Origin of the sequence: Cupriavidus sp. WGlv3, assembly GCF_023952475.1 — a bacterium.
GTDB classification, from domain to species: Bacteria; Pseudomonadota; Gammaproteobacteria; order Burkholderiales; family Burkholderiaceae; genus Cupriavidus; species Cupriavidus phytorum.
The window spans coordinates 1-56,666 of sequence record NZ_JALHRX010000002.1; the positions used below are offsets into that span (position 1 = coordinate 1).

The following is a 56,666-nucleotide window of genomic DNA, read 5'->3' on the forward strand; positions in this document are numbered from 1 at the left end:
GACCGCCTCATACGCGCCGTCGGGCTGGCTGGCGCCCAGGCCGGCGCCGGCCTGGATCACCACCTTGTGGCCCTGGGCGACGTATTTCTTGACGGTCTCCGGGGTGGCGGCAACGCGAGTCTCGCCGCGGAGTGTTTCCCGTGGAATACCAATTTGCATATCCGATTCCCTTGTGTCAGGCCAGCGTCAGCCCGCCGTCGACAAGCAGCGTCTCACCAACCATATAGGAGGCCAACGGCGAGGCCAGGAAAACGGCGACTCCGGCGATCTCGTGTGGCAAGCCCATGCGGCCCAGGGGCACGCGCGAAAGCGTTGCATCGAGCCGCGCCGGCGAAGCCGTGGTGACCTTGGTGAGCTTGGTATCGACCAGTCCCGGGGCAATGCCGTTGACGCGAATACCTTCGGCTGCCCAGGCTTCGCCCAGCGTGCGGGTCAGACCCACCACGCCTGACTTGGATGCGGCGTAGGCCGGGTTTCCGCGCACGGACCGGAAGCCCGCAATCGAGCTCAGCGTAACCAGGGAACCCTGGCTCTCGCGGAGCATTGGCCGGAACTTGACCGCGCACGCCATCACGCTGGACAGGTTAACGCTCAGGACCCGGTCAAAGGCTTCCATTTCGAACTCGGCCCGCTTGTACAGGATGGTGCCCTGTGACAGCACCAGCGCATCCAGGCGCTGGAAGGCAGGCTGCACGGCGTGGATGGCGGCCTGGTCGGAGACATCTACCTGCGCATAATGCAAACCGGAGAGATCAGAGCCGTCGTCGGCGCTGTAGTCCGCCGCGCGGGCACGCGTGCCCCATGCGTGGACCTCTGCGCCGAGTTGCCGGAATGCCTGGGCAATGCCGTTGCCGATGCCGCTGGAGCCTCCCACCACCAGCACCGTCTTGCCGGTGAAGTCCAGGAATCCGGCAAGGCCGGGCTGCGCGATAGGGGTCGGTGTTGAATTCGCCATGATGCTGTGATGTTGGAAGAAGTGCCGGTCAGCGCGAATGCATTTGCAGATGCTTCCAGGCCATTGCCGCGACCGGCCTGGCCAGTTTCCCGGTTTCGAGCGCACGCGTGGAAGTCGCGGTGCCATCCGACGCCCGCTTCATGATGCCTTGCAGGATGCCTGCGGTGCGAAACATGCTGAAGGCGAGGTAGAAGTGCCAGTCCTGCGCAATCTTGCGTCCGGTACGTTGCTCATAGGCACGCCGATAGGCCGCCTCGTCCGGGATACCCAGGCTGGCGGGGTGAACGCCTGCCATGCCCCGGAGCGGGCCCGGTTCGATATGCCAGCTCATGCAGTGATAGCTGAAGTCCGCCATCGGATGGCCGAGGGTCGAGAGTTCCCAGTCGAGCAGCGCAAGGACACGAGGCTCGGTCGGATGGAAGATGAGGTTGTCGAGCCGGTAATCACCGTGAACGATGCAGACCTGCTCCTCCGCTTCGTGCGGGATGTGCTGGGGCAGGCATGACATCAGCGCATCCATCGCCGGAATGGATTCGGTCTGGGAAGACTTGTACTGCCTGCTCCACCGCTCGATCTGTCGCGAAAAATAGTTGCCAGGCTTGCCATAATCGCCCAGGCCAACAGCCTTGCAGTCGACGCTGTGCAGCGCCGCGATGACCCGGTTCATCTCGTCGTAGATGGCCGCGCGCTCGTGCGGGGCCATGCCGGGCAGCGACGGGTCCCACAGCACGCGCCCTTCGACATGCTCCATGATGTAGAAGGCGCGGCCGATCACTGCCTCGTCCTCGCACATGGCATAGGTCCTCGCAACCGGCACGTCGGTACCGGCAAGCGCTGCCATCACGCGGAACTCGCGCTCGATGGCATGCGCCGATGGCAGCAGCCTTGCCCGCGGCCCGGGCTTGGCACGCATGACATAGGTCTGATCCGGCGTGACCAGCTTGAAGGTGGGATTGGACTGGCCGCCGTTGAACTGCTCGATGGCCAGCGGGCCGGCGAAGCCCTCCACGTGCTGCGTCATCCAGTCCTGCAGTGCAGCGGGATCGAAGCCGATGGCTTCCGTCACCGGGCGCGTGCCGGCGAACGCGGAAAAGTCCATGCTCATAGGAGTCGCCTGGTTCATCGGGCCGCCAGCATCGACGACAGCGATGCCTCGTTCTTCTCCGCGCGCTCCAGCGCGCCATAGGCGTAATACATCACGACGCACATGAGCGACCACGCCAGGCACGCGAGAACATAGAAGATGGCCTGCTCGTCATCGCCGGGAATCTTGTAGAAATCGTAGATGGTGGCGATGGCCTGAGACGTCAGCAGGACCACGAGCACGCCGAGTGCAAGCAGACCCTCTCCAGCGCCCAGCAATCTCCAGGCAAAGTAGGCAAGGTACACCGAGAATGCGGACCACATCGCTACGTAGAAGTACGGTCGGGGCTGCGCCATGAATTCGGCCGACACCAGGACGGCCGTCCCCGCGATGGCGGCGGCAAAGAACAGGACATCCGACAGGATGGACGGCTTGTAGCGATGCGTGACGGCCATCAGACCGGCAGTGGCGATCACCGGAATACCGAAGCCCCGGGAGAACGCATCCAGGAAGTAAGAGATGCGATAGGAGAATTGCACACCGCCCAGGAAATAGAGCAGGAAGTTCGATGCCGAGAACGTCACGACCAGCCACTCGAACCCGAGAAGATAGTTGCGCTTGCCCAGAAACTTCAGGCCGAAGATCAAGGACGTCGCCACCAGTGTGGCGATCGAAAGGCAGAGAATGTAGAAGCTGAGTTCCATTACGACTCCAGGTATACGTTTTAACGGGCAACTTCGTCACTTCTGCGGGGCGAGGCTGGCGAGGTAGCTCGCCATCGCCTTGCGGTCCTGCGCTGAAGCCGCCATGGCAATGCGTTTCATCATTCCGGTCGGATCGCTGCGCGCTCCGTCGGCGAACGCGTCGAACTGCGCAAGCAGGTAGTCATAACCCTGGCCGGCAAGACGCGGAAACTGGTCACGCCCCATCAACTGGCCGCCGTGGCAAGCGATGCAGTTGCCCGATGCCACCAGCTGCCTGCCCCGCTCCCGCAACACGGCATCCGGCGTGAAAGTCCGGTTGGCCACGGCCGGTTGCCTGGCAAAGTGATCGGCCAGATGGTTGATCTCGGTCTCGCTCATGGTCATCGCCAGCGGGCCCATGGTAGGGTTGTGCCGCTCGCCGCTCGCGAACTTGTGGAGCTGGGCCGCCACGTACGGGGCCGGCTGGCTTGCCAGGCTCGGATAACCCTGATGCATCGAATTGCCCCTGACGCCGTGGCACGCGATGCAAGCGTCCGTCACGTGAGGCCAGGGTCCGCTATTGGTCTCGTAGGCCGCAGCGGACGCCGAGATGTAGCGGTCAAGCCGATAGAGTCCCAGGAGGTCGGGCCCCAACCAGGCCAGCAGTCCGGCAACGATGGCGCCGGCGGCGCCCAGCAATATCCGTTTCTTCATCTCTGCCTCCTACGCGCGACGCAGCGCGTTGAGCGCCTGGAGCGCGGCGTGGTGACCCGATCGCACGGCGCCGTCCATGTAGCCGGCCCAGATCTCGGCCGTCTCGGTGCCGGACCAGATCAGCTTCCCGCATGGTGGGCGCAAGGCCTCGCCGTGGGTGCTCCAGAAGCCCGGCGGGATCGCGGAGACGCAGGTGATCGTCCATGGATCAGCGCGGCCCCAGTCGTGATCGTGATATGACACCGGGGACAGCGCTTCGCGGCCAAAGGCACGGGCGTACAGCGCCGTCAGGAATTGCTGCGCGGCCTTGGGTTCCGACGGGACCTGCGCGTTCGAGATAAAGGCGTTGATGACGCCGATCTCCCCCCCTGGCGGAGAGTTGTCGAAAGCCCACAGGATGGGCCCGTTCACCTGGAATATATGTCCGTTCAATCCCTTGTCGCGCCAGAACGGCCGGGAATAGACCATGGCCGTCTTCCGCGCCGGCGAGTGGGCGGGCCAGGCACGCTGTAGGGCGGCACGCTTTCCCGGCAGCGGGGGATCAAACTGGATCTGCTGGCACAAGGGTGGGCTCAGGGCCATGATGACCTGCCGGGCGCGCATCTCGCCATGGTCCGTGTGCAGCGTGACGACGTCGCGGTCCCATCCGGAGATTCGGCGCACCGGGCTCGACAGTCGCACCTTCCCGCCCAACGCCTGCGCCATCCGGTTGCTCAGTACCTGCGACCCGCCGACGAAACGCGTTTCCTGCGCGCTATGCTTGATGCTGTCGAGTTGCATGTAGTCGCAGCCAGCCGAATTGATCATCGAGAGGAAATGCAGCAGTCCCATCTTGGCCGGCATCACGCCGCCGGAGAGCGCGATGCTCGCATTCCAGCCGGTGCGGTCCTCCGGCTTGATGTTCTGTCGCGCCAGCCAGTCGCCGACCGAGAGCTTGTCCAGTTCGGCTGCCTTCGGTGATTTCCATGGCGCGCCGGCGGGAACTTCGCGCGAGAGCCCGCTGAGCTTGCTCCCGATCGCCTCGTCACTGCCGAACGTGCCCTTGAGGTCCATCTCCAGGCGGCCATCGCCGCCGAGAATGACGGTGTTGCCCTTGTAGTAGCTCGGGAACGTGCCGACGCCCAGTTCGCGCGCAAGGTCGGCCACGGCGGTCTGGCCAGGGCCGATCCACTGGCCGCCGACCTCGGACACGTGCCCGGAACCCACGTCGTAGTTCAGCGTCCGCCCGCCAACGCGATCACGCGCTTCGAGCACGACCAATGACTCGCAGCCGGCATGGCTCAGGTCCCGTGCCGCCGTCAGGCCCGCCAGGCCCGCTCCGACAATAACGACGTCGAGGACGTCCCCCGGCTTGCCGGCATGCGCCGGCCCAGGGCTCAGGCTGCCCATACTGCCTACCGCAGTCGAGATGCCTGCCAGCTTGAGCAGCTGCCTGCGCTGCCTGTTGATTGAAGGCTTCACCATGTTGTTTCGCAATTTCCTTGCCTCATTGCGGGTCGAGCGCGAACCTGCGCGCGCCCTTCCCGCTTCTCATGCTTCTGTGCCGGACAGCCCAGACCAGTCCGCGCAGCGCCTGCTGATCAGCCTGTTGCACGGCGGCCGTACATTGCTCCAGGACCTCTGGTTCCGGGAACAACATCAGTTCTGCCGCGCTCCCGAGCACCAGCGCGATCTCGAACGGCGAGCCCGCTGCGAGCGCGTGGCGCAGGAGGGTCGACAAGAGGCGTTCGATGCCGGCACCGTTTGCCGCATCCACGCGAATGCGCGCCACCGACGCGCGGATCCGGTGCAGCAGTTCGCTGGAGCCTGGCTGCTGCCCCCATGCGGCTGCGCTCGCGCTGGAACATGTCGTCATAACTGCTTCTCACTGCAAAGGGCTGCTTTGTCCCGTTGCGCTGCGCCGGCCGCCGCGACGGCCGGTGTCTGGCGCATGGCCGGACGCATGCGCGAACGCTTACTCGCGCGCCCAACCATGCTGGTAAAGCCGCCCGGCCAGCACCCCCAGGCGCGAGGCGAGCACGTAGTTCTCGCCGTCCTCGATCAGCGCGGAGCGCACATCGCGGAAGAGCTTCTCGATCGGGAACTCGCGCGTGGTGCCGTTGGCACCGAAGAGCTGGAAGGCCTCGTGCGTGATCTTCATCGCCTCTTCGGTCACGCTGACCTTGGCTTGCGCGGTCGCATAGGGATGGCTCTGCGGTGACAAGCGCGCGAACGCCAGGCTGCGGCGTGCGATGGCGCGCGCCATCTCCAGCCGGCGCAGCATCTCCCCGACGCGCAAGTGGGTCATCTGGTGGTCCATCAACAGCGCCCCACCCTGCTTGCGTTCGTGGCAATAGGCCAGCGCCAGCTCGAAGGCCGCACGCGCCACGCCGACGAAGACCTGGCACATGTGGGTGCCCGCGAACGACCAGGTCGAGGCCAGGTTGCCAAGGTAGTCATCCTGCAGCGCAATGGCGAAGCGCTTCGGCACCCTGACGTTGTCGAAATAGATCTCCCCCTGGGGCAGGGAACGCTGGCCGATCTTGTCCAGCGGCTTGCCGCGCGAGATGCCTGGCAGGTCCAGCGGCAGGATCAGGCCAATGCCGTTGGTGAACCCGCCCTGCTCCCCGGTGCCATGGAAGCCGTCGCCGTAGTCCGCCGCCATGTAGGCCAGCGCGACCTGCGCCACCGATCCGTTCGACACCCAGGCCGAGCTCTGCCCGTTGATGACGATCTCATCCGCACCAACCTTGGCGGTGACGTTGCCCACCGGCTGCTTGCCGCCGGCGCTCAGCTCCTCGCGGTACAGGATCGCGGCATCGGAACCGCGGTCGGGCTGTGTATTCATCCAGCAGCCGACCTTGCCCGCGCACATCTCGACCAGTTCCTGGTTGCCGAGCGATTGCGCCATCGTCAGCGGCATGGTCGCGGCGCCCAGCGAGACGGCCAGGCCCGCATCGCCCCACCCGAGCTCCTCACCGATCAGCGATTCGATGCGAACGGCAACCTCAGGCGGAAACTGCGCGATCAGCTGCGGGTCGAGCCCCAGCTTCGCGCTTTCCATCATCGCCGCCCAATACGGCGACCCCGGGGCGATGACCTCCTCCGGCGTCATGCGGTCAAGCTCGCGGCCAACCGGCCGCAGTACCTCGCGCGCGAAACGATGAACGGTCTGCTGGATCGCATTTTCCTCTTCGCTCAACGGCGTCTCGAATCCGGTCAGGCCGACTGCGGGCAGGGCCGTGGTCTTGTTCAGGCGAATCATCTCTGTCTCCATTGTTCGTGGACAAACCGGGCGGCTGTCAGGACCAGTCGCTCATTTATTAGAACACTATACAAAACATAGGTCATGTTGCCAAACATACAAGCATAAAAAAAGACAGGGTAATCCCTGTCTTTCCGCATCCGGGCACCGACGTTGTGACGCCTAGCCGGCCTCTTCGGTCGACCGCTCGCCCAGTACGAGATGATTGACGGTGGCACGAAAGGCCTTGTCGAGGCCGCCGTGGTACGCACGCTTGCGTCGTCCCGCACCGAGCTGCAGGGCGAGTCCATCGGCCATGGCGATCAGCAGCGAGGCGACATGCAGACTTTCTGCCGTCTTCAGTTCAGGATTCACGGCTCGCGCCAGTTCAGCAATGCCGCGCGTGAGTGTGTCATACCACTCGTCGAACATGCGCGCACACTCGGGATCGGTGGAGGCAAGCGAAACGAAGTGCCACCACAACGCCGACTCCTTGTGGCTGCTGGCGTCTGTGAGCGCCTTATCCAGCAGCGTGTCGAGCGCCTCCCGCGGTGCCATGCGGCTGTCCAGCGCGCGCTTCAGGTCTTCGAGGTAGGCGTCGATGATCGGCGCCATGATGGCGCGCAGCACGGCCTGCCTGGTCGGGAAGTAGTACTGGAGGTTGCTGATGCTGATACCGGCGCCAAGGGCCACGGCGCGCAGCGAGAATTCCAGGCTGCCGCCTTCGAGCAGCAGCTTCCTCGCGACGCGGATGATGGCATTGCGCGTGCGCAGGCCCTGGGCCCGCAGCCCTTCGGGGTCTGCTCCGGTGGACGCTGCGGTCGCGGTGCGCCGCTTCCTGGTGGTGCGCGGTTCCGTAGGCACGGTCATCTCTTCTGCCTTGAATCAGGGCCTTTCGGCACTGGGGAAAGGATCGCGCCAGCGGGTCGCTGGGCGGGCGTCATTATAGCTGACGCCCGTCGGCGCGCATGGCGCCAGAGTCGCTTCGGCGGCGGCTCCCTCCTTGAAGATAGCAGTGAAATGGCATGCTGCCACGCCTTACCGGCGCACGGCGTCCCTCGCCTTGCGGTTCACCCGGTGGTCCAGCCTGTTGGCCACGCCCAGCGCGGCATTGACCGCGCACCACTGCAGCGGTTCGGGCAGCGTGAGCGGCGTCTTGTGGCGCAACGCCGCAAGCAGCGGGTTTTCCGAGCCGCAAATCCGCTCGGCCAGCAGCAGGCCCATCAGCGACTGGGTGCCGACGCCATGCCCTGAACAACCCGCGGCATAGAGGACGTTGCGCTGTGCGCCGGCTTCGCCGACCACGGGCAGCGCGTCGTAGGCGAAACTGATATAGCCGCTCCAGCATGACCGGATGGCCAGGTCCCCCAGCATCGGGAAGCGCTGGTGCAGCCCGTTCGCCAGCGCCCGATAGGCTGCCTCGTCCGGCACATTCGGCGTCTGCCTGCCGTAGACGTAATGCAGCCGCTTCGTCGTTGTCACAAGCGTGTTGCGCGCGGTCAGGCGATGGCTTTCCATGGTCCAGTGCGCCGTCACGATGCCTTCGCGCCGTGGCCAGCCGAGCGACGCCAGCTGTGCCGCGGACAGCGGCTCGGTCTCGAGCGCCGACACCCGCAGCGGAATCACCTTGTTGCCCAGCAGGCCCAGCTGCGGCGTATAGGCATTGGTGGCAAGCACCAGGAATGGCGCGCGCGCGCGGCCCCGATCGGTCTGCACCGTGACGGTGGGGCCGTCGGCCCAGGACAGCACCTTCGTGTTCTCGCAGATCCTCACCCCGGCACGCAGCGCCGCGCGCCGCAAGCCCATGACATATTTGCCGGGATCGAGCGTGCCACCGCCTGGCAGGTAGCAACCGAACAGGAAGGCCGGCGGGATGCCGCGCGCGCGCATCGCGGCGTAGTCAAGAAACTCCCCCGGCGAGCCGAGTGCCACGCCGGTCCGCAGGCTCTTGCGCAGTTTCTTCTCCTGCGAAGGATGAACGCCCGCACGGATGATGCCCGAGGCGTTGTAGTCGCAATCGATCCCGAGCTCGGCAAGTTTTCGCTCCACGTAATCCACGCCGTCATCGTAGAAGCGGATGATCTGCTTCGCCTGCTCGTGACCCACGCGCCTGAGGAACAGATCGTACTCAAGCCCTTGCCCGCCCGCGAGATAGCCCGCGTTGCGACCGCTCGCGCCGAAGCCGGCGAACTCGCGCTCGAGGACGATCACTTTTGCGCCGCGCGCGGCCAGCTCCAGCGCGGTGGAGAGGCCGGCAAAGCCGGCGCCGACAATGATCACGTCCGCGGCCGCCTCGCCCTCCAGTTCCGGCTGCAGGTCATCCGGCGCCTCCACCCAGCCGCCGAGCGGGCGATACACCGGCCTGCCCTGCCTGTCGAACCCAGTCATGTCTGTCTCCTTCAATCCTTGCTCAGGATATGGATGGCGAGCGCCGCTTCTTCGACGCCCTGCAAGCCCCCGCCGTTCTCCTGGATCGCGTGACGCGCGCCGTGCACCTGCCGCACGCCGGCTTCCCCGCGCAACTGGGTGACCAGTTCATAGAGCTGGCCAATGCCGGTCGCGCCCAAGGGATGTCCCTTGGATTCGAGCCCGCCCGAGGTGTTGATGGGGATCCGTCCGCTTAGCGTGAACTCGCCACGCTCGGCAGCCGGCCCGCCCTCGCCGAATGGCACCAGGCCGAGGTTCTCGGCCTGGATGATTTCACCCATGGCCGAGGCGTCGTGGACTTCCGCGACGTGCATGTCCTGCGGGCCCAGGCCGGCCTGTTCATACGCCTGGCGCGCGGCCAGGTAGCCGATGTTGCGTTCCGGCGCATCGATGGGCCGGTGCGTGAAGCTGCGGATCACGCTCGCCGCAACCCGGATGCATCGGCCACGGTCCGCGCCGATGCGCCGCAGGCCTGCCTCGGTGCAAAGAATGGCGGCCGCCGCGCCGTCCGAGACCGGCGCGCACATCGGCAGCGTGATTGGATACGTGATCGGCGGCGCGGCAAGCACCTCGTCGATCGTGAACGGCCGGCGGAACTGCGAGTGCGGGTTATGCACCGAATGCCCGTGGTTCTTCGCCGACACCGCCGCGATCTGGCGCTGAGTGGTGCCGTAGGTCTTCATGTGATACCGGCACAGCGCGGCATAGATCTTCATGAAACGGCTGTAGGGCTTGTCTGACTCCGATCCGGGCGGTGGTTCGATACCTTGGCCCAGCCGTGCCAGCGTCGCGAAATTCTCCTCGACCCTGGACACGTCCCACCCCCCTTCGAACAGCGCAAATGACCTGGCCTTGTCCGGAACGTTCATCTTCTCGGCACCGATGGCCAGCGCCACGTCGCACGCTCCGGCCCTGAGGTGCTGCACCGCCAGGTGAACGGCGGTGCTGCCCGACGCGCAGGCGTTCTCGACGTTGAACACCGGAATGCCCTCGATCCCGGTCTTGCTGAAGACAACTTGTCCGGGGACCGACAACTGGCCCTGCAGCGCGCCGTTGGTGATGCCGGAGTAGAACGCCGCGCCAATGGCGCCGGCGGTGCAGCCGGCGTCCGCCAGCGCGCCGCGCAGCGCCTCGCCGGCAAGGCCCTCGATGCTGCGCTCGGGATGCCGGCCGAATACGGTCATGGCGATGCCGGCGATGTAGATATTGCTCATAGCTTGTCGTTCCCCGAAAACCCGATCAGATCTTGCGTTGCAGGCCTTGCCAGTATTGCTCGCGCAGGTCTTTCTTCAGGACTTTGCCGACCGGGCTGCGCGGCAGCGCGGCGACGAAGTCCACGCTCTTGGGCGCCTTCACCGAGCCTAGCTTCTGCTTGCACAGGCCGACCAGTTCGTCCGCACTGACGCTATGGCCCGCGTTCAGTTCCACCACGGCCTTCACCGCCTCGCCCCACGTCTCGTCGGGCACCCCGATCACCGCGCAGTCCTGCACCGCCGGATGCGCCCAGATGACCTGTTCGACTTCGCTGGGGTACACGTTGAAGCCACCGCTGATGATCATGTCCTTCTTGCGGTCGGTGATATGCAGATAGCCGTCCGCGTCGAGATGGCCGATGTCGCCGGTGTGCAGCCAGCCGTCGACAATGGTCTCGGCCGTCTTGTCGGGCGCCTTGTAGTAACCCTTCATGACGAGGTCCCCGCGCACGCAGATCTCGCCGCTCTCGCCCTGGGGCAGCACCTCGCCACGGTCGTTCAGGATCTCCACGCGAATCAGCGGGTTCGGCCGGCCAACCGAGGACAGCCGCTCGTCCGATGCCAGCCGTCCGCCGACGAAATGCTCGGCCGGCGTCAGGTAGGAGATCGACGCCGGCGCCTCGGTCTGGCCGTAGCCGCCCGCCATGACCGGGCCAAACACCTCGATCGCGCGCTTCAGCTTCTCGACCGACATCGGCGCGGCGCCATAAAGGAAGCACTTGAGCGAGGAGAAGTCCTGCTTCGAGATGCCGGGGATGTCGAGCAAACGGTAGATGACCGTGGGCGGCAGGAAGAACTCCGTCACCCTGTGCCGCGCAATGGCGCCCAGCACGGCCGCGGGATCGGGCTTGGGCAGGACCACCACGGTGCCGCCCCGAGCGGTGCAAGGCAGCGACAGCATCCCGGCCGTATGCGTCATCGGCGCGGCGGCGAGGTTCACGGGGCGCTCCTCGCCCTGGTAGGGGAACGCCGTCATGAACTGCGCGAAATAGGTCTGGTAGGCGCGGTGCGTGTTCATCACGCCCTTGGGCCGGCCCGTGGTGCCGCCCGTGGCCGACAGGGTCACGACATCGTCCATGTCGTAGTCGACCACCGGTGCGCTCGACGGCTGGCCCGCGCTCCACGTCGCGAGCGACGGCGCCCACGGCAGGTCGGCGTCGATGCACACCCAGAGCTTCACCTTCGGCAGCCCGCCACGCAACGCATCGATCACCGGTGCGAACGCCTGCTGGAAGAACAGCACCTCGCAGTCGAAGGCGTCGAGGATGAACTGGTTCTCGTCGGGCGCATTGCGCCCGTTGACGGGGATATACGCCATCCCCGCGCGCCATAGCCCCAGCGCACAGCCCCAGGCCGTGACATCGTTGTCCGCCCAGACCGCGCCCTTGGTCTCCCTGGCAAGCCCTTCTGCGAGCAGCCCGTTGGCGATGCGGCACGACAGTTCGCCGATCTCCCGGAACGTAAAGCTGCGCTCGTCCTGGATATAGGCGATGCCGTGCGGATTGATGCGCAGGCCGCGGTCAAAAAAATCAATGATTGCCATGTCAGGCTTTCCTCACTCTCTGCGTGTTCTGACGAATTCTGTGAAGCTATTTTTTGAAGCCATTCCCTGCCCTGAGGCGGGCAAGGAATAGCCGAACCGGCAAGTTACAGGTTGGACACCGTCGCGCGGGCCAGCCCACGCTGCTCGAGGAAGCCGAGCAGGTAGCGATGGCCGAAGGCCTTCGAGCCCGACGCAAAGCCGACGCGTGCCGTGTCGCCGTCAAGCAGCTTGATGACCTCGGCGGCCTGGATCGCGCCCGTGGCGATGTAGGGCGTGATGCCGTGCACGGTCGCGCGCACCGAGGCGAGCTGCCCGCGACCGATGGCAAAGTCCACCGTGCGCTGCAGCGTGGTGCGTTCGCGCGGCGGCATGGCCGGCGTGGTTGAATCGACCAGTTGCTTGAGCACCGCATCCTGCTGCTCGGGCGGCAGGTGCTTGTATTCGGACTCCCACTTCTGGCCGATCGCATGCACCATGCGCATGGCGTTGTTGTCGTAGAAGCCCACGCACGAGGTACAGCTACGCACGCGCGGATCGTTCTCGAAATAGACCGGCAGCGAGGTGCCGCCCCACGGCAGGCAGAACACCGGCTGCATGAACGCCGGGTCGACAATGTTGAACGACGCGTCCGGCGCATGGCGCTCCAGCTTCTTTTCCCACAGGAAGCACGCTTCCTGTCGGTAGCCTTCGAAGATGGTCGCGGTCGAGCCGACGCTGACCCCGGCGCCGCCGCGCGGGCCGCGGCACAGCGCGGCGGTCTCGAGCGCGTCAACGCCCGGCGTCTCCAACGCGAGCTCGGCCGCGATTTCCGAGAACGTGTACATGTAGGCGTTCGACGGGGACACCAGCAGCCCGGCCTCGCGATACTGCTCGCCGAACTCGTCGCGGACCTGGCGGATGTAGTGCTGCTCGCCGGCCGGGTCTAGGTAGTGGCATCCGGCCTTGAGCGCCGCCTCGACCGCTACCATGCCGAAGCGGAAGAACGGTCCGACCGTACTGCACACCACCTTGGCGCCACGGAAGGCCTTGACGAGCGAGTCGACGTCGTGCTCCGCCTCGATGATCTCGTACTCCGCCGCTTCGAGGCGGACGACGCGTTGCGCCATCATTTCCCTGGTCCGGCCCGCATTGCGCGCGACGGCGGTGAAGGGAATGTTCTGGTCGATCAGCCAGTCCATGATCAGCATGCCGGTGTAGCCGCTTGCGCCATAGATGACGACTGGGTGTTTTGCCATGATTGTCTCCTTGAGAGGATGGGCAGGTTGGTTCTGCTCGGTGAATGAAGGTGTTGCAGTGCCGCGTGTGCGCGAAGGTCTATCGCTGCGCCGGGCCGGACGCCGGCAACGGGCCGGTCATCGACACCACCAGCGCGCGCGCGCCGTCAGCAAGCACCGCTGTCAGCGCCTCTTGCCCGGCGCGCTCCGTGCGCGCAAAGGTCTTGCCGTGGTCCGTGCTCGCGAGCACGGTGCCGCCCATGCCGACGATGGTCACGCTGCCGTCGGCGAGCTCCGCGATGCCGGTCAGCGACTGGGTGGTATGCGCGTCGACGGCTTGCCACGTCTTGCCGTCGTCGCGGCTGCGATAGAGGTGGCCGCGCATACCGCAGACGAGCAGCGTGCCGTCCGAAAGCGCAAGGCCGTGCCAGAGCGAGCCCTTGCCTGCAGTGGTCGTCGCTTCCCATGACTTGCCCCGATCGGTTGAGCGGTAAATCGTCCCGCCCTCGCCGACGACGAACAGCGAGCCGCGGGCGGTAGCGAACATGTGCAGCAGATGCCGGTCGGCGCTTTCGCCTGACGCGATCGCCAGGTCGGTCCAGGTCCAGCCTGCGTCGTGTGTCTCGATCGCCCAACCGTACAGGCCTACGGCGATGCCATGCTTGAGGCTGTCGAAGTGCATCGCCAGAATCGGCTGCTCGACGCCGGGCGTGGCGCGCAGCAAGGTCCAGGTCTCGCCGCCGTCCTGCGTGGCCAGCACCACGCCATCGTGGCCCGCCGCATAGCCGTGGCGGGCGTCGACGAACTGGACCGTGGTCAGCAGCGTACGGACCGGAACGGCTTTCGCCTGCCGGAAGCTGACGCCGTCATCGGACAGCAGGATCACGCCGTGGTCGCCGACCGCGACGACGCGCTTCCCGGCGCGCGCGGCTGCCAGCAGCGGCGCAGTGGCTGCGTTCGAAACCTGCCGGGCCCGTTCCATGGCCGGCCAGGGCGCGGGTGCCGTGGCCCCGGCGGCGGCTGCCGGCAACGACAGGCATGCCATGAGCGCGGCAAAGGGCAGGTATCGGAGCGGGCTCATCAAAAGGTGGCTCATCGTTGTGTCCTAGTGCTTCAGAATTTCCGGCATGTACACCGGTCCACGCCGCGGGAAGAATTTCTCGAGCATCGCCGCGAAGGCGGGCAGCAGCGTGATGGCCATCACCATGTTCACGATGAACATGAAGGTCAGCAGCGCGCCCATGTCGGCCTGGAACTTGAGGCTCGAGAACGTCCACGTGGCCACGCCGACCGACAGCGTGATGGCGGTGAATACGGTGGCAAGCCCCGTCTCCTTCATCGCCAGCTCGAGTGCCCGGGTGAACTCCAGGCCGTGCGCAAGCTGCACCTGCAGGCGGTTGTAGATGTAGAAGGCGTAGTCCACGCCGACGCCGACCGCGAGCACCATCACCGGCAGCGTGGCCACGGTCAGGCCGATCTCCAGCTTCTTCATGAACCAGTAGCCGATCCACGTCGCGACGGTCAGCGGCAGGCAGCAGGCGATCATCGCGCGCCAGTCGCGGTAGACCAAGAACACCAGGATCAGGATGGCGGCGTAGACGTAGAGCATCATCGGCAGCTCGCTTTCCTCCAGCACCTCGTTGGTGGCGGCCTGCACGCCGGCGTTGCCGCTCGCCAGCCGCACGTGCACCCCGTCGATCCGGTTGGCGTCGCGGAAATCCTTCACCGCCTCCACCACGCTCTTGATCGTCGTGGCGCGGTGGTCCGGCAGGTAGAGGTTGACGCCCTGCACGCGGCAGTCGATCGACGACAGGCCTGCGATGCGGTTGTTCACGCCCTGGAACTGCGAGCCGAGGCCGCGCGGGTCGCGCGTCACGGTCGCCATCTTGGGGCTGCCTTCGTTCATGCCGATGTTGTAGAGCTTGAGCTGCGCGGCCAGCGAGTCGGTCGACACGACACCAGGCACGCTGCCCATGCGCCAGGCAAAATCGTCGATGAACAGCAGCTCGTCGGCGCGCGAGCAGACTTCGCCCTTGTGCTCCGGCGTTGCCTCGAACACGACGGTCAGCCAGTCCAGGCCCACGTCGAAGCGGTCGACGATCGCCGCCACGTCGAGGTTGTAGCGCGAGTCCACGCTCAGTTCCGGCGCGCCAGCCTGCAGGCTGCCGACGTGGCGTCCCTGGCTCTGCCATACCGCCAGGCCGAAGACCACCGCGCCGGCAAGCGTCACCATCGCGGCGTTGCGCGGCTGCGCGATGCGGGCGATAGCCTCGAGCCACACGTTATGGCGTTCGCGCCGCGCCAGGGACCGACGCGCGAACTCCGGCGAAAAGCGGAAGTACGACGCGGCCACCGGCAGCATCATCAGGTTGGTGACGATCTTGTAGCCAACCCCGATCGCCGCGGTAAGCGCCAGCTCGCGGATCATCGGGATCGGGATCAGCAGCAGCGTGACGAAGCTGACCAATGCGGTGATGAGCGCAAGCGAGCCGGGAATCAGCAGGCCCGTGAAGCTGCGCCGCGCGGCCATGGCAGAATCGGTTCCTTGCGCAACTTCACGCACGATGAAGTTGATCTGCTGGATACCGTGCGAGACGCCGATCGCGAACACCAGGAATGGCACCAGGATCGCCAGCGGGTCGAGCCCGTAACCGAGCAGGCGCAGCGTGCCGAACTGCCACACCAGCGACACCAGCGAGCATGCGAGCGGCAGCAGCGTCAGGCGGATCGAGCGGCAGTACCAGTACACGGCGAGCCCGGTGAGCAGGAAGGCGATGGCGAAGAAGCGCGCCACGTCCGCCGCGCGGTCGGCAATGTCGCCGGTCTGCTTGGCAAACCCGATGATCTGGATCTCGACCTTGTCATTCTCGAACGGGCGCCGGATCTTCTCCTCCAACAACCGGTTGAACTGGACATAGTCGAGCTTCCTGCCCGTGGCCGGGTCGACATCACCAAGCTCGGCGGTGACCAGCGCGCTGGTCTGGTCGCGCGCGACCAGCGTGCCGATATGGCCGCCAGCGGTAGTACGCTGGCGGACCATCCCGATTACCTCGGCCGACAGCTTCTCCGGCACGACGTCGCCGCCGGTCAGCGCCTCGGCGCGGAAGCCGTCTTCGGTGATCTCGGTGAAGAAGACGTTCGGCGTCCACAGCGAGGTCACGCTCGCCCGGTCCACGCCGGGCAGGTAGGTGACGGCTTCGGTGACCTTGAGCACCTGGGTCAGCGCCTGCGCGTTCCAGATGTCGCCGTCGCTGGCATGGACGGCGATGGTCAGCCGGTTGGCGCCGAACAGCTGGTGGCGGTACTGTTCGAAGGTCTTGATGTACTCATGGCCCTGCGGCAGTTGCTTTTCGAAGCCGGCCTCGAGTTCGAGCTTCGCCCCCAGCACGCCCATGACGGCCGTGAAGCCCGCGAGCAGCAGCAGGAAGGGAAGGCGATACCCGAACAGGGCAGCTTCTAGACGGGTTAACAGGCGTGCGAGCATCAGAATGCGGTGGTCATGCTGAGGGAAAAGAAGTCGCGGTCGCGCAGCAGGTTGCTGCCGCTACCGCCCCAGTTGTGGGTGTAGTCCAGGCGCATCTTCGTTTCCGGCTTGGTCTTGAAGTCGATGGTCGCTCCAATCACCGCTGCGCCCGCGCCCTGGATGAAGCCCGGCAGTGCCGTTGCCGAATAGCCGCCGATGCCCTGCATCACGGCGATATCCGGCGACAGCGACGCGCGCGTGCCGAAGATGTTGGGATAGGTCACCGACGCCGCCAGCACCATGCCCGCCGAAAGCTTCGTCGGCAGCTTGTAGTCGGCGGTGACCGCATATGGGATGCCGGCGTTGAGCTTCAGCTTCGGGTAGTACGCCAGCGCACCCTCGGCGGTGAGCGTGCCCTCGCTGGCGCCCAGCGCGCGCAGCAGCCAGCCGAACGATCCCGATGGCGACATGATGTGGATGCCAGTCAGGTGCAGCTGGTAGTGCTGCGTGTCGACCCAGCCCTTGCAGCTGCTGCCGACCGGCTTCACGGTGAAATCGGCCAGCGCATTGCAGTAGTACGGGTTGCCCGGATCGATCACCGTGGTGGGGTCGATCGCGACGCCATCGCGCGGCCGATAGGAAAGCTCCGTGCCGATCACCCACTCGCCCGCCTGGAAGTTGTACGACAGGCCGAACAGGTCGCGGTTCTTGCCGTAGTCGAGCGACGCCTGCCAGCCGAAGGGGTTGGCCGTGGTGGTGCCCACCTGGTAGCTGACGAACGGCACCTTGTCGCTGTAGTGCTGGTAGTAGAAGCCGAGCTCGTTGCCGCTATCGGGGAACTTGTAGCGCAACGCTAGCCCGCCCTGCCCGGCATTGGTCGGCTTGTTGTCCGGGCCGCGCGGGATGAACGTGCCGGCGCCAAGCAGCGGCCCCACCGGGTTGGCGCCAGGGTCAGCCAGCTCGCCAGCGCTCAGGCGGCGGTTGTAAGGCAACCCGGTCGCGGGATTGATGCCAACGATCCGGGTGCCGTTGTCGCCGATGGTGGCGCGCGGAAACGGCGGCAAGCCTGCGGCGCCCAGCGCCGCATTGACCGTCGAGGTCGGGATATAGAGGCCGCGCCCACCACTGCCCACGAAGTCGCTGGTCGAAAAGAACGTCCCGGGCGCATCGAACACAAAGCTGTTCCACTTCCACTGGTAGAAGGCTTCGATGCCCAGGTCCGGACCCAGCGACGAACTGGCCGAGACCATCGGCGACGGGATGAACAGGTTCTTTAGCGGCGTGCCGGGCTGGTGCGCCGACGGCAGGTAGATCGGGTTGATCGAGTTCACGCCGCCCGGGATGTAGAGGTTTTCACCCCAGCTCAGCACCTGGTTGCCGACGCGCACGCGCGCCTGCTGGTCGCCGACCTCGAACTCCTTGGTCACGTAGGCGTCGAGCAGGCGCGGGTTGCTGGTGGCAAAGTTGCGCGCCGACGGGTCGAGGTCGCTGCGCCGGGTGTGGTCGACCGCGAAGTCGTAGTTGACCACGCCGCGCAGCAGCCCGCTCCAGCCGTCGGACGCCTTGACGTACAGGTCGCTGGTCCACTGTGCATTGGCGGACACCGGCTGCCAGCGCTTGTAGTTCAGGTTGCCGTCGTCCTGGTTCACGCGCAGCACGTCCAGGCTCGACGAGAACACGGCCGGGTTGCTCTGCTGCAGCGGCGTCGGGGCGTCGCCGACGCAACCGCCGTTGTCATTGCCGACGAAGCTGCAGTTCGTTTTCGACGTGCGCACCGCGACGCCGAACGACACCGTCGAGTCGAAGGCCACCTGCCAGCCGTTGTCGAGCGTCCATTGCGCGGCGCGGGCCGCTCCTGCATTGGCCCCAGCCAGCACGCCGACGATCGCGGTGCAGACCAGCTTCCGGTCCAGTTTCCTTGCGCTTGCACATGCATTCGCACTCGCCCTGCCGATCGCCCCGGCGACCGGTCCCGCGTGATCACGCAGTTTCATGATGGCCTCTCCGTACCCGTGTGATCGCTTAGCGCGTGGTGAATCGGCGCAGGCCGTCCGGCTCGAAGGTCTTCTCCTTCAGGCGTCCTTCGCGTGTGGCCAGCCAGTCCGGCTCCTTGCGGCCCGCGACCACGCGGTCGAGCACCGCGCGCCGGGTCTGGTGGTCATAGCTGGTGTTGGCCGCCCACACGCAGGCCGGGATTTCCCAGGCCATGTACGGGCCCATCTCGGTCGTGCGCCAGACCTTGCCCTGCGCGTCGTACATGTCTTCCACCAGGATGGTCCAGGTGTCCTCGTCGAGATAGAACACGCGCTTGGGGAAGGTATGGCGCATGCCGGACTTGAGCGTGGCCTCCACCACCCACATGCGGTGCAGCTCGTAGCGCGTGTGGTCGCGGCTGAGGAACTTTGGCTTGACGACATCCTCTACCCTGTTCGCGGAAGAGTTGAGGCGATAGGTGTTGTACGGGACGTACATCTCCTTCTTGCCGACCAGCTTCCAGTCGTAGCGGTCTAGCGGGCCGTTGAACTGCATGTACTGGTCGACCGTCAGCAAGTTCTCCGTATTGAGCTGCGGCGCGTCGTACTGGTACGTCGGCGCCCGGCGTACACGGCGCTGGCTGGCGAAGTACAGCCAGACGTCGTTGGCCTCGGCGAACTTGTACTGCGTGAGCGTGGCATCGCCGGCGATCGACGGCGGGCTGGTGAAGGTGTTGAGGTACAGGCTTTCGATGCCGCGCGCGTCGGCGACGCCCTTGTTCGACGGCGACCACATCGGCGACGTCTGCCATTCCTCCTGGCCGAGCGGCTCGCCGATGCTGTCGCCGCCTTTGGGCGGGATATAGCCGGCGTAGCTCATCTGGAAACCCTCGCCCTTCCAGTGCAGCTTGTGGTTCCACATCGCTTCGACGCCGCTCTGCGGGATCGGGAACGGCACGCCGGCGCCGAGTGCCTCGGCCAGGTTCTGGCCGTTGTCGGCAAGCCTGGCGCTCGCCGCATTCTTCTTCGTGCGCTCGTAGTAGAAGTCCGGGAAGCCGCAGGAACGGCGCGTCGTATAGACGTCCATGCGGTAGCCCGGGATGGTCTTGACCATCTCGACCTGCCCGGGTGCGAGCTTGTCCTTGTAGCGGTCAACGTTGGCAGCGTCGATCGACAGCAGGCGCTTGTCGTTCGCATAGGGGTCGGGGCGCGGCGTGCCGGGCTTCCAGCCTCCGGGCGCCTTCATGTCGCCGCCGGTCCATTCCGGAATCGACCCGTCCTTGTTGCCGGCGCGCTCGGCACCCACCGGGGTGAGGTCCTTGCCGAGCCGGGCCATGTCCTGCTCGGGAGCGGCGGCGTAAGCTGCGCCACCGAGCGCAACGGTCGCGCTGATCAACCACGTCGTGTATTTCATCTGTGTCTCCTACCACCAGGTTCAACCGGTTACTGTCCCGGCTTCTTATTTTTTAAACAGAGTGCCTAACATAGGACACTGTGACAAACATAGGGCGCAAAAAAACGGCAGGGTGCTGCCCGCCGGGACCGGCTCAGGCTGCGCCGCAGCCCACCACCGCAACCGCCTGGATCTCGATGCAAAGCCCGGGCAGCGCCAGCTCGGTCACGCCGACCGCAGTCCAGGACGGATAGCGGTTGGGGATGTACTCGTCCTTCACCCTGGTGAACTCGGCTAGCTCGCTGCGAAAGCTGGTGTGGTAGGTCGTCAGCTCGACCACGTCGGCCAGGCTCGCGCCGGCGGCCGACAGCACCGCTTTCAGCGATTCGAAGGCGATCCGTGCCTGTGCCTCCATCCCTGCGGCCGGGGTCATGGTGGCGTCGACGCCGACCTGCCCGGAGACCCAGACGGTGTCGCCAACCCGGGTCGCGGGTGAAAAATGGAGGGCGTTGTACAGCGCCTCGGTGCCGGGCGGAATGATGGACTGTCGGTTCATGGTGGGAGTCGTCATGTCAGGGAGGGCCTTGGCTTAGATGATTTGCCGGAAACAGGAAGCTCGGAACGGATCGCCTGCCTTCAGCGATGCCAGTTCTTCAACAAACAGGACGCCCGCCGGCGTGAAGCCCGCATCGCTGTGCTCGGGCAGCGGACTGAAAACCGCATCGTCGCCAAAGAAGCGCATCACCAGCGTGTGGCGATCCGGGAAGTCGGCGTCGACGGCGCCGCCCCCGTGCAGCACGCCGGGATGCAGCAGCAGCACGTCGCCGGGCCGGGTCGCCCAGGAGACGATGTCGTACGCATCGGGATTGGCACGGCGCTCGACCTCGATATTCGGCAGCCGCGGCCAGGCGTCACCACCGTGCAAGGGTTCGGTGGGATCGTCAGGGTTCTGGAAGGTGCTGCCGTCGTGGCGCGTGCCGAGATGCGAGCCGCGGACGATCTCCAGCGCGTTGCGTTTGGGTACCGCTTCGAAACTGATCCAGGCGTTGGCGAAGTGCTTGCCGGCCCAGGGGAGATAGGAAGTGTCCTGATGCCAGGGCGAGCGCCCTGCGTTGCCGCCGGCCTTCAGGAACAGTTCCTCGGCGAAATACCAGACGTGCTCGGAGCCCCACAGGTCGGCAAACAACCTGCCAAAGGGCAGTGCGGCGGCCAGTTCATCCAGCCTGCCCTTGGCAAAGGGATTTGCGTTGTCGACATGCGACTTCTGCACCGAGCCGTCGAACAGGCTGTGCGCATTAGGACCGGGGTTCTCGATGCCCCAGTCGAACGCCTGCCGGCACAGCGCCAGCTGTTCCGCATTGAGACAGCCTTCGATAAGGACGGCCCCGTCCTCCGCGAAAGCCTTGCGCTTGGATTGATCCATGGGTGAACTCCTGTCGTTCCGAGGCCGATTCGTTAATAGGCCAACACACCAAAGTTAGGTCACTATGACAAATATCGAAAGAAGAGAAAAGACAGGGTATTCCCTTCCCTGACTCGTCATTCATGGCGCGAAGCGATGCCGAAACCATCTACACCGCGGTCTTTTGACTTGTTTGTCTTTTCGTCCTATATTTACACTCACATACTACTTTTGGCTTTCACCGAACAATGAGCGAGCACACAAGGCGCCGGGATGGCGCGGCACAGGTCGAGGCGATACAGAACAGGGCGCCCGGCTCCGGGCCGGACTCACACACGCGACGCCGGCTGCTCGGCATTGCGGCAGCGGCGGCGGCCGCATCGCTGGCGGTAGCCGCACCGCATGCCGCCAGCGCCGCACCACTGCGCGCGGGCGCTGCACGCGCACAGCGCGACGTGCTGGACGTGGCCATCCTCGGCGCCGGCCTGGCCGGACTGACCGCCGCGCGCGACCTGCAGCGCGCCGGCTGCCAGTCCTTCGTGGTGCTGGAGGCGCGCAACCGCGTCGGTGGCCGCACCTATAACCACGACCTAGGCAACAGCGTGGTCTCCGAAGCGGGCGGCCAGTGGATCGGCCCCGGCCAGACCGCCATTGCCGACCTGGCGCGCGAGCTCGGCGTCGAGACCTTCGGCACCTATTACGCCGGCAAGACCGTATTCCTCGCCGACAACATCCGCGTAACCCAGGACCTGCATGGGGGCATCGGTGCCCAGGGACAGGTGGCCGCCAGGCTCAGCGAGATGGCGCGCGGCGTGCCCAGCGGCGCGCCATGGAAGGCGTCGAAAGCAGCGGAATACGACAAGCTGACGCTGGGGGACTGGCTGGCGCAGCAAGGCCTGAGCAACGAGGAGAAATTCTCCTTCAGCATGGCCGCGACCCTGTCGCTCGGCGCGCCTCCCGCACAACTCGGGCTGTTGCACTACCTGTCGGTGATCAACAGCGCGAACAGTGACTACGACACGCTCGAGAAGATCAAGGACGGCGCGCAGGAGACGCGCTTCGTCGGCGGCTCGCAGATTCTCAGCGTCCGGATGGCGCAAGACCTCGGCGACAAGGTCCGGCTGTCCTGCCCGGTGCGCAAGATCGTCGGCTGGGACCGCGAGATCGTCGAACTGCATACCGACGGGGGCGTGGTGCGGGCGCGTCACGTGATTGCCGCGCTGAACCCGGCGCTGTGCCAGCAGATCGTGTTCGATCCCCCCCTGCCTCCCGGCCGGGCACAGTTGCACCGCGCCTGGCCTGCACATGCGCCGATGCGCAAGGCCGCACATGTCTACCCACAGCCGTTTTGGCGCGAGAAAGGCTTCAACGGTCAGGTGGTGCCGCTCGACGGCCCGCTGATCTGGTCGGTCGACAACTCGCCGCCGGACGGCTCGGTCGGCGTGCTCAGCGCCTTCGTCAAACCTGGCTACCTGCCGGCCGACCCGAACGCCGCCGAGCCCATCCTGTCCGCCATCTATGCCAGGGCTTTCGGAGACCAGGCGCTGAAGCCCACGCAATACCACGACCTTGACTGGGGCAAGGTCGACCCCTGGTCGATGAGCTGCATCAACCCGATGCCCGCCGGCTTCTGGACGAAACTCGGCCAACACCTGCATCCACCGCTGGGCCGGCTGATCTGGTCGGGGACCGAGACGGCCGACATCTGGGCCGGCGCCATGGACGGCGCCGTGCGCTCGGGACACCGTGCCGCCCTGCAGGCACTCGGCGCGCTGCAAGCGCCGCTGCCCTCTCCCGTCCCGGAGGCATAAATGAAGATGAAGCGCATGATGCTCGCGACGGCCGCGGTAGTGGCGGCGGCGGCCGCATTCCTCGTTCCCGAACTGGTGGACTACCACCGGTTCGGCTCGGCACTGGACAATCAGGCCCGGGCAAGCCAGGCCGATGGCGGCCCCTGGCCGCAATTTGCGGAGACCTGCTTCGCCTGCCATGGTCCGCAAGGGCAATCCCGGAACGCGGAGTACCCGGCCCTGGCCGGGCAGCCGGCAGCTTATCTCGAGGCGCAGCTGCGCGCGTTCGCCAGCGGGCAGCGCGACAACCCGACCATGGGGCCACTTGCCAGGAGCCTGACCGACGAGCAGATCCGGTCACTGGCAGCCTACTACGCAAGGCAGGCATCGGCCGACAGCACGGACGCGATGGAGAGCGCCGCGCTCGAGGCGCGCGGCAAGGCCGTGGTCCAGGCGCGCAGCTGCCAGGCCTGCCATGGGGAAGCACTGACGGGCAAGGAGCTGGCACCGCGTCTCGCCGGCCAGGGGGAGCATTACCTCGCGCACCAACTTGCGGCGTACAAGAGCGGCAAGCGCCATGACGCGACCGGCGCGATGGACGGCATTGCCGCCACCTTGTCGAACGAAGACATCCCGGCCGTGGCCCGCTATCTCGCCAGGATGTAGTGCATCCAGCCTCGGTTGAGCTGCCTGGAGTGGTGCACTATCGACTTATGAGTTGACCAGCCACGTCACCGCGCCGGCCGGTTTGCACCGGCAGTGGCTGGGCGTATTCTTTCCCTGAGACGCGGATTCCGGCCGGCCTGCCTCGCCGCTTGCATGCCAGGCGCCAGCCCGCGGACTGCGGGGGTAGATCATGCGCAGGCAGACTCACGGCGGAGCGGGAAAGGATCGCCTTTCCGCCCTCGACTTCAGGCAGTTCGAGCCGCACTTCAGGCTGCTCGCCGATGGCATTCCTCACATGATCATGACCGCCGATGCGGATGGTCAGATCGATTACTGCAACCGGCGGTGGACCAGCTATACCGGCCTTGGCCTCGACCAGACCCGGTCCGGCGCCTGGAAATCGGCCGTCCACCCCGAGGACATCGCGCACAATCTCGGCCGCTGGGCAGACGCGGTGGCGCAGGGCCGCGAATACGAGATCGAATATCGCCTGAAACGGGCATCCGATGGCGCCTACCGGTGGCACCTCGAACGCGGGTCGCCATTGAAGGATGCCGACGGCAAGATCGTGAAATGGCTCGCATCCAGCACCGATATCGAAGCGCTGAAGCAAGCCCAGGCGTCCGCTGAAAGCGCCAACCATGCCAAGACGGAATTCCTGTCGAACATGAGCCATGAGTTGCGCAATCCGCTGAACGCCATCCTTGGCTTCGCGCAGGTGATGGCCTCCGAGTCTCCGCCTCCGACTGCGTCGCAGCAGGCCAGCATCGACCAGATCCTGAAAGCGGGCTGGCATTTGCTGGAGCTCATCAACGAAGTGCTTGACTTGGCCAGAATAGAAGCCGGCCAGGCGTCGCTGTCCCCCGAGCCGGTTTCGGTCATCGACACCTTGCACGAGTGCCAGGCAATGCTTGAGCAGCAAGCAGTGAAACGCGCGGTCCGCATGCGGTTTCCCGCGGCCACGCCACCCTGCTTCGTCCGTGCCGACCGGACCCGCCTGAAGCAGATCCTTCTAAACCTGCTTTCCAATGCCATCAAGTACAACCGGGACCGGGGCTCGGTCGATGTGCAGGTGACGACGACGGGACATCGCGTATGCGTCAGCGTGCGCGACACCGGCACGGGGTTGACACCGGAACGGCTCGCCCAGCTATTCCAGCCGTTCAACCGCCTCGGACATGAGGCGGGCCCCGTGGAGGGCACCGGCATCGGGCTCGTGGTAGCCAGGCGACTGGCCGAGCTGATGGGTGGGACCATCGACGTTGAAAGCACGCCCGGCGTGGGCAGCGTGTTTCGGGTCGAACTGCCTGCCGCCGCCCCTCCGGCAATCTCTGGCGAAAGCACGGACACCGCCGCGCCCGTCCGGGCGCGTGTCGAATCCTCGAGCACGGTGCATACCTTGCTGTATGTGGAAGACAATCCGGCGAACCTCAAGCTCCTCGAGCAACTTGTCGCGCGCCGGGCAGATGTGCGTTTGTTGTCCGCGGCCACGGGGACGCTCGGCGTCGAACTTGCGCGCACTGCCCTGCCCGAGGTGATCGTGATGGACATCCATTTGCCCGACATCAACGGCATCGACGCACTGGAGCGCCTGCGCCACGACCCAGTGACGCGGCATATCCCGGTCATCGCCCTCAGTGCCAACGCGATGCCGCGCGACATCGAGCGTGGCGTGAAGGCAGGATTCTTTCGATACCTGACCAAGCCGATCAGGATTCAGGAGTTCATGGACGCACTGAACGCAGCGCTGGAACCGCCGCGAACCAGCTTGCCATGATCGACACGGCGGATATCCTCGCTGCAAGAATCCTCGTCGTTGACGATCTCGAGGCCAACGTCCTGCTGCTCGAGGCCATGTTGCATGGGGCCGGCTACACCCGTGTCGAGGCAACCACCGATCCACGCACGGTCGGCGAGCTTCACCGCAGGAATCACTATGACCTGATTGTGCTGGATCTTCAGATGCCGGGCATGGATGGCTTCGAAGTCATGGCGCACCTCCAGGCCGTACAGCCGGAAAGCTACCTGCCGGTGATCGTCATCACCGCCCAGCCCGATCACAAGCTGCGAGCACTTCGGGCCGGAGCGAGAGATTTCGTGAGCAAGCCGTTCGACCTCGGCGAGGTGCTGATGCGGGTAAGGAACATGTTGGAAGTGCGCCTGCTCCACTGTGAGTCCCTGCGGTACGGCGAGGAACTCGAGCGCAAGGTATGTGAACTGGAAGCGAGCAGGGAAACGATCGTTCACCAAAGCGATGAACTCAGGCAGCTCTACGAAAAACTTGTTCGCGAGCAACAGGTCACCGAACGGCTGCTCCTTAATGTACTGCCGGCGCCCGTTGCCGAACGGTTGAAGCTGCGATTCGATCTCATCGCCCCCGGTCCGCCCGAAATCATTGCCGACAGGTTCGAGGAAGTGTCGGTGCTGTTTGCCGACCTCGTCCAGTTCACCTGCTTCTCTCCTGCCATGAGCCCCGAAGGCCTGGTAGCCGTACTAAACGAGATCTTCGCTGAGTTTGACGATATCGCGGAGAACCGCGGGCTGGAGAAGATCAAAACGATCGGCGACGCCTATATGGCAGCGGCCGGCCTTCCCGTCCCTGCTGACGACCACGCGGCCCGGGCCGCTCACATGGCACTGGACATGCTGGATTTCCTGACCCGGTTTAACCAGCAAAGCGGCTTCAGCTTGCAACTGCGGGTCGGTATCCACAGCGGCGCGGTCGTTGCCGGCGTGATCGGCCGACGAAAATTCATCTATGACTTGTGGGGCGAAACCGTCAATATTGCCAGCCGGATGGAGTCCCACGGTATTGCCGGCCGTGTTCAGATATCGGAATCCACCAAGGAACAGCTGGGGGAATCCTTCCTGCTGGAAGCGCGCGGAACCATCAACGCGAAGGGAATCGGCGAGCTACGGACATGGTATGTAGCTGGACGAACCACTGACGGCTCTCGGTAATCGCCCGCTGGCCGCGACGCCGCATGGTTCCACCATTGATTTCAGGCCGCCTTAACACAGGCTCGAGCCCATCCCCCGCTCACGCTCGTTTCGTCCTTCGCCCGGAGCTTCGCCTGAAGTCGGTACCCGGCCCCATCTGCTTTCCAGTCGCGCATGGTCAGCGTCAGGGTGCCGCCGTCGGGCATGGCATGGATGACGCGCACGGCCTCGCCGCGACCGGCTACCGGAACCTCTGCCTCGAGCGCATCGGCTGGTATGGCAGGCTCTTGCCGGCGGCATGCGGCATTAGCTTCTGGGCCAAAGGATCAATTGCGTGTTGCGAAAACTGGCGATCAGGGCATTGTCGCCCCCGCGACGGACCTCGGCATCCCAGACCTGGGTGGTGCGTCCTTTGTGGATGGGTCGCGCGGTGCAAACCACGATGCCATCGCGCGCCGTTCCAAGCATGTTGCTCTTGAGTTCCACGGTGGTGAACCCACTGGCCCCTGATGGCAAGCTTCGCACGGTTCCGTAGCCGCAGCACGTATCCGCGAGCGAGACCACCGTTCCCGCATGCAAGTAGCCATTCCAGGCTTCCAGGGCTCGACGCACTTCAAGCGTCGCCACCACCTCATCTGGCTCGACTTTGACAAAGCACATGCCAAGCAGGCCAGGCAGATAGTCGGCCCCGGCCGCATTCCATTCTTCCAGCGTAACGGGAGGAGTAATGTCCATTAGTCACCTCGATGCCTGACAGGAGCAGTCCGCCATTCTACGGCCTTCTCGGCCAGCTAGCGCGACCATGTCCGGCGCCGCCCGGATCCCCGTCATCCTGTCCCGGCCAGGCTTCGGTTATCCGCGTCGCGCAGAGCGTCTTTTTGCCGAACTGGCGCCGCCCTCTCCTGCAGTCAGGGATGGCGCGGCTTTACTCTCGGTCTCGCTCGCCTGTTGCTTGACGCCAGAGATGATCAGTTCCAGCCCCGTTCTGAAGCGTGCGTCGAAATCGGTAGAAAAGATCGCCTCGCGCGCAGCAAAATTCCTCGGATAGCTGCGTTTCGCCAGTTCCTCGAAGGCAGACTTGCGTGAAGCGACATCGAACTCGCCGTGGGGTCCGAGTGCCTGTTCTTCCATCACAAAACCCAGGATGTAATAGAGCACGCTGAAGGAATACGTCGAAGCACGGGACAGATCGACGCCGGCCAGCGCGAATGCTTCCAGCATCGACTCGTTGATGCGCAGCACGTTGTCCGACACGACATAAGTCCCCGCAAAGACACGGGCACCATCACGGTGCTTCAGTAGCGCCTGCCGCAGCGCCGCGGCAGTTTGTCTGAGCCGGCTGTCCCACGGCTGATCCGCGCTCTGGGGCAGGACAACATTCATCACGAGCGCGTCCGCCATAGCATCAATCAGTGCTTGTTTCCCGCTGAAATGCCAATAGAGGGAGGGCGCCTGTATGTCGAGGGCCAGCGCCAGCTTGCGCAGCGTCAATCCATCAAGGCCCTCCTGATCCAGAAGGTCTAAGGCAGCTCGAATGACCTGGTCACGTTGAATCTTTGGAGCTTTCATTCACATCGGTGTTTGCAATCTAACACTGTTAGTGTACCATCGACCTCGATTACCTAACGGTGTTAGGTTTCGAACCCGCTGAGCCAAGCCGCGCAGACGAGCGCCGCTGAGCGAGAGATGGCAGGAATAACCAAGGAGGCAGCAGATGACGCATGAGGACCGGAAGCGCTTCACGGAAGATCAGGTCAAACGGTTGGCGGGCGGGCTTCGATTCGGCGGCTGGACGGAAGAGGAGAAGATCGCGCTTGCATGTCGCATGCTGGCGCTCGAAGGGCACTCGCGCACCCTCGCGGGGCAAATTACGGTGAGAAGCGCCGGGGGCACGTTCCTGACAACTCCACTGGCGGTGGGTTTCGACGAGATCGACGCCGACCAGATCATTCGCATCGACGAATCGATCAACGTCATCGATGGCAAGGGCGCTGCCAATCCAGCGATCCGGTTTCACCTTTGGATATACCGCGAGCGTCCGGACGTCAATTGCATCATCCATACACACCCGCCTTACGTATCGGCCCTGTCCATGACCGGGACGCGCTTGCGCGTGGCCCACATGGATGCCACGCCGTTTGCCGATGACTGCGGCTTTCTTGCTGAATGGCCCGGACTGCCGATCGCCGACAGCGAAGGCGAGATCATTGCCACGGCGCTCGGAAAAAACCGCAGCGTGCTGCTTGCCCATCACGGTTTTCTCTGCGCCACCGGGTCCATCGAGGAGTCGGCTTATCTGTCGATGCTGATCGAGAACGCCGCGCAGCTGCAACTGATGGCTGAGTCGACCGGCTCGATTGCCGAACTCGACGCTGGCCTGGCAAGGGAATCCCATGACTTTCTGCTGCGCCCGGAAATCGTCCAGGCGAGCTTTGCAATGTTCGCCCGCCGGGCGCTCCGCGCCAGTATGCCAACGCCATGGGCCGGCCATGCTTACTGAACAGCCGTCATGTCCAAACACGTCGGAAATGGCCACCGACAACGACCTGCGCCCCAAGAACCAATGCCTCGGGAGAAAAAAATGCTTATGAAATATCAAGTCGTCATTGCCGGTGCTGGTCCGGTAGGGTGCTGGCTGGCGGGAGAATTGCAACTCGCCGGAATCGCGACACTAGTGCTGGAACAAAGCGAATCGATTGATCCTCAGTCGCGGGCTTTGACGGTGCACCCACGCACGATCGAGACCTTCGCATCGCGCGGCGTGGCAAAGGCGTTTCTCGACGAGGGCGTTGCAATCCCTGCCGGACATTTTGGGCTGCTGGATTACCGGCTCAACTTCCGTCCGCTCGAGTCGCCGTATCCCTTTACCTTGGCGATTCTTCAAGCGCGGACGACCGAGCTGCTGCAACAGCGCGCACGCGATCTCGGCGCCGAGATCCGGCGCGGGCACCAAGTCCAGTCGTTTACGGAAACCGAATCGACCGTCACCGTCGCGGTGCAAGGCCCGAACGGGCCCTACTCCGTGGACGCTGAGTACCTCGTCGGCTGCGATGGCGTGCGCAGCACGGTACGGAACTGCGCCGGGATTCCCTTCCCCGGTACCGATGCCACCGTCTACGGATGGCTGGGTGACGTCATTCTGGACGCCCCGCCCGACGACGTTGCCATCAACAAATGGACCTCCGCCGGAGCGATTGCGGTAGTCAAGCTCCCGGGAGAGCGTCATCGGCTGGTCGGCATTTCTCCGGATGACGTCCGATCGGATCGTCCCGGAGCGTTCACGCTCGAGGAACTGCGGGCAAAAACCGTAGCGATCATGGGGACTGACTATGGCATGCACAGTCCTTCGTGGCTGTCGCGCTATAACAATACCGCCCGGCAGGCGGAAGCTTACCGAAAGGGACGCATCCTGCTGGCCGGCGACGCTGCGCACCAGCATATGCCAGCCGGCGGCGTCGGCCTGAACGTCGGTATCCAGGACGCCATGAACCTTGGATGGAAGCTCGCAGCAACGATCAACGGCTGGGCGCCGGCGGGACTGCTCGACAGCTACCACGCCGAACGCCATCCGGTCGGCCAGAACCTGCTGGAGCACACTCAGGCGCAGACGCTGCTGATGAGTGTCTTCACCAATGAATGCAGGGATCTGCGTTCATTGCTCCAGAAGCTGATCCTGGAGAATCCGGCGCTCGAGATAAGCCTGGTCAAGCGGCTGACTGGTCTGTCGGTTGCCTACCCGTCCGCCGATCCGGCTCATGCTCTCGTCGGACAGCGTGTTCCAGACCTGATGTTCCAACGTTCCAGCGAAGGCATGTTCCAGAAGCTTCATAACGGGCGCTATGTCCTGCTCGATCTGCGAGCCGATACGGCGCGGTCCAGCCCACTCGGCGGCGATGACCTTGGCCCCCACGCCAGCGCTTGCGTGGACATGCATTTCACTGCGTTGGCGCCCGATGCGCCCGCCCCCTGGGCCGGTCTCACCGCCATGCTGGTGCGTCCTGACGGATATCTGGCCTGGGCGAGCGAGGACCACGAGACGGCGGCACTAAAAGCCGAGTTAGCCAAGATAGGCAGCGCAACGTTTGCGCCAGTCTCGGCAGCATCGATCACCGCGGAGGTCCGCTGATGAACGCTTACTCGCCGCAACCGCTCAAGGCCAACGACGGCTCACCAGTCTTGCCCGACTGCATGCTTATTGGCGGTGTCCTGGTCAAAGGCGCCGCCACCATGGACGTAGTGAATCCGGCCACTGGCATGGTACTGGGTGTCGCGCCGCGCGCATCGGCCAACCAGGTTGAGCAAGCCATAGCCAGCGCAAAAGCAGCGCTGGAAACGTGGTCGCGCAGCGATCTGACGCACCGGCGCCGTGTGCTACGGGACATTGCCGACATCGTCGATGCGAATGCCAGCCAGCTTGCATGCCTGCTCACGCAGGAACAGGGCAAACCCATTGGCGATGCGATAATGGAAGTCCGGGGCACAGCCACGTTCTTTCGGCATGTCGCCGACGCCGAACTGGTGCCGACTTCCCTCGAACACAGTGGGGTCCGCCAGGTCGAACTGCATCGACGTCCGCTGGGTGTGGTCGCGGTGATCGTGCCTTGGAATTTCCCCTTGCTGCTGATGGCCTTCAAGGTTCCTGGCGCGCTCCTGACCGGCAACACTGTCGTGATCAAGCCCGCAGCGACGACCCCGCTGACGACACTGATGTTCGCCCGGCTGGTTGCCTCCATCGTTCCGGCCGGCGTTCTCAATGTGATAACCGACAGCAACGACCTGGGCAGCATTCTGACCTCGCATCTGGATGTCGCGAAGGTGTCGTTTACCGGGTCCACCGCGACCGGGTATTCGGTGATGGCCAATGCGGCGAAAACGCTGAAGCGTGTCACCCTCGAGCTGGGCGGAAACGACCCGGCCATCGTGCTCGATGACGCCGTTCCGGCAGACATCGCGCAGGGCATCTTCCGTGCCGCCTTCTTCAATGCAGGTCAGGCGTGCATTGCCATCAAACGTCTGTACATCCACGCATCCATCTACGACGAACTTTGCGCTGAGCTGGTCAGTCTTGCCACAGGCGTCACGGTTGGCGACGGATTGGACAGCCGGACGACCATGGGGCCACTCCAGAATCGTGCCCAGTATGAAAAGGTCAAGGACATCCTGGCGGACGCCGCTACGAAGGGACGGATTGTTACTGGCGGCCAGATCGAGGATTGCGCAGGCTACTTCATCCGTCCGACCATCGTCGCTGACATCGAGGAAGGCGCCCGCCTGGTCGACGAGGAGCAGTTTGGCCCGGCGCTTCCGCTAATTCGTTATACCGATCTCGACGACGCCATTCGGCGCGCGAATGCCAGCGAATACGGTCTCGGGGCGTCGGTGTGGTCCTCGGACGTGAGCCGGGCCCGCGATGTGGCGGAACGACTGGTATGCGGCAGCGTCTGGATCAACCAGCATCTTGATCTGGCCCCGCATATTCCGCAGGCGGGCGCAAAGCAGTCCGGGTTCGGCGTAGAACTTGGCGGCGAAGGTCTGCTGGAGTTTACCCAGATTCAAGTCGTCAACATCAAGGGCGACAGCGCACAAAAGGAGCTGAGTTGATGGCAAACAGCGTACGCAGGATTAGTCCCCGGGGGCTTCCGCAACTTGAGAGCGTGATCTCCCACGCGCTTGTCGTGGAGCCGGCAGGCTTGATCTATACCTCAGGCCAGCTTTCCTGGGACGAGAGCGGTGCATTGGTTGACGGAACGATGCTCGAGCAGTTTCGCCGGGCCTATGCCAACCTGGATCTCGTGCTTCAGGCCGCAGGGTCTTCGCGGGAAAAGATCGTGAACGAGGTGATCTACCTGGTCGGCTATTCACCTGAAACCGCCGGGGAACTGGTGGCAGCGCTGGCATCGGAACGGCCGCCGGGATCCGTTCCGCCCACGAGTACCGTCGTCGGGGTCCAGACGCTTTTTGCGCCCGGCTTCCTGGTCGAGGTGCAAGTGGTGGCAACGACCTGAACAGGTTGCGCGCGGCGTCCCGCGGCGTGCACACGGGACGGGGTAGCGCCAGGCAAGTCTGCCGCAAGACCACCTGGCGCTATCCGGCAACATCCACCAAAGTGCACATTGCTCGCAGGATTCGCGGCTCCGGCCGCGCCGCCTGCCGGATCAATCGAGCGTGATGGCTTCGCGCTGGATCACCGCCGTCCAATTGCCCTCTTCCCTTGCCACGCGCTTGGCGAAACTGGCCGGATCGATCATCACCACATCGCCCTGCTGGCCCAGCGCGGTCTTCGCCTTGCTGTCCTCGAGCAGCCCTTGCGCGACCGAATGGAGCTTCTGCACGATCTGCGGCGGCGTGCCGGCCGGCACCAGCATGCCGATCCAGAAAGTCACGTCGAAGGGCGAGATGCCCAGCTCCTCCAGCGTTGGCACATCCGGCAACTGCGCCATGCGCTTCGGCGCGCTAACGGCAAGGGGCTTGAGCTTGCCCGCCTTTATCTGAGGCAGCGCCGTCCAGGTGTCGAAGGCCGTATCCAGCTCACCGCTGATCACGGCCAGTTGCGCCTGGGCCGCGGACTTGTACGGAATGTGCGTGGTCTTGATCCTGGTCCGGTTGTTCAGCATGGCAAAGCTGAGATGCGCGATATTGCCCGGCCCGGCCGAGCCATAGCTGACCTTGCCGGGATGCTGCGTCGCGTAGCGTACGAGTTCCGGCACCGAACCGACCGCGTTCTTCTGCGACCAGTCAGGATTGGTGACGAGGATGAAAGGCGCCTCGAGGACCAGCGTGACCGGCGTGAAGTCCTTCGGCGAATAGGTGCCCTTCTTGTAGATCTGCGGGTTGATGGTGATGCTGCTGGAGTTGGTGACCAGCAGGGTATAACCGTCGGGCGCGGCCTTGGCGGCCTCGCCCACGCCGATCAGTCCGTTCGCGCCCGCCTTGTTTTCCACCACCACAGGCTGGCCGAGGGACTTGGTCAGCCGCTCCGAAAGAACCCGGGCCACGGTATCCGTGAACGACCCCGCCGGAAAGGGAACAATCATCCGGATCGGCTTGCTGGGCCAGCCGTTGTTCTGGGCCGCGGCCGGCGCGGCCATCGTCGTGGCCAGGATGCCAAGCGCGGCTGCCGCCATGGTGAGTTTGCCGGCTTTTGCGCCTGCCTGGCAGCGCTGGATCCATGTCGCTTTGTTCATGTCGTCTCCGTATCGTATTAATGGTGTTTCTGAATACTTGCAGGGCTTATGGCATTGGCGTTGGCTGCCTGGGTTTCGCGACGGTGCCGGTGATGCCCTGTTGTGCCAGGCTTGCGATCCGGTCCGCGCTCAGCCCGAGCACGCGGCGCAGCACCGCTTCGGTGTGTTCGCCCAGCGTCGGCGCGACATGGCGGATAGGCACCGGGTCCGGCCCGGTCCTGAACCATGCGGTGCTGGATGTGTAGGTGCCGATGTGGGCGCGCTCGACTTCGCGCCAGAACCCGCGCGCGCGCAGGTGCGGGTCCTGCAGCACCTGCGACATCGGCCGCACCACGCCGGCGGCGATGCCGGCCTGTTGCAGCTGCTGCATTGCCGCGTCGGCGTCGCGGCGCACGCACCAGGACTTGATCGCCTGCTCGATCCTGCCTTCCTGGGCGCGCCGTCCCGGGGCCTGCGCCAGGCCGGGATCGGCCGCGAGGTCCGCCCGGCCGATTGCCCGGCACAGCGCGGGCCAGTCCGCATCGGTCACCGTCAGCACGATCCACGCATCGTCGCCGGCGCAACGGAAGCACCCATGCGGGGCATGCATCGGATGACGATTGCCCTGCCGCGGCGACACGGCGCCGGTGACGGATTGCTCCAGCAGGAACGGTGCGGCCATCGGCAGCATGGCCTCCACCTGCGACAGGTTGATGTGCCGCCCCTGCCCAGTCGCCTGCTGCGCAAACAGCGCCAGCAGGATCGCCGCGCCGCCATTCAGGCCGCCGATCGGATCGCCATAGGCGTACGACGTCATGGCGGGCGGACCATCGGGGTGCCCCGTATATAGCGGCAGCCCGCTGGCCTGTTCGAGCGTGCCGCCGTACGCACGGGTATTGCTCCACGCGTTGCCGAGCCCGAAGGCCGGCATCGACAGCATCACCAGCCGTTCGTTCCTGGCGCGCAGTGCTTCGTAGTCCAGCCCGAGCTTTGGCAGGACCTCGGCGGAATAATTCTCGATGACCGCGTCGGCACCTTCGACCAACTGCAGCAGCAACTGCTTGCCTTCGGGGCGTGTCAGGTCCAGCGTGATCCCGAGCTTGTTGCGGTTCATCAGGTTGAAGTTCGAGTTCTTCTCGTACAACCTGTCCCGATAGAACGCCTCGGTGAAATTGGCGCCGCGCCACCAGTCGGGATAGCCTGTGCTTTCGACCTTGATGATCTCCGCGCCAAAGTCGGCCAGCGTCCGCGCCGCCAGCGGCCCCGCCCAGCCCATGGTCAGGTCGACGACGCGAATGCCCTGGAGCGGCAAGCGCTCGCCGGCCGTGCGCTTCAACCTCAGGCGCGGGCGATGATCCAGTCCCGCGCTGCGGTAGTGCAGGTCATGCTCGCCCTTTGCCGGCGCCTTGCCGCCGGGCAGCGGGCCCGCCGCATCGAGGCGCAGCGGCACCACCGGGCCCTCGAACGAAGCGCCGCCCACGCCGACCGGCACGAAGGCGCCGCGCTGCCGATGCACGGCCTGGCCAAGCAGGGCCTCCATGGTCGGCACGATCACGGCCGGATGCTTCTTGTCGCCCAGGATCTCGAACCACTGCCGCGCCGAGCGCGTCAGGAAGGCGGGCATCAGCAGCGCGTCGATCTCGTCCGCGCGCTCCATCCGTTCCGGGCCGCTGGCGTAGCGTGGATCGCTGCCGAGATCCGGACGGCCGATGGCCTCGCACAGGCCCTTCCACTGCGGCAGGGTGTGCGTAAAGATGCCGATCCACCCTTCGGCAGTCTGGTAGATCCCAGCCGGATGCGTGCCGCAGAACCGGTTGACGCCAAGGCGCTGCAGCGGATGGCGCTGGTCCTGCACCATGCCCGCTTCCATCTCGACCACGCCGAAGATCGCTTCGTGAGCGCTCAGCACATAGCGGCGGCTGCCCTGCCCGCTTCCGATCAGCGCCGCGACGGCGGCCGAGAATGCGCTCAGACCGACCACGATCGCCGATTGCACGTCGTGCGGCATGTGGGGCGGCCCATCCGCGGGGCCGCTGCCGTGCACGGCGCCGGCAAGCGCGCGGCACACGGCTTCGGCGCCGGCGTAATCGCTGTACGGCCCGCTCTCGCCGAACCAGGTGAGTGCGACTTCGATCGGCTCGTGCGGTGGCGTTGAATCGGCCGCCTGCTGCCAGACCGGCGTGCCGAGAATGCCGGGGCCTGCAGCCAGCGCGCGGGCGTCCAGCACCACGTCGCACGTCAGCGCCAGCTGCGCCAGCCACGCGCCATCCTCTACGTTCCGGTCGTCGGCGGTAACGCTGCGCTTGTTGGTGTTCAGCCACGCAAACAGCGCGCTTTCCGGCTGCCCGGCATCCGGTGCGCTGACCAGCGGCGGCATCCGCCGCCATGCGTCGCCCGCCGGGCTCTCCACCTTGATGACTTCGGCGCCGAAGTCGGAAAACAGCTTGCCCGCGTACGCCAGCGCGGGGCCGCTGCCGACCTCGAGCACGCGCAAGCCGCCCAGCGCCAGCTGCGCCGGGTCAAACCCATGCTTGATCATGGAAACCTCTTGGCTCTGTGTAGGGGTTCGTCAGGCACGCGCTTACCACGCATCGACAAATCCGCGGCGCTCCCGGCGGCCGCGCAAGTCCGCCGAGGCGATGCCCTGTGCGATCCACTTCCGTGTCTGCGCGGGATCGATCACCGCATCGATCTCGACGGCGGCCGCGGTGTTGATCGCGTGGCCGCGCTCGTAGGACTGGGCGACCAGCCTGTCGAACAGCGCCTTGCGCTCGGGACCATCCGGCACCGCTTCCAGCTCCTTCTTGAAGCCCAGTCTGACCGCGCCCTCAAGACCCATCGGCCCGAATTCTCCGGTCGGCCACGACACGGTGAAGCTTGCCGAGCGGAAGCCGCCGCCCGCCATGGCCATCGCGCCAAGGCCATAGCCTTTGCGCAGCGTGACCGCCAGCAACGCGACCCGCAGCTTGGCCGCCGTCAGGAACATGCGCGACACGTGCCGCACCTGCGCCCGGGCCTCGCATTCCGGCCCCACCATGAACCCAGGGGTGTCGATCAGCGAAATGAGCGGCAGGCCGTGCGCATCGCACAGCTGCATGAAGCGCGACGCCTTGTCCGCGGCGTCCGCATCGATGGCGCCGCCAAGGTGATAGGGGTTATTGGCCATGATGCCGACGGGCTGCCCTTCCACGCGGGCCAGCGCGGTGTGGATGCCCGCGCCGAAGCCGCTGCGCAGCATCAGCACGCTGCCGGTGTCGGCGATGCCTTCGATGGCCTTGCGGGTGTCGTAGACGCGCAGCCGGTTCTCGGGGACGACATGGCGCAGCGCCAGCGCCTGCGGCGCGCTCCAGTGCGCCACGCGGCCCTGGAACATCGACAGATAGTGCTTCGCTGCCTGCACGGCTTCGGCCTCGTTGTCGACCAGGATATCGACCACACCGTTGGGAACCTGCACCGATGCGGGCCCGACGTCCTCCGGGCGGAAGATGCCGAGGCCGCCGCCTTCGATCATGGCCGGTCCCGCCATGCCGATATTGGCCGACTTGTCGGCAATGATGACGTCGCAGCAGCCGACGAAGGCCGCGTTGCCGGCGAAGCAGCGCCCCGAGACAATGCCCACCACCGGCACCTTGCCGCTCAGCTCGGCAAAGGCGGCGAACGACGGCTGGTACAGCCCGGATACCGAAGGAAAATCCACGTCCCCGGGCCGGCCGCCACCGCCTTCGCCGAACAGCACCAGGGGCAGCTCGTCGCGCAGCGCCACCTCGACGATGCGGTCGGTCTTGATGTGGTTGCGCTTGCCCTGCGTGCCGGCCATCACCGTGGCATCGTAGGCCATCACCGCGCTGCGTGCCCGCTCCTTGCCGACCAGTTCGCCGTTGATATGGCCGATGCCGGTGATCAGGCCATCGGCCGGGGTGTTCTCGATCAGATCCTGCTGCGTGCGGCGCGACGACTGCGCGGCGAGCGCCAGCGCGCCGTACTCGACGAAGCTATCCGGATCGCACAGGTCGGCAACGTTCTCGCGCGCGGTGCGCTGCCCGCGCGAGCGGCGCCTGGCGACGGCATCGGGGCGCGCGGCGTCGTCCAGGTAGGCATGGCGGTCCAGCACGCGCTGCAGGTCGGCGCGGATCGCCTCGGGATCGGCCTGCTGCGCGGCGGCCACGGCGATGCCATCGGCCTCGAGCTGCTCCAGCACGATCAGCACCTGATGTTCGGACGCCAGCGCGCCCGGCTCGAGCCGCAGGTCGACCACGCGCCCGCCGCATTCGGCGACGATGGCGTGCTCCATCTTCATGGCGTCGAGCACCGCGACGGTCTGGCCGGGCTTGACGACTTCGTCCAGCGCCACGCCAATCTCCACCACCCTGCCCGTCAGCGGCGCACGAACAGCCACCAGGCCCTCGCTGATTTCCTCTTCCGGATCGGCGTGGCGTGGCGCGAGCGCCTGCGACGGGCGGGCCGCGCCGCCCAGCAGGGCTTCCTGCGCGCGTCCGGCCTGCGCGATGGCCTCCGCCGATGCGGTCAGCTCCGGCACGATCGCCTCGAAGTGCCGGGTATGGACATCCTGCGCGAGGAAATCGTCGCGCTGCACCAGCGCGCGCAGCAGGTCGAGGTTGGTCGGCACGCCGGCGATGCGGAACTCCGCCAGGCTGCGCTGCAGGCGCCGCACGGCCGCATCGAACTTCGGCGCCGCGCTGCTGACGATCAGCTTGGCCAGCAGGGTGTCGAAATGGGGCGACGGTTCATAACCGGTGTAGCCATGCGAATCGACGCGGACGTCCGGGCCAGAAGGCGGGTCGAAGCGCTCCAGCCGCCCGTGTGCGGGACGCGCCAGGCCTTGGGCATCGGTCATCTCCGCGTTGATGCGCACCTGGATGGCATAGCCCCGGGCTTGCGGCGGCGCAGCGGGATCCAGGCCGAGATCGGCGAGCGTCTGTCCCGCGGCGATCCCGATCTGCAGCGCGACCAGATCGACGCCGGTGACCTGCTCGGTGATGGTGTGCTCGACCTGCAGGCGCGGGTTGGCCTCGATAAAGACAAAGTCCTTCTGCTCGCCGGACTCGGTTTCCTCGACCAGGAACTCGAAGGTGCCCAGGCTCTGGTAGTTGACGCGGCGCGCCAGCCTGAGCGCCGCCTTGATGATCTGCTCGCGCAGCTGCGGCTTCAGCACCGGGCTGGGGGCGATCTCCACCAGCTTCTGGAAACGGCGCTGCAGGGTGCAGTCGCGTTCGCCGAGAGCAATCACCTGTGAGCCGTCGCCGGCGATCTGCACTTCGATATGGCGCGCGCGCGCAACCAGCCGCTCGGCGTAGACGGCATCGATGCCAAACGCCGAACCCGCCTCGGAGCGGCAGCGCGCATAGGCTTCGGCCAGTTCTTCGCGCCGGCGCACCACGCGCATGCCGCGCCCGCCGCCGCCGCCGACCGCCTTGATCACCACGCCCGCGCCGCCTTGCTGGTCGAAGAAGCCGGTGATTTCCTCGAGCGACGCCGCGCCGCGCGTGGCCGGCATGACGCGCACGTCGCAGTCGGCCGCCAGTTCAAGCGCTCGCCCCTTGTCGCCGAACAGCGCGAGCTGCTCGACGGTGGGGCCGATAAAGCGGATGCCGGCGTCGTGGCAGGCCTGGGCAAAGTCGGCCCGTTCGCTGAGGAAGCCATAGCCCGGATGGATCGCATCGCAGCCGGATGCCTGCGCCGCGGCGATGATGCCTGCCATGTCGAGGTACGCAGCCGGCCCGGCGCCGTCGAGGGCAACCGCCTCGTCGGCCAGGATCCGGTGCAGCGCGCCCTGGTCGTCTTGCGAATAGACCGAGACGGTCCCGATCTCGAGATCGCGTGCGGCGCGCAGCACACGCAGCGCGATCTCTCCTCGATTGGCGATCAACAGCTTCTTCAATGCAGTCTCCTTGTTTGTCTTCGATGTCTGTACTGTGGGTGCCTGGCCGCTCAAGGCCGGATGCCAAACCGGCTGATCCCGGCCTCGCGCAGAGGCGCGGCCAGGTTGGCGAACTCGCACAGCAGCGTGCGGGTGTCGCGCGGGTCGATGATGTCCTCGATGACGAAGGCTTCCGCGCTGCGGAACGGCGACGTCAGGCTGCGCACGCGCAGCTCGATCTCGGCGCGCTTCTGCACCGGATCGTCGGCGCCTTCGATCTCGGCCTTGTAGGCGACGTCGAGGCCGCCTTCGAGCGGCAATGCGCCCCAGTTCGCGGATGGCCAGGCGTAGCGGAAATTGAAGCGCCCCATGTGCTGGTGGCCGGCCGCCGACACGCCATAGGCGCGGCGCAGGATCACCGAGCACCACGGCACCGTGGCCTGGTAGAGCGCCGACAGCGCGCGCACGCCGTAACGCATGATCCCTGCCTTCTCGGCGTCCAGGCCGACCTGGAACCCGGCCGTATCGACCAGATTGACCACCGGCAGATGGAAGGCCTGGGCCAGGTCGACGAAGCGCGTGAATTTCTCGGCGCTGTCGCTGTCCCAGCTGCCGCCATGGAAGGACGGGTCGCTGGCGATCACCGCCACCGGCCAGCCATCCAGGCGGGCCAGCGCGGTCACGACGGCGCAGCCCCAGTGCCTGCCGATCTCGAAGCAGGAATCGGCGTCCACCAGCGCCTGCAGGATCGGCCGGATCTTGTAGTCCGCCCGGCTGTCCCGCGGAATCGCCGACAGCAGCCACTCGTCGCGGCGCGCGGGGTCGTCGCCGGGCTCGCCGCGCGGCGGCAGTTCAAAGACGGAAGGCGGCAGATAGGACAGGAACTGGCGCGCGCGCGCGAAGGCCTCCTGCTCGGTGTCGACCTCATCGTCCACCACGCCGTTACGGGTGTGGATCTGGCTGCCGCCCAGCTCGTTCTTGCTCAGCGCCTCGCCCACGCGGGCCACGACCGAGGGCGGGCCCTCGCTGAACAGTTGCGAGGTTTCCCTGACCATCACCGAATAGTGGCTCGCGGCCACGCGCGCCGCGCCCATGCCCGCCACCGAGCCCAATGCCAGCGACACCACCGGTACCACCGACATGTTCTCCACCACGTGTTGCCAGACCTTCATGGTGGGAATCAGGGTATGGCCCTTGATCTCGATATTGCGCACCGAACCGCCGCCGCCGGTGCCGTCGACCAGCCGGATCATGGGCAGCCGCAGGTCGTGGGCCATCTTCTCGGCGTGGACCAGCTTGTCGCCCACTGCGCCCTCGTTGGCACCGCCGCGCACCGTGAAATCGTCCCCCACCAGCACCGCCGGCCGGCCGCCGACCTGCGCACGGCCCATTACCAGGTTCGACGGAACCAGGTCCACCAGCCGCCCGTTGCTGTCGTAGCGGCCGCTGCCGGTCAGGCCGCCGACCTCCCGGAACGAGCCGGGGTCCGCCAGGGCATCGATGCGCTCGCGCACCGTCAGTTTGCCGGCGGCCTTGTGGCGTTCCACCTTGCCTTCGCCGCCCATCCGGGCGGCGAGCCGTCGACGGTGGGCCAGTTCATCGATTTCGGGCTGCCAGCTCACTGTCCTCTCCTGTCTTCGCGCGATACATGTGTTGCCGACATCTCGCAGGAGCCGTGCCAGCCCTTCAGGCCGCACTTACGCATTGATTTCATTGAATAATTTTTCTGACGCCATTACGATGACTTCAATGACTACACAGCGTGTCCACACTGGAGGCACGCATGGAGACGCAAGTTGTCCTCAATGACGACACAAGACGGAGACAGGTTCGCGCTCGGCCTGCTCATCTGTTCTCGCGACGGGACGCGCGAGGCAGCGCTCGGTGCATGTACCGATCCCGCCATCGCCGACGCGGCGGTCGCGGCATGCGCCCGCGCGGGCGCGCCGGGTTCGGGACGCAAGCTGTTCCCGGTCGACGCAGCCAACCGGCGCTTCATCGGCCTGTGCCTGGAAGACGGCGAGCGCCAGCTGATCGTCCTGCATCACGCCGACACGCAGGCCGTGCTGCTCGACTTCCTCGGCACGGTGCCCTTCGCCGGCGCGATCCTGGATTACTTCCTGAACGACCCGTACCAGGCCATCACCGTGGTCGACAAGGCGGGACGGGTGCGCTTCATCAGTCCCGTCCATGAGAAATTCCTAGGCCTGGACACCGGCGGCGGCATCGGCCGCCCGGCGGGCGAGGTCATCCCCAATTCACGGCTGCCGCAGGTGGTGGCCAGCGGCAAGGCCGAGATCGGGCAGTTGCAGCAGCTTGACGGCGCCACCCGCGTGGTCAACCGCATGCCGATCCGCCAGGACGGCGAGGTGGTGGGCGCCATCGGGCAGGTCATGTTCAAGGGGCCGGAAGCGCTGGTCCGCATGCACAAGGAGCTGGTTGAATTGCGCTCCGAGGTGGCGCGCTACCAGCGCGAGGTCGACGGCCTTCGCCACGGCTTGCACGAGCGGCAATCGACCTTCGGCCTGATCGGCGAAAGCGCGCCGATGCAGCGCCTGCGCCGGGAAATCCAGACCGTGGCCCGCCTCGACGTGCCGGTGCTGATCCTGGGCGAAAGCGGCACCGGCAAGGAGCTGGTGGCCCGCGCCATCCACGGCGCCGGAACCGAGCCGGCCAGCGCGCGACCACTGGTCAGCCTGAACCTCGCGGCCCTGCCCGCCACGCTGATCGAGTCCGAGCTGTTCGGCCACGCGCCCGGCGCCTTCACCGGCAGCCAGCGCCAGGGACAGGCGGGCAAGCTCGAGCTGGCGGCGGGCGGCACGGTCTTTCTCGACGAGGTCGCCGACATCCCGATGGAGATGCAGGTCAAGCTGTTGCGCGTGCTCGAAGACCACATGGTCGAACGCCTGGGCAGCCGCCGCGCGCAGCGGGTCGACTTCCGGCTGGTCTCGGCCACCAACCGCGACATTCCCGAGCTGATCGACGCCGGGCGATTTCGCCTCGACCTGTACTACCGGCTGAGCGGCGTGGTGCTGCGCATTCCCGCGCTGCGCCAGCGGCGCGAGGACATCCCGGCGCTGCTGCAGCATTTCATCGACGCCTTCTGCACGCGCAACGCCATGCCGGCGCCAGGCATCGACCACGAAGTCGCGCGCTACCTGGCCGGCCAGCCATGGCCCGGCAATGTGCGCCAGCTGCGCCAGCGCATCGAGGAGGCCCTGGTGTTCTGCGATGGGCGGACGCTGCGCGTGGCGGATTTCGCACGCGGCGAGTCGGCACGCGGGGTATCGGGACTGCAAGGCCAGCCCGCTGCTCATGCAGCCGAAGCGGCGCACTCCTACGAGACTTTCGTGACGGACGACCTCTCATCGCCCTCTCCCGCACCTCGCTCGCCGGCCGAGCCCGCCGCGGGCATGCGGGAGCTGGCCTACGCCGCGGTGATGGACGCCGTTGCGCGCCATGGCGGCAACAAGAAGCGCGCGGCCGAGCAACTGGGGATCTCCCGCTCGCATCTGTACAAGATCCTGGAGCGGGGGCCGCACGCGTCGCGATCGAAATAAGCAGATTACCCCGGAGCTTGAAATTTTTCGGCAGCGGCCGCATTCAAAAGTACGTAGCGTGGGCGTCCAGTTCCCACCTGAGTGCGTGCGAAGGTCGACACATAGAGGCCCCGCAAATTGCCGGCAAGCTCCGCAGGATTCTCCAGGCCAGGGGCGATCCTCCCATAGATGACCCCGTCGGCTCCTTCCGGTACGAACTCGAAGCTTCTATGGTGAGGGAGGACACCGACAAACCTTCCAGTCAGCCGCACCTCTTCTTCACGAACGTTTTTATTGCTCAAGCGCTCAACACTACGTGCGACTTGGTCTAAGTCCTGGAAGCGGAAGACCTCAGCATCCGTCTCGATAGTGCACGCTGCCTGGCTATCCGCGAGGACGCCCAAAAACGCCTTCACCTTTTCAAGAGCCCGCGGATCAATCTCTGCAAGGGAGTCTGCCAACTCATCGTCTGTACCAGTCGTACTCTCGATCAGACGCACCGTTTGCTTCATGGCTCTGCTAAGGGGAGTCTCGTCATCAGGTGGGAGTTCATGACTTCTCGCCTCCTCCAACTCAAAGCCAAAGGAGCCGACGGCCGTAGCAGTAATGAGGAGCTGGTTCTGATCTCGGTTACGAATGGGCCCCATTGGCGCAAGCGGTCCCGAAAACGAAGCCGCGACAGCCGTCACTGCATCCGTAAACGCCTTTGTGGCGGCAACGCCAAACTCTGCAGCGATACCATGCGTGCCGCGCACGGGGCGGCCGCGAAAAGTCAGACGCGATTTGGCCGGGGGATTCGGATCGACGCGCTGAGTGGCCAATACAGCCTGGATACCCTTCAGGCGATTTTCAAGGCTTCGCTTGGTGATGCCTGCTCCAGCCGGCAGTCGAGCGAGCTGGCTGGCAAGAAAGCGTTCCTCTGCCAGAAGCTTTGTATGTTCCTGTCGATTCATGATTGCCACCCTTGTGGAGCGCCGGCCGGCGGAGCTGGTCGTACAAGGCCTGCCTCGATTTGCGTCAACTCTGCCAGGGCATCAGCGTCTTCCGCCGGATCCAAGTCAACTTGAAGGAACCCCTTCCACTGGCTGTTTCGCCGATGTGCCCACAAACTGTACCAGTAGGCGGAAAGGGTTACCAGATTCCGCCCCGGCAGCGTAGTTTCCACCCAATAGCCATCTACGAGGAATGTCTTCTTGACCCCATCGTGATCCGCGAGATCGCCGGGAAATTTCTGACCGAGGTCTCCGTCCGGGTCATCCAGAAAGCTGACCACGTCGACATCCCCCGGATTTCTCGCCTCGAGAACCTCAACGTTCTCACTAAAACTTCCATCCACCCATTGAAATCCCAATGTAATTCCCGCTCTGTGCAATGTGGCACGGAAGCCCAGAAAGCCGCGCAATATCTTGCAACGCTGCCAGGAGGTTGCAAACCTGACCACGAAAGATAAGAGAGAGACTTCATATGGCGATCTATCCTGGCTCACAGGGTCCACATCGTTGACAGGTGGAAGCACCTGCATCGCATTCCACGCAGGGATAGGAACTTGGCTCATATAGGAGTTTGCTCGACTTGGGCCACCGCGATCCATCGGCCTGAGAAGTTTTGCACAGGGTCGGCACCCAACGCGACGCTATATAGGAAGGTGAACCCTCGCGTGCAAGCGGCGTTTGAAGAGCGGCAGTCCAACTTTGCCTGCGGACTCAATCGACCTGTACCATCCCGAAGCCCGCTTCGCAACATCCTCAAAGAAAATTTGCGAATCGTCTGATCGCCATCCCCCGCCCAAAAGGCAAAACGAAGCCCATCACCGAAAAAACGGTGATCGGGCGTCGCAACCCGCTATTCTCTCTGATGGATGGTCGCTCATGCGACCATCTCCAAACGCACGCGCGCGTCGCTTCACTATGGCGGGCCGGGCGGGGCAGCCGATAAGGCTGGCCGGTGTTCATCAGAGAGCCGGTATTGCGACCCCCGCTGTCAGGCCCGCCACCCTCTACAGTTTGCATCGGGCGGATCTCCAGCCCTTCTTCAGGAGAACGCCCTTCCTGCTGCGCGAACCCGGCTCGGGCACCCGCACCGTCGCCGAATACATGTTCCGCGACCACCTGTTCACGCCGGATCTCGTTTCCCGCAACGGCGATGAAAGTTCCGGCCGAGGAGCTTGCCGCCGTGGGCGAAGCTGCGCGCGAGGTCATACGCGAGGCGAAGGCTGCAGGCGTGTATGTGTTCGGGGGTGGTATCAACGCGGATGCCGCACCGCTCATGGTCGCCTCGGACGGCACGTTCACAAACGAAACCTATCCCCAGACGAAGGAGTTCGACGGGGGCTCTTGTGTCCTGCAGCTCCCATCGCGCGAAGCCGCTATCCTGTGGGCAGGGAAGATCGCCAAAGCTTGCCGCTGCTCGCAGGAACTACGGGAGTTTGGGGAGGATCCGGAGAGTTGATGCGCGGGGTTCGTCCCACGGCGATCAATGACCGCACTCCAGCAGCCACTTTTCTTCATCGCCACGCACTTCAGAAAGAACGGCAGTGATGCCGACCGGCGCCCTTCCTTTGGCACAGATGCTCCTGTAACGGGCTCAAGGCGCATGGTCAGCAACGCTCCGCCATCAAAAATGCTGTCCGGTTTACGTTGAACGCTGCATCTACCCAGATACATGGATTGCCCCTCCGCGCATCGAGGAAACTAAGCAAGCATCTGAAGAATGCTCAGAATCTCCGCTGTACATGCAAGCCACACAGCCCCCACAAGCAAAGTGATTACCGCCACATGAGGTGCTGATGGGGATGCTGCCAGTAGCAGGGCGCGGCTTCTGTGCGAACCCACAGTGAACAACACCAAGGCAGCAAAAAACACTAGAAGAGCAACCGTCCATGCCAGCGGTGACCGAGCCTCTGCCGCTGAGCGGACCAGCAGCGAACCATTGACGAGCATGGTTAACGCCGTACGGTACCAGGCGAGCGCCGTGCGCTCAGGTTGCACTCCGGGATCGCGCATCACTGGAACTTCAGCAAGAGCCCGAGAGAGAGAACCAGCGCAACGCAAACGAGCACGACACTCAGCAATGGAATGCCACCTGACGCCGGCAACGGGCCGGCCTCGCGCATGGCAATCTCGTTGCGCTTCCAGCGGGAATACGCAAGACCGGCGATCACAGCTCCCAGCATTGACAACGCCAGCGCAACCCCTGCCAGCAGAGACTTCGGTTCTACGTGCCCGGCAAACTGATCGAGCAGGACACCCCCGGCAAGGATCGCGAGTGCGGTTCTGATCCACGCGAGGAACGTGCGCTCGTTCGCAAGCGAGAACCGATAGTCGGGCTCATTTCCATGCTCCTGCCATTTCGGTCGGGTCATCTTGCGTCGCTTGACTGGCACAGACACACCTGACCCTCGATGATCTCCACCTCCAGCGGTGAGAGCGTCGCATCGCGGCACGGACCTTCGATACAGACCCCGTCGGTAAAGCGGAACAGCGCGGAATGATGAGCGCACATCAGCACCTCCGCGTCATAGGTGCAGATTGTGCCCGGTTCGAAGTCCAGCGGAATGGAGAAGTGGGGGCATCGATTGATGTAGGCCCAGACCTGTTGCCCGCGCCGGACCACTATGATTCCCGGGTCGCGGTTGATCACGCGAGCGCCGCCGTCGGGCACGGCATCGAGATGGCAGAGCATGGCGGTATCCATAGCCTCATATTCCGCGTTCGGGATTGCCCAGGCTCCAGTCCCACGGACGTATCTCCACACGTTCGAAGATGCCGGCGTGCATGTAGGGATCATCACTGACAAATCGTTGGACGTCGTCGATGTGCTCGGCCTCGATGACCAGCAGTGTGCCATTCATCGTGTCGGCCCGAGCGTCCAGCATCGGGCCGCCCAGCCGCACGGACACGCTTTGCCCGGCAGCGGCGTTGCGCAGATATGCGCGATGGGAGGGGCGCACGCGCTCGCGCACGGCCAGCATGCCTGGCTTGTCGGTGGCGAAGATGACATAGAAGCGGGACATGACGATCAGCGTTGCGAGGTCGGGTCAAGGACGAAGTCGTAGCGCGCTTCCCGGAACGGACCTTCGAAGCCGAAGCGCCGCGCCAACGGATGGTCGGTGGGGTGTTCCTCCTCGTAGGCCACCTGCAGGGATTCCTTGACCCCGAACACCGCATCCGAGTCCAGATACGGATCTCCCTGATTGAACAGATGCGTGACCAACCTGCGATGGCCGGGCGCGTCGATCATGAAATGCAGGTGGGCCGGCCGCCACGGATGGCGCCTGGTGGCGGAGAGCATGCGACCGACCGGTCCGTCGGTCGGGATCGGGTAGCTCACCGGCATGATGGTGCGGATAGCGTAGTAACCCTCATCGTCGGTACGGTAGCGGCCGCGCAGATTGCCCGTGGGCTGAGCGGTGTCCTGGCCGGAATACATGCCGTTTTCCGCGCTCTGCCAGATGTCGAGCACGGCGTTGCGCAGCGGGGTGCCGTCGGCGGAAAACACGCGGCCGTGGACCAGTGCCGGCGTGCCGGGCGTGACAGCCATGTTCTCGCCAGAGGCGCGGTCGGGCATGCCGGCAATGTAGAACGGGCCAAAAACGGTGGTGTCGGTGGCGCCAGTGGACTGGCGATGGTTGATCGCATCGACGAGCATCGACACACCCAGCGTATCCGACAACAGGATGTATTCCTGACGCACCAGTCCGTCGCACATCTTGCCGGTGTCGGTCAGGAACTGTATGGCGGCGAACCACTCCGCCTCCGTCGGCTCGAATTCGCGAACGTAGGCGTGCAAGTGGCGAACCAGCCCTTGCATCAGCGCGCGCAGGCGGGGGTCGGGAGTGTCGGCGAAGCGGGCGACGACCTGTTCGGTCAGCGCGGCTTCGGCGGCGGCGTGGGAGGCTGCCTCCATGATGTCTTTCCTTTCTCGTGGTTGCCGCATTCAGACCGGGCTTTCGCCGCGCCAGGCGCGTCCGAGCAGCGCCCGAACGGCCTCGCGCTCTACGGGCCTGGGGTTGTAGTACGGATTGGTGCAGGCCAGCGTGGCGGCCTCATCCAGTCCTTCCTCGGGCATCCCGATGGCCGACAGCGCCGTGGCAATGCCCAGCGATTGGTTCAACCGGAACAGCAACTGGCCGGCGTCCTGCGCCCGTTCGCCACCCAGTGCCCGCGCCACGCGTTCCAGCGCACGCGGCGCGGCGGCGTAGTTGTAGTGAGCGGTATGCGGCAGCATGGCGGCGTGCGTCTGTGCATGCGGCAGGTTGAACGTGCCTCCCAGCGTATGGCAGAGCTTGTGATGGATCGCCATGCCGACCGTGCCCAGGCAGACGCCTGCCAGCCACGCGCCGTACAGGGCGCGGCCGCGTGCGTCGATGTCGTCTGGCCGTTGCGCCACGGCAGGCAGCGACCCAGCCAGGGCGCGGATCGACTCCTCGGCCATCAGGCTGACGATCGGGTTGGCGTCTTCGGCGTACATCGCCTCCACCGCATGTGCCATCGCGTTTATGCCGGAGGCGGCGGAGATCTCGGCCGGCAAGGTCAGCGTCAATTGGGGATCGTAGACCACGGTGCGCGGCAACACGCGCTGGTCGCGGCCGGTCTTCTTCAGGCGCCCTTCTGTCAGGCCGTAGATCGGCGTGACTTCCGACCCGGCGTAGGTGGTCGGCACGGCGATGATGGGCTGCCCCGAAACGAGAGCAATGGCCTTGCCGAGTCCGATGGTGGAGCCACCGCCGACCGCCACGTAGCAGTCGGCACCCAGCCGCGCGGACTCGTCCCGGGCGGCTAGCGCCACCTCGGCCGGCACGTGCATCACCGCCTGGCTATAGACGCCCGCCGAGCACTCTCCCAGCAGCGCCGCCACGCGCTCGCCGAGCGGACGCTGCTCCGGCGTGGTGAGCACCAGGGCGCGCCGCGCGCCGAGTCGCTTCACCTCGTCGGGCAGCGCCACCAACCGGCCCGGCCCGAAGACCACCCGCGACGGTGTGGCCTGGTAGACAAACGATTCCATCCCCCCTCCTGACTCGTTGACCCGCCGATTGCCTCAGCGCTTGAAATGCGGCGCTATCGTGGCGTCCACATTGACCCATACCGACCGCGCTTCAGTGTAGTCGTGCATGGCCTCGAAGCCCATCTCGCGACCGTAGCCGGACTGGCCCAGCCCGCCGAACGGGCTGCCGGGGTTCACCCGCTTGTAGCAGTTGATCCAGCACATGCCGGCGTGGATGTCGTTGGCCATCTTGTGGGCGCGGCTCAGGTCGCGCGTCCACAGGCCGCTGCCGAGGCCATACTCGGTGGCATTGGCGATGGCCAGCGCCTCCTCGTCGCTGCCGAAGCGCAGTACGGTGACAAAGGGACCGAACACTTCCTCCTGCGCCACGCGGTCGTGCGGCCTGGCCTCGACGATGGTCGGCTCGACGTAAAAACCCTTCTCCAGCCCCGCCAGCGCTGGCGCCCGGCCTCCGGTCAGCACACGGCCTCCCTGCTCCCGCGCCACACCGGTATAGGACAGGACTTTGTCGCGATGCTGCGCCGACGTCAGCGGTCCCATCTCCGTATCCGGGTCGAGCGGATTGCCCAGCCGGATCGACGCCGCCAGTTTGCTGAAGCGGTCGAGGAATTCGTCGGCGATGCGTTCATGCAGCACCAGCCTCGAGCCCGCGATGCACGCCTGCCCCTGGTTGTGGAAGATCGCCCAGGCGGCGCCGTTGATGGCCGCGTCCAGGTTAGCATCCTCGAACACGATGTTGGCACCCTTGCCGCCCAGTTCGAGCTGCACGCGCTTCAGGTTGCCCTTCGACGCCTCCACGATACGCCGGCCCGTGGCAGTCGAGCCGGTGAAGGCAATCTTGCCGACCCCCGGATGCTCGGCCAGCCGCTGGCCCGCCGTGTTGCCATAACCCGGCACCATGTTGACAACGCCCGCCGGAAAACCCACTTCGGCCATCAGCTCGGCAATCCGCAGCGACGACAGCGGCGTCAGCTCGGACGGCTTGATCACCACGGTATTGCCCGCCGCCAGCGCCGGGCCCATCTTCCAGCTCGTGAACATCAGCGGAAAGTTCCACGGCACGATCTGGCCGACCACGCCGATGGCGGAGCGCTGCACGTAGTTGAGGAAGCCGGTCTCCACCGGGATGACGGAGCCCTGCAGCTTGTCGGCCATGCCACCGAAGTAGCGGAAGCAGCCGGCAGTGCGCGGCACGTCGAGTGCGCGGGAGTCGCGAATCGGATGCCCGGTATCGAGCGATTCGAGCTGCGCCAGTTCCTCGGTGTGCGCTTCGATGGCGTCGGCCAGCTTCAGCAGCAGGCGCCCGCGCTCGGCGGCGGCCATGCGGGACCAGGCGGGGAACGCGCGAGCGGCGGCCTCGACGGCGAGATCCACATCAGCCGCCTCGGCAGCGGCGATCGAGGTAATGAGGCTGGCGTCGTGCGGATTCAGGACATCGATGGTGCCGCCGGCCAGCGCGTCGACGAAGCGGCCATTGATGAAGAGCTTGTTCTGCATGATGCGATATTCCATGAGTGCTTTAAGGCAAGGCGCGGACGGTCAGAACTCCACCGGATATGGCTTCAGTTCCCCGCTCTCGTACCGCTTCGGCAGGTTCGGTGTGGCGTTCTCCCACACCAGCAGCATCGAGCGCTTGGTCGAGTATCCCTGGTGGCGGATGTCGGCAGGCATCGCGCAGATGTCGCCGGCACGCATGGTGATGCGGGCGCGAGGCGAGCCGGTGTTCTTGTCGCCGATGTCCCATACGATCTCGTCGGACAGTTGCAGGAACCACTCCACGCGATCGTTGCCATGGAAGACCGGCAGGATAAATTCCTCCGTGGTGGGGCAGAACAGGCTCTGGCCGCAGACCGACGTGACCGACGGGTTCCACGTCACGTCGGAGCGCGACAGGTACTTGAACAGGTTGAACGCGTGAAGCTGGCCTTCAAAGCAGGGTTCGACGTGGACAGCGGGCTCGTCCTGCGCGACATCAAGGAAAGCGCGATTGACGGGCAAGTCGTCGCGCAGCGGGGAGTCGTCCGGCAGCCCAGGCATGCGGCGCGTGGCGATGCGTGTGCGCTCGATGGCGGCGGCGTTGTCGCCGTGCTTGTGGCCAAAGGCGCTGCCGGTTTCCTCGGGGGCGGCGAACGGATCGAAGCCTTCGTTGGTCCAGTCGTGCAGAATGGCCTTGAAGGTGGCCATGATGACCGGGGTGTCGAAAGTCTCAGTGTAGTCGACGCCCGCGTCCTTCATCACGCCGTTGAAGGCGCCGGCGTACATGTCGACCTTGCCATAGTGGTTGCGGGTACCGAACACGTGGTCGAAGTTGACCCAGCCGTAGAAGAAACCCCAGGCCACGTCGCGCATCATGGCGCGCAGGAAGGCGTCGGCGGGAATGGCGTGCGTACGGAACTGGCCGTTGACGGGCCACTGGATGGTGGCAAAGTAGGCGTCGCGCGAGAAGCGGAAGGCGCCGAGGGTGAAGTCGCGATAGCCGGTGACGGGGTCGGGGGCGCCGGACTGGACTTTATCGGCGGCGAAGGTGGCGGCTTGGGGCTTGTCGGCGACGTCGAGCATGGCCATGGTGTGTCTCCTGATTTCTTTGCTGAGGATGTGGGACAAGTGCGGGGAGCTCATTTCAGGCAGATCTGCGCCCACTTCTGCACGGACAGCACACCGAGCTTCGACTGCACGAGCAGCGTGCACGGCTTGGTCGCGCTGAAGCGGTACGCGCAGCCAGCCGGCAGCAGGCTCTGGTGTCCCTTGCCCAGCACCACGTGGCCCATCTTGCGCCCAACGGGCTCGGCCAGCGCCGCGCCGTCCGCGGCGGCGGGAGCTGCATCCAGCTTGACGAAATCCACGCGCACCTCGCCATCCATCGAAATCACGAATTCATCGTGCGAGCAGGCGAACCATGCCGACTGCCCTTGCGCACGCGCGGCTTCCACCACGTACTCCAGGTTCTTTCCGACCACCACGCGCTCGTACGGTACCGAGTTGGCGGCCACTTCAAAGACGTTGGAGAACACGTAGTGGCGGGCATCGCCCTGGGTCACTTCGATGCCGCCCTTGCGGTAGTTGTCGAGGGAACCGAATACGGTCCGGGACATGGATGTCGTCATGGATGTCTCCTGAGTTGAGCGGGTACGCTGCCGGTGAATGCCGGTCGTGCGCTTGCGCTTGCGCTTGCGGTTGAGGTTGTCTGTGGCGATGGCCGGGATCAGTCCAGATACACGCCCACCCGGCGAATCACGGCTTGCCACTTGGCGGTGTCGGCTTCAATCTGCCGGGCCAGCGCGGCGGGCTGATCTGGCGCAGGATCGAGATCGTTGGCGAGCAGCTTCGAGCGAACCTCTGGCAGCTTCACGATGCGGCCGATCTCCTCGTTCATGCGGCGCACGATGGCGTCTGGCGTGCCCTTCGGCGCGAGGATCAGCTCACTGAAACTCGCGTTGTAGCCGGCCACGCCGGCCTCGGCCATGGTCGGCACTTGTGGCGCCAGCGCCGAGCGCGTGGAGCCGGACACCGCCAGGCCAACGAGCTTGCCGGCCTTGACCATTGGCGCGACCACCGGCGATGCCAAGTATCCGCACGGCACCTGCCCGGCCAGCACGTCCTGCATCGCGGGCGACGGCCCCTTGTACGGCACATGCGTCATACTGATACCTGCTTGCGCGACGTACATCTCCATCGCCAGATGACCCGGCACGCCGGGGCCGCCGGACGCATAGGTCAACCCGTCCGGCGTGGACCGGGCCTTCTTCGCCAGATCGGCAACGGACTGGATGCCCGACGACGGCACACAGACCAGCATCTGATTGAAGCGCGCCAGCGTAATCACGGGCGTGAGGTCGCCGGGCTTGAAGTTGAGCTTGCGATAGATTGTAGGATTCACCGTGAGGATGGTGTCCGGGCCTTGCAGGAACGTGTAGCCATCGGCCGGCGACTTGGCGACCACGTCGGCGCCGATATTGCCGCCTGCGCCCGGCCGGTTCTCCACCACCACCGGCTGCCTGAGCGACTGGCCGAGCTTGTCGGCAATCAGTCGCGATGCAATGTCTCCAGGCGACCCGGCAGGGAATGCCACGACGATGCGGATTGGCCGGCTGGGCCACCCGGCCTGCGCGGAGGCCGACGGCACGACAGCAAACTGGCAGATGAGCGGGCAGGCAAGGGCCAGCGCCAGGCGTGAAAGCTTCATGTTGTCTCCTGATGGGTTTCGTGATGCCGGACGGCTCTCTGGCGGCCGCTACCGGGTACTGCTACCAGCGGCCGATATGGATGCCGACCTCGTCCTCCTTGCGCGTCCATCCGGCCATGGCGTTATGGCTGATCGTCGGGTGGATACGGCGATTGCGCAGCCAGTCGAACAAGCGTGCCTGGAAGCGTTCGCGCACCGCCGCGTAGGCGGGATCGGCGCCGAGGTCGACGAACTCGTCGGGGTCGTTGCGCAAGTCGAACAACTGCGGACGCAGTCCCTCGAAGTGCACAAACTTCCAGTCGTGGTCGCGCACCATCGTCATGTGACAACCATCCGCCGGACGGCCGATGGGTTCCCGCACGAAATCGCGGAAGGCATAGTCGTTCTCGGAGAACACTGCATCGCGCCACTCGCGTGGCGCCTCGCTGCGCAGCAGCGGCGTGAGCGATCGGCCTTCCACGACGTGGTCGGGAATGGTCAGGCCGTAGGCATCGAGAATGGTCGGCACCAGGTCGATGGCCTCCACCAGCCGCGATTCCACATGCCCGCGCGCGGCGTTTGCGCGGGGGTCGCAGATGATCAGCGGCACCTTGGCCACGCTGTCGTGGAAGAGCTCCTTCTCGCCCAGGTAGTGGTCGCCAAGGTAGTCGCCATGGTCGCTCGAGAAGATGATCATGGTGTCGTCAAAGCGGCCGGTGCGTTCGAGATAATCGAACAGCACGCCAAGTTGATCGTCGAGCTGCTTGATAAGGCCCATGTATGTGGGGATGACCGTATCGCGTACCTCCGCTCGCGAAAAGTTGCGGCTCACCTCGCAGTTGCGAAAGCCCTGCAGCACGGGATGCGCGTGGTCCAGTTCGCTCGGGTGCTGCCTGACTGGCAGCACGTCGTCCGGACCGTACATGGCGTGATACGGCGCGGGCGCCACGTAGGGCCAGTGCGGCTTGATGTAGGAGAGATGCAGCATCCAGGGCTGATCGCCGCTCTGCTCGATGAAATCGATGGCGCGGCGCGTCATGTACGGGGTCTCCGAGTCTTCCTCGCGCACACGGGCGGGCAGCCGGGCGTGGCGCAAGTTCCAGCCAGACAGGATTTCCCCGTTCTCACCGGCGGCGGAGTTGGCATGGTCGTGCCACGGGTTCGCGCCGTCGTAGCCGCGCTCGCGCAGGTAGGCGGTGTACTGGTGGCTCTCGTCGGCAAAGCCCGGCGGCCAGATACCGTCGTCGCGGTCGAACGGCTCGAAACCGCCCTCCGCAACGAGCACGCCTTCAGTACTGCGCGGATCGATACCCAGGCGCCTGATGCCTGCCCGGTCGGCCTCCACGTGCGTCTTGCCCGCTACCGCAACGCGCACGCCGTGCGGCCGCAGGAAGTCGCCCAGCGTCATCTCGCCAACCGGCATCGGCACGAAGTTCCAGACGGCCCCATGGCTCGTCACGTACCGCCCCGTGTAGTAGGACATGCGCGACGGACCGCACACCGGCCCCTGAACGAACGCGTTGGTGAAGCGCACGCCACGGCCGGCGAGGCGATCGATGTTGGGCGTGTGCAGGCGAGGATGGCCATAGCAGGAGAGGTAGTCCCAGCGCAATTGATCACACATGATCCAAAGGACATTGCGTACGTGTTGCGCTTCCATCTCGACGTCTCCTCTTTGCTCTCGTGTTGAAGCGGTCAGACCCGACTGCCCTGCCGCCGCCATGACCAGAACAATATTTCCTGCAGGTGGGCTTCTCAAGCGGCTTCTGCTAAAGTTTCACCCAGTGAAACCAGCGGGCGGCGCGCCCTTGGGGGAGACAAGGAATGTGGGATCCGAAGGTCAAGACGATCGCGGCGCTGGACCGGGGACTGGCCGTGCTCGACCTGGTCCGCAGGACCGGGAGCACCAGCCTGCAGGCGCTGCATGAAGAAACGGGACTGCCGAAGGCGACGCTGCTGCGCATCCTGGTGACGCTGGAGCGCCGGGCCCTGATCTGGCGACGCATCGCCGACGGGCACTACTGTCCCGGCAGCCCGCTGCAGGGGAGCCGACGGCAATCCGAACTCACGGACCGGCTGGCCCAGCTCGCCGCACCGGAACTGGACCGGCTTCAGGCCGAGGTTCTGTGGCCCTCGGATCTTGCGATCCGGCGCGGCAATGCCATGGTGCTCTGCGAGACGAGCCGGGCCGAGTCGTACTTCATGATCCGGCGCGACAACATCGGTTTCCAGGTCAACATGCTCCGCTCCGCGGTGGGACGGGCCTATCTGGCCTTCTGCCCGGAAAAGGAGCGCGAGAAGATCCTGGCGGCCCTGCGCCGCAGCCGCCGGGGCGGTGACGTGATCGCGCGGGACCCGACGTATCTGGCCCGCTCGATCGAGCACACGCAGCGCTGCGGCTACGGCGTGCGCGACCAGGGATTCGGCGGCGACTATGACAAGACGCGTGCCGAGACCAACGACCGGCTGGAGGCGCTGGCCGTACCCATCATGGCGGAGAAGGGACGCGTGTACGGCTGCGTCAATATTGTCTGGATCCAGGGCGTGCGCACGCTCGAACAGATGGTGGCGCAATGCCTGGAGCCGCTACGGCGCACCGCCGACGCGATCGCTCAGAAGATGTCGGCGCGCGAATAGGCGGAACCCGACTGCCCTCGCCACCCATGCCTCCGGCAGTGCCTCCGTCATAGCCATGACCAGGATCGCCCGGCAGACTCAACCGACCTGTGCTTCCCCTTCCCCGCCCCCCAAAGAAAGATTGCGAATCGTCTCATCGCCATCCCCCACCAAAAAGACAAAACTAAGCCCATCACCGAAACAACGGTGATCGGGCGTCACAACCCGTATATCATCAACGGATGGTCGCTCAGGCGACCATCTCTACACGCACGCGCGCGTCGTTCCACTATGGCGGGCCGGGCGGGGCAGCCGTCAGGCTGGCCGGGCTTCGTTGGTGATCCGGTTTGTGACCCCCGCTGTCAGGCCCGCCACCCTCTACCGTTTGCATCAGGCGGGTCTCCCAACCTTCTTAAGGAGAACGCAATGCAAGACAAACCCCATCCCCAGCACGAAACCATCTTCATCGGCATCCCGGCGGAAACCCTCGAATCGCTCGACCGCATCCAGGCCGGCCTGGGCAGCGTCCTGTCACTTTTGGAAGTGGAAAGCGAACGGTCCGAGGGATGCCACGGCGTCCAT

Annotated in this window: 50 protein-coding genes and 1 pseudogene (1 of these 51 running past the window's edge); 13 read left to right on the top strand and 38 right to left on the bottom strand. The window is 65.3% G+C overall.

Annotated elements, in window-relative coordinates; genetic code table 11:
* The 19 genes and pseudogenes from MKD38_RS03465 to MKD38_RS03555 all read right to left on the bottom strand — a co-directional run.
* Positions 1-159 (bottom strand): annotated as a pseudogene (locus tag MKD38_RS03465) (NAD(P)(+) transhydrogenase (Re/Si-specific) subunit alpha); the annotation flags it as partial.
* A 16-nt stretch (positions 160-175) separates the two neighbouring features.
* Positions 176-955: an SDR family NAD(P)-dependent oxidoreductase gene (locus tag MKD38_RS03470; protein ID WP_115699197.1), complete on the bottom strand. Its 780-nt coding sequence runs from the start codon at positions 953-955 to the stop codon at positions 176-178.
* A 28-nt stretch (positions 956-983) separates the two neighbouring features.
* Positions 984-2,060 (bottom strand): phosphotransferase, encoded by a 1,077-nt coding sequence (locus tag MKD38_RS03475; RefSeq protein ID WP_252675318.1) that lies wholly within the window; start codon positions 2,058-2,060, stop codon positions 984-986.
* 14 nt (positions 2,061-2,074) lie between these two features.
* Positions 2,075-2,743: a hypothetical protein gene (locus MKD38_RS03480; RefSeq protein ID WP_252674674.1), complete on the bottom strand. Its 669-nt coding sequence runs from the start codon at positions 2,741-2,743 to the stop codon at positions 2,075-2,077.
* Positions 2,744-2,779: 36 nt separating this feature from the next.
* Entirely contained in the window at positions 2,780-3,436 is a 657-nt protein-coding gene (locus tag MKD38_RS03485; RefSeq protein WP_252674675.1) for a c-type cytochrome, read from the bottom strand.
* A 9-nt stretch (positions 3,437-3,445) separates the two neighbouring features.
* Positions 3,446-4,900 carry a flavin monoamine oxidase family protein gene (locus MKD38_RS03490; protein WP_252674676.1) on the bottom strand — a complete coding sequence of 485 codons (1,455 nt, stop codon included), beginning with the start codon at positions 4,898-4,900 and terminating at the stop codon, positions 3,446-3,448.
* A gap of 22 nt (positions 4,901-4,922) precedes the next feature.
* A complete protein-coding gene (locus MKD38_RS03495) occupies positions 4,923-5,291 on the bottom strand; it encodes a hypothetical protein (protein ID WP_211983453.1) in 369 nt (122 codons plus the stop codon).
* Between the two features lie 99 nt (positions 5,292-5,390).
* The gene (locus tag MKD38_RS03500) at positions 5,391-6,680 is read right to left on the bottom strand and encodes an acyl-CoA dehydrogenase family protein (RefSeq protein WP_252674677.1); all 1,290 of its coding nucleotides are present in this window, start codon (positions 6,678-6,680) and stop codon (positions 5,391-5,393) included.
* A 162-nt stretch (positions 6,681-6,842) separates the two neighbouring features.
* Positions 6,843-7,529, bottom strand: coding sequence for a TetR/AcrR family transcriptional regulator (locus MKD38_RS03505; protein ID WP_252674678.1), 687 nt, complete (start codon positions 7,527-7,529; stop codon positions 6,843-6,845).
* A 168-nt stretch (positions 7,530-7,697) separates the two neighbouring features.
* The gene (locus MKD38_RS03510) at positions 7,698-9,047 is read right to left on the bottom strand and encodes an NAD(P)/FAD-dependent oxidoreductase (RefSeq protein ID WP_252674679.1); all 1,350 of its coding nucleotides are present in this window, start codon (positions 9,045-9,047) and stop codon (positions 7,698-7,700) included.
* A gap of 11 nt (positions 9,048-9,058) precedes the next feature.
* Positions 9,059-10,300: a thiolase family protein gene (locus MKD38_RS03515; RefSeq protein WP_252674680.1), complete on the bottom strand. Its 1,242-nt coding sequence runs from the start codon at positions 10,298-10,300 to the stop codon at positions 9,059-9,061.
* Between the two features lie 25 nt (positions 10,301-10,325).
* Complete coding sequence (locus MKD38_RS03520; protein WP_252674681.1) at positions 10,326-11,882, bottom strand: AMP-binding protein; 1,557 nt, start codon at positions 11,880-11,882, stop codon at positions 10,326-10,328.
* Positions 11,883-11,986: 104 nt separating this feature from the next.
* Positions 11,987-13,117: a saccharopine dehydrogenase family protein gene (locus MKD38_RS03525; RefSeq protein ID WP_252674682.1), complete on the bottom strand. Its 1,131-nt coding sequence runs from the start codon at positions 13,115-13,117 to the stop codon at positions 11,987-11,989.
* A gap of 79 nt (positions 13,118-13,196) precedes the next feature.
* Positions 13,197-14,192 (bottom strand): WD40/YVTN/BNR-like repeat-containing protein, encoded by a 996-nt coding sequence (locus MKD38_RS03530; protein ID WP_252674683.1) that lies wholly within the window; start codon positions 14,190-14,192, stop codon positions 13,197-13,199.
* Between the two features lie 9 nt (positions 14,193-14,201).
* The gene (locus tag MKD38_RS03535) at positions 14,202-16,580 is read right to left on the bottom strand and encodes an efflux RND transporter permease subunit (protein WP_252674684.1); all 2,379 of its coding nucleotides are present in this window, start codon (positions 16,578-16,580) and stop codon (positions 14,202-14,204) included.
* A complete protein-coding gene (locus MKD38_RS03540; protein WP_252674685.1) occupies positions 16,580-18,553 on the bottom strand; it encodes a DUF1302 domain-containing protein in 1,974 nt (657 codons plus the stop codon). Before MKD38_RS03540 ends, MKD38_RS03535 begins: the two co-directional genes overlap by 1 nt.
* A 28-nt stretch (positions 18,554-18,581) precedes the next feature.
* Positions 18,582-19,946, bottom strand: coding sequence for a DUF1329 domain-containing protein (locus MKD38_RS03545; protein ID WP_252674686.1), 1,365 nt, complete (start codon positions 19,944-19,946; stop codon positions 18,582-18,584).
* Positions 19,947-20,079: 133 nt separating this feature from the next.
* Entirely contained in the window at positions 20,080-20,481 is a 402-nt protein-coding gene (locus MKD38_RS03550; RefSeq protein WP_252669563.1) for a RidA family protein, read from the bottom strand.
* 33 nt (positions 20,482-20,514) lie between these two features.
* The gene (locus MKD38_RS03555; RefSeq protein WP_252674687.1) at positions 20,515-21,348 is read right to left on the bottom strand and encodes a phytanoyl-CoA dioxygenase family protein; all 834 of its coding nucleotides are present in this window, start codon (positions 21,346-21,348) and stop codon (positions 20,515-20,517) included.
* 227 nt (positions 21,349-21,575) lie between these two features.
* Here MKD38_RS03555 and MKD38_RS03560 point away from each other — a divergent pair, with 227 nt between their 5' ends.
* The 4 genes from MKD38_RS03560 to MKD38_RS03575 all read left to right on the top strand — a co-directional run bounded on the left by MKD38_RS03560 (position 21,576) and on the right by MKD38_RS03575 (position 26,744).
* On the top strand, positions 21,576-23,138 hold the full coding sequence (locus MKD38_RS03560) for a flavin monoamine oxidase family protein (protein ID WP_252674688.1): 1,563 nt from the start codon (positions 21,576-21,578) through the stop codon (positions 23,136-23,138).
* Positions 23,139-23,144: 6 nt separating this feature from the next.
* Positions 23,145-23,783: a c-type cytochrome gene (locus MKD38_RS03565; protein WP_252675319.1), complete on the top strand. Its 639-nt coding sequence runs from the start codon at positions 23,145-23,147 to the stop codon at positions 23,781-23,783.
* Between the two features lie 190 nt (positions 23,784-23,973).
* Positions 23,974-25,560: a PAS domain-containing hybrid sensor histidine kinase/response regulator gene (locus MKD38_RS03570; protein ID WP_252674689.1), complete on the top strand. Its 1,587-nt coding sequence runs from the start codon at positions 23,974-23,976 to the stop codon at positions 25,558-25,560.
* On the top strand, positions 25,557-26,744 hold the full coding sequence (locus MKD38_RS03575) for an adenylate/guanylate cyclase domain-containing protein (protein ID WP_252674690.1): 1,188 nt from the start codon (positions 25,557-25,559) through the stop codon (positions 26,742-26,744). Before MKD38_RS03570 ends, MKD38_RS03575 begins: the two co-directional genes overlap by 4 nt.
* Positions 26,745-27,029: 285 nt before the next feature.
* On the opposite strand, the gene MKD38_RS03580 is transcribed toward MKD38_RS03575, so the two are convergent.
* Both MKD38_RS03580 and MKD38_RS03585 read right to left on the bottom strand, forming a co-directional pair.
* A complete protein-coding gene (locus MKD38_RS03580; protein ID WP_252674691.1) occupies positions 27,030-27,458 on the bottom strand; it encodes a PaaI family thioesterase in 429 nt (142 codons plus the stop codon).
* A gap of 117 nt (positions 27,459-27,575) precedes the next feature.
* Positions 27,576-28,292 carry a TetR/AcrR family transcriptional regulator C-terminal domain-containing protein gene (locus MKD38_RS03585; protein WP_252674692.1) on the bottom strand — a complete coding sequence of 239 codons (717 nt, stop codon included), beginning with the start codon at positions 28,290-28,292 and terminating at the stop codon, positions 27,576-27,578.
* 145 nt (positions 28,293-28,437) lie between these two features.
* On the opposite strand from MKD38_RS03585, the gene MKD38_RS03590 reads away from it, so the two are divergent.
* The 4 genes from MKD38_RS03590 to MKD38_RS03605 all read left to right on the top strand — a co-directional run bounded on the left by MKD38_RS03590 (position 28,438) and on the right by MKD38_RS03605 (position 32,728).
* Positions 28,438-29,223: an aldolase gene (locus MKD38_RS03590; protein WP_252674693.1), complete on the top strand. Its 786-nt coding sequence runs from the start codon at positions 28,438-28,440 to the stop codon at positions 29,221-29,223.
* Positions 29,224-29,310: 87 nt separating this feature from the next.
* A complete protein-coding gene (locus MKD38_RS03595; protein WP_252674694.1) occupies positions 29,311-30,849 on the top strand; it encodes an FAD-dependent monooxygenase in 1,539 nt (512 codons plus the stop codon).
* A complete protein-coding gene (locus MKD38_RS03600; RefSeq protein ID WP_252674695.1) occupies positions 30,849-32,324 on the top strand; it encodes an aldehyde dehydrogenase family protein in 1,476 nt (491 codons plus the stop codon). Before MKD38_RS03595 ends, MKD38_RS03600 begins: the two co-directional genes overlap by 1 nt.
* Entirely contained in the window at positions 32,324-32,728 is a 405-nt protein-coding gene (locus MKD38_RS03605; RefSeq protein ID WP_252674696.1) for a RidA family protein, read from the top strand. The genes MKD38_RS03600 and MKD38_RS03605 overlap by 1 nt, the downstream gene beginning before the upstream one ends.
* Positions 32,729-32,878: 150 nt before the next feature.
* Here the strand turns inward: MKD38_RS03605 and MKD38_RS03610 are convergent, their stop codons facing one another.
* From MKD38_RS03610 to MKD38_RS03625, 4 genes are read right to left on the bottom strand one after another with little or no spacing between them, the layout of a single operon-like run.
* Entirely contained in the window at positions 32,879-33,907 is a 1,029-nt protein-coding gene (locus tag MKD38_RS03610; RefSeq protein WP_371925617.1) for a tripartite tricarboxylate transporter substrate binding protein, read from the bottom strand.
* A gap of 46 nt (positions 33,908-33,953) precedes the next feature.
* Positions 33,954-36,425 (bottom strand): CaiB/BaiF CoA-transferase family protein, encoded by a 2,472-nt coding sequence (locus MKD38_RS03615; RefSeq protein WP_252674698.1) that lies wholly within the window; start codon positions 36,423-36,425, stop codon positions 33,954-33,956.
* A 42-nt stretch (positions 36,426-36,467) separates the two neighbouring features.
* Positions 36,468-39,785, bottom strand: coding sequence for an acetyl-CoA carboxylase family protein (locus MKD38_RS03620; protein ID WP_252674699.1), 3,318 nt, complete (start codon positions 39,783-39,785; stop codon positions 36,468-36,470).
* 50 nt (positions 39,786-39,835) lie between these two features.
* Positions 39,836-41,386 (bottom strand): acyl-CoA carboxylase subunit beta, encoded by a 1,551-nt coding sequence (locus MKD38_RS03625; RefSeq protein WP_252674700.1) that lies wholly within the window; start codon positions 41,384-41,386, stop codon positions 39,836-39,838.
* Positions 41,387-41,569: 183 nt separating this feature from the next.
* Here MKD38_RS03625 and MKD38_RS03630 point away from each other — a divergent pair, with 183 nt between their 5' ends.
* Complete coding sequence (locus tag MKD38_RS03630; protein ID WP_252674701.1) at positions 41,570-43,324, top strand: sigma-54 interaction domain-containing protein; 1,755 nt, start codon at positions 41,570-41,572, stop codon at positions 43,322-43,324.
* Positions 43,325-43,329: 5 nt separating this feature from the next.
* Here the strand turns inward: MKD38_RS03630 and MKD38_RS03635 are convergent, their stop codons facing one another.
* Positions 43,330-44,256 carry a hypothetical protein gene (locus MKD38_RS03635; RefSeq protein ID WP_252674702.1) on the bottom strand — a complete coding sequence of 309 codons (927 nt, stop codon included), beginning with the start codon at positions 44,254-44,256 and terminating at the stop codon, positions 43,330-43,332.
* Positions 44,253-44,858 (bottom strand): DUF6932 family protein, encoded by a 606-nt coding sequence (locus MKD38_RS03640; RefSeq protein WP_252674703.1) that lies wholly within the window; start codon positions 44,856-44,858, stop codon positions 44,253-44,255. Before MKD38_RS03640 ends, MKD38_RS03635 begins: the two co-directional genes overlap by 4 nt.
* A 587-nt stretch (positions 44,859-45,445) precedes the next feature.
* Between MKD38_RS03640 and MKD38_RS03645 the strand changes: the two genes are divergently transcribed.
* Positions 45,446-45,751 carry a YciI family protein gene (locus tag MKD38_RS03645; protein ID WP_252674704.1) on the top strand — a complete coding sequence of 102 codons (306 nt, stop codon included), beginning with the start codon at positions 45,446-45,448 and terminating at the stop codon, positions 45,749-45,751.
* A 27-nt stretch (positions 45,752-45,778) separates the two neighbouring features.
* A complete protein-coding gene (locus MKD38_RS03650) occupies positions 45,779-45,943 on the top strand; it encodes a hypothetical protein (protein ID WP_252674705.1) in 165 nt (54 codons plus the stop codon).
* A 50-nt stretch (positions 45,944-45,993) separates the two neighbouring features.
* Here the strand turns inward: MKD38_RS03650 and MKD38_RS31085 are convergent, their stop codons facing one another.
* The 11 genes from MKD38_RS31085 to MKD38_RS03700 form a co-directional block, all read right to left on the bottom strand.
* Positions 45,994-46,305, bottom strand: coding sequence for a DUF202 domain-containing protein (locus tag MKD38_RS31085; RefSeq protein ID WP_371925642.1), 312 nt, complete (start codon positions 46,303-46,305; stop codon positions 45,994-45,996).
* Positions 46,305-46,664, bottom strand: a complete 360-nt coding sequence (locus tag MKD38_RS03655) for a YidH family protein (protein WP_252674706.1) — start codon at positions 46,662-46,664, stop codon at positions 46,305-46,307. The genes MKD38_RS31085 and MKD38_RS03655 overlap by 1 nt, the downstream gene beginning before the upstream one ends.
* Complete coding sequence (locus tag MKD38_RS03660) at positions 46,661-46,996, bottom strand: Rieske (2Fe-2S) protein (RefSeq protein WP_252674707.1); 336 nt, start codon at positions 46,994-46,996, stop codon at positions 46,661-46,663. Before MKD38_RS03660 ends, MKD38_RS03655 begins: the two co-directional genes overlap by 4 nt.
* A gap of 4 nt (positions 46,997-47,000) precedes the next feature.
* A complete protein-coding gene (locus MKD38_RS03665) occupies positions 47,001-47,315 on the bottom strand; it encodes a YciI family protein (protein WP_252674708.1) in 315 nt (104 codons plus the stop codon).
* A gap of 5 nt (positions 47,316-47,320) precedes the next feature.
* Positions 47,321-48,208, bottom strand: a complete 888-nt coding sequence (locus MKD38_RS03670; RefSeq protein WP_252674709.1) for an intradiol ring-cleavage dioxygenase — start codon at positions 48,206-48,208, stop codon at positions 47,321-47,323.
* A 30-nt stretch (positions 48,209-48,238) separates the two neighbouring features.
* The gene (locus tag MKD38_RS03675) at positions 48,239-49,306 is read right to left on the bottom strand and encodes a maleylacetate reductase (RefSeq protein WP_252674710.1); all 1,068 of its coding nucleotides are present in this window, start codon (positions 49,304-49,306) and stop codon (positions 48,239-48,241) included.
* A 33-nt stretch (positions 49,307-49,339) separates the two neighbouring features.
* Positions 49,340-50,803: an aldehyde dehydrogenase family protein gene (locus MKD38_RS03680; protein WP_252674711.1), complete on the bottom strand. Its 1,464-nt coding sequence runs from the start codon at positions 50,801-50,803 to the stop codon at positions 49,340-49,342.
* A gap of 42 nt (positions 50,804-50,845) precedes the next feature.
* Positions 50,846-51,871 (bottom strand): hydroxyquinol 1,2-dioxygenase, encoded by a 1,026-nt coding sequence (locus tag MKD38_RS03685; protein WP_252674712.1) that lies wholly within the window; start codon positions 51,869-51,871, stop codon positions 50,846-50,848.
* Positions 51,872-51,921: 50 nt separating this feature from the next.
* A complete protein-coding gene (locus MKD38_RS03690; protein WP_252674713.1) occupies positions 51,922-52,410 on the bottom strand; it encodes a cupin domain-containing protein in 489 nt (162 codons plus the stop codon).
* Between the two features lie 98 nt (positions 52,411-52,508).
* Positions 52,509-53,489, bottom strand: coding sequence for a Bug family tripartite tricarboxylate transporter substrate binding protein (locus tag MKD38_RS03695; RefSeq protein WP_252674714.1), 981 nt, complete (start codon positions 53,487-53,489; stop codon positions 52,509-52,511).
* Between the two features lie 61 nt (positions 53,490-53,550).
* Positions 53,551-55,128, bottom strand: coding sequence for an alkaline phosphatase family protein (locus MKD38_RS03700; RefSeq protein WP_252674715.1), 1,578 nt, complete (start codon positions 55,126-55,128; stop codon positions 53,551-53,553).
* Positions 55,129-55,292: 164 nt separating this feature from the next.
* Between MKD38_RS03700 and MKD38_RS03705 the strand changes: the two genes are divergently transcribed.
* Together MKD38_RS03705 and MKD38_RS03710 are read left to right on the top strand one after the other, a co-directional pair.
* Positions 55,293-56,105: an IclR family transcriptional regulator domain-containing protein gene (locus tag MKD38_RS03705; RefSeq protein WP_252674716.1), complete on the top strand. Its 813-nt coding sequence runs from the start codon at positions 55,293-55,295 to the stop codon at positions 56,103-56,105.
* Between the two features lie 405 nt (positions 56,106-56,510).
* Positions 56,511-56,666, top strand: the 5' portion of a protein-coding gene (locus MKD38_RS03710; RefSeq protein ID WP_111516934.1) for a DUF1484 family protein. Its footprint extends 75 nt past the window's final position; the window shows 156 of its 231 coding nt (coding positions 1-156); it begins with the start codon at positions 56,511-56,513; its stop codon lies off the right edge, out of view.

What these genes read in the sequence shown, in the direction of transcription:
- MKD38_RS03470 (WP_115699197.1), bottom strand. Translation starts at nt 955, where the DNA reads ATGGCGAATTCAACACCGACCCCTATCGCGCAGCCCGGCCTTGCCGGA.
- MKD38_RS03475 (WP_252675318.1), bottom strand. Translation starts at nt 2,060, where the DNA reads ATGAGCATGGACTTTTCCGCGTTCGCCGGCACGCGCCCGGTGACGGAA.
- MKD38_RS03480 (WP_252674674.1), bottom strand. Translation starts at nt 2,743, where the DNA reads ATGGAACTCAGCTTCTACATTCTCTGCCTTTCGATCGCCACACTGGTG.
- MKD38_RS03485 (WP_252674675.1), bottom strand. Translation starts at nt 3,436, where the DNA reads ATGAAGAAACGGATATTGCTGGGCGCCGCCGGCGCCATCGTTGCCGGA.
- MKD38_RS03490 (WP_252674676.1), bottom strand. Translation starts at nt 4,900, where the DNA reads ATGGTGAAGCCTTCAATCAACAGGCAGCGCAGGCAGCTGCTCAAGCTG.
- MKD38_RS03495 (WP_211983453.1), bottom strand. Translation starts at nt 5,291, where the DNA reads ATGACGACATGTTCCAGCGCGAGCGCAGCCGCATGGGGGCAGCAGCCA.
- MKD38_RS03500 (WP_252674677.1), bottom strand. Translation starts at nt 6,680, where the DNA reads ATGATTCGCCTGAACAAGACCACGGCCCTGCCCGCAGTCGGCCTGACC.
- MKD38_RS03505 (WP_252674678.1), bottom strand. Translation starts at nt 7,529, where the DNA reads ATGACCGTGCCTACGGAACCGCGCACCACCAGGAAGCGGCGCACCGCG.
- MKD38_RS03510 (WP_252674679.1), bottom strand. Translation starts at nt 9,047, where the DNA reads ATGACTGGGTTCGACAGGCAGGGCAGGCCGGTGTATCGCCCGCTCGGC.
- MKD38_RS03515 (WP_252674680.1), bottom strand. Translation starts at nt 10,300, where the DNA reads ATGAGCAATATCTACATCGCCGGCATCGCCATGACCGTATTCGGCCGG.
- MKD38_RS03520 (WP_252674681.1), bottom strand. Translation starts at nt 11,882, where the DNA reads ATGGCAATCATTGATTTTTTTGACCGCGGCCTGCGCATCAATCCGCAC.
- MKD38_RS03525 (WP_252674682.1), bottom strand. Translation starts at nt 13,117, where the DNA reads ATGGCAAAACACCCAGTCGTCATCTATGGCGCAAGCGGCTACACCGGC.
- MKD38_RS03530 (WP_252674683.1), bottom strand. Translation starts at nt 14,192, where the DNA reads ATGAGCCACCTTTTGATGAGCCCGCTCCGATACCTGCCCTTTGCCGCG.
- MKD38_RS03535 (WP_252674684.1), bottom strand. Translation starts at nt 16,580, where the DNA reads ATGCTCGCACGCCTGTTAACCCGTCTAGAAGCTGCCCTGTTCGGGTAT.
- MKD38_RS03540 (WP_252674685.1), bottom strand. Translation starts at nt 18,553, where the DNA reads ATGAAACTGCGTGATCACGCGGGACCGGTCGCCGGGGCGATCGGCAGG.
- MKD38_RS03545 (WP_252674686.1), bottom strand. Translation starts at nt 19,946, where the DNA reads ATGAAATACACGACGTGGTTGATCAGCGCGACCGTTGCGCTCGGTGGC.
- MKD38_RS03550 (WP_252669563.1), bottom strand. Translation starts at nt 20,481, where the DNA reads ATGAACCGACAGTCCATCATTCCGCCCGGCACCGAGGCGCTGTACAAC.
- MKD38_RS03555 (WP_252674687.1), bottom strand. Translation starts at nt 21,348, where the DNA reads ATGGATCAATCCAAGCGCAAGGCTTTCGCGGAGGACGGGGCCGTCCTT.
- MKD38_RS03560 (WP_252674688.1), top strand. Translation starts at nt 21,576, where the DNA reads ATGAGCGAGCACACAAGGCGCCGGGATGGCGCGGCACAGGTCGAGGCG.
- MKD38_RS03565 (WP_252675319.1), top strand. Translation starts at nt 23,145, where the DNA reads ATGAAGCGCATGATGCTCGCGACGGCCGCGGTAGTGGCGGCGGCGGCC.
- MKD38_RS03570 (WP_252674689.1), top strand. Translation starts at nt 23,974, where the DNA reads ATGCGCAGGCAGACTCACGGCGGAGCGGGAAAGGATCGCCTTTCCGCC.
- MKD38_RS03575 (WP_252674690.1), top strand. Translation starts at nt 25,557, where the DNA reads ATGATCGACACGGCGGATATCCTCGCTGCAAGAATCCTCGTCGTTGAC.
- MKD38_RS03580 (WP_252674691.1), bottom strand. Translation starts at nt 27,458, where the DNA reads ATGGACATTACTCCTCCCGTTACGCTGGAAGAATGGAATGCGGCCGGG.
- MKD38_RS03585 (WP_252674692.1), bottom strand. Translation starts at nt 28,292, where the DNA reads ATGAAAGCTCCAAAGATTCAACGTGACCAGGTCATTCGAGCTGCCTTA.
- MKD38_RS03590 (WP_252674693.1), top strand. Translation starts at nt 28,438, where the DNA reads ATGACGCATGAGGACCGGAAGCGCTTCACGGAAGATCAGGTCAAACGG.
- MKD38_RS03595 (WP_252674694.1), top strand. Translation starts at nt 29,311, where the DNA reads ATGAAATATCAAGTCGTCATTGCCGGTGCTGGTCCGGTAGGGTGCTGG.
- MKD38_RS03600 (WP_252674695.1), top strand. Translation starts at nt 30,849, where the DNA reads ATGAACGCTTACTCGCCGCAACCGCTCAAGGCCAACGACGGCTCACCA.
- MKD38_RS03605 (WP_252674696.1), top strand. Translation starts at nt 32,324, where the DNA reads ATGGCAAACAGCGTACGCAGGATTAGTCCCCGGGGGCTTCCGCAACTT.
- MKD38_RS03610 (WP_371925617.1), bottom strand. Translation starts at nt 33,907, where the DNA reads ATGAACAAAGCGACATGGATCCAGCGCTGCCAGGCAGGCGCAAAAGCC.
- MKD38_RS03615 (WP_252674698.1), bottom strand. Translation starts at nt 36,425, where the DNA reads ATGATCAAGCATGGGTTTGACCCGGCGCAGCTGGCGCTGGGCGGCTTG.
- MKD38_RS03630 (WP_252674701.1), top strand. Translation starts at nt 41,570, where the DNA reads ATGACGACACAAGACGGAGACAGGTTCGCGCTCGGCCTGCTCATCTGT.
- MKD38_RS03635 (WP_252674702.1), bottom strand. Translation starts at nt 44,256, where the DNA reads ATGAATCGACAGGAACATACAAAGCTTCTGGCAGAGGAACGCTTTCTT.
- MKD38_RS03640 (WP_252674703.1), bottom strand. Translation starts at nt 44,858, where the DNA reads ATGAGCCAAGTTCCTATCCCTGCGTGGAATGCGATGCAGGTGCTTCCA.
- MKD38_RS03645 (WP_252674704.1), top strand. Translation starts at nt 45,446, where the DNA reads ATGAAAGTTCCGGCCGAGGAGCTTGCCGCCGTGGGCGAAGCTGCGCGC.
- MKD38_RS03650 (WP_252674705.1), top strand. Translation starts at nt 45,779, where the DNA reads ATGACCGCACTCCAGCAGCCACTTTTCTTCATCGCCACGCACTTCAGA.
- MKD38_RS31085 (WP_371925642.1), bottom strand. Translation starts at nt 46,305, where the DNA reads ATGCGCGATCCCGGAGTGCAACCTGAGCGCACGGCGCTCGCCTGGTAC.
- MKD38_RS03655 (WP_252674706.1), bottom strand. Translation starts at nt 46,664, where the DNA reads ATGACCCGACCGAAATGGCAGGAGCATGGAAATGAGCCCGACTATCGG.
- MKD38_RS03660 (WP_252674707.1), bottom strand. Translation starts at nt 46,996, where the DNA reads ATGGATACCGCCATGCTCTGCCATCTCGATGCCGTGCCCGACGGCGGC.
- MKD38_RS03665 (WP_252674708.1), bottom strand. Translation starts at nt 47,315, where the DNA reads ATGTCCCGCTTCTATGTCATCTTCGCCACCGACAAGCCAGGCATGCTG.
- MKD38_RS03670 (WP_252674709.1), bottom strand. Translation starts at nt 48,208, where the DNA reads ATGGAGGCAGCCTCCCACGCCGCCGCCGAAGCCGCGCTGACCGAACAG.
- MKD38_RS03675 (WP_252674710.1), bottom strand. Translation starts at nt 49,306, where the DNA reads ATGGAATCGTTTGTCTACCAGGCCACACCGTCGCGGGTGGTCTTCGGG.
- MKD38_RS03680 (WP_252674711.1), bottom strand. Translation starts at nt 50,803, where the DNA reads ATGCAGAACAAGCTCTTCATCAATGGCCGCTTCGTCGACGCGCTGGCC.
- MKD38_RS03685 (WP_252674712.1), bottom strand. Translation starts at nt 51,871, where the DNA reads ATGGCCATGCTCGACGTCGCCGACAAGCCCCAAGCCGCCACCTTCGCC.
- MKD38_RS03690 (WP_252674713.1), bottom strand. Translation starts at nt 52,410, where the DNA reads ATGACGACATCCATGTCCCGGACCGTATTCGGTTCCCTCGACAACTAC.
- MKD38_RS03695 (WP_252674714.1), bottom strand. Translation starts at nt 53,489, where the DNA reads ATGAAGCTTTCACGCCTGGCGCTGGCCCTTGCCTGCCCGCTCATCTGC.
- MKD38_RS03700 (WP_252674715.1), bottom strand. Translation starts at nt 55,128, where the DNA reads ATGGAAGCGCAACACGTACGCAATGTCCTTTGGATCATGTGTGATCAA.
- MKD38_RS03705 (WP_252674716.1), top strand. Translation starts at nt 55,293, where the DNA reads ATGTGGGATCCGAAGGTCAAGACGATCGCGGCGCTGGACCGGGGACTG.